Raw genomic sequence first — 57,671 nt, forward strand, 5'->3', positions numbered from 1 at the left:
TGAGCTCGCCATTGAGTTCATGGGCCAGCTTGCGCGCCGCAGCAACCATGACATCAAAGGCCTGCTTCGGATGGCGCGGGCCCGGCAGGCCAAGGAAGAAGCTCACCGCACGGGTGCTGAAGTGGTCGATGTCATCCAGGTCGAAGATACCGGGCTTGACCGCGTTGGCCATGGAGAACAGCACTTCGCCATGACCGGCCATGCTCTCGTGGCGGTGGAAGATGTCCATCTCGCCAAAACGCAGGCCGCTTTCGAGAATGTTCTGCAGCAGCGCCGGCCCCTTGAACCCGCCTTCGTCTCGGGAGATCACGCTGATTACCAGCACTTCCTCGACCGGTGGCAGCTCCTTGGTGGCATTGCCGGTGGCGGCGAAGCCGCTGCTGCGGCTGGTGTCCGCAACAAAATCATCGTCGGCGTCGGCGAACAGGTCAGGTTCGCGCGGCTCTGCCGCCAGGTTCAGGTCACCCTGCTGCTGCACTTCAGCCGCGCGCTTGCCGCGCTTGCTGGCCTTGGCCGGCTTCGGCTCGCGCTCACGTTCGCGCACAGGTGCGCTCAGCGACGGCAGGTCGCTTTCGTCCAGTTCAGGCTCCTTCTGGGTGTCCAGCACCCGCGACGGGCCGAGCACTTCAGCGCTGCCTTCTTCGTCCGGCAGGTTGGAGTAACTGCGATCCAGACGGAATTTCAACTTGCCTTTTCCGCCGCGCATGCGGCGCCAGCCGTCGAAAAGAATACCGGCGATGACAATGATGCCGATGACGATCAGCCACTCGCGCAGACCGATTTCCATGTAATCCCGTGCCTCTATAAAAATATGCTTGAAAACAAAGGCTTTAAAGCCCTTTAACACGTGGCGCCAACTCTATGTTCTGACAGGCGTTTTACCCACGCAAAAAACGAGTGACATTAAGCTAGCACGACCAAAGACAACTTTACACCGTCTGTCGCACATGACAGGGGGATTTCCCTACGCAAAGCGCCCTATCTTCGCTCATCAAGCGTCGACCATGGCCAGTGCCTCCTCCACATCAACTGCAACAAGACGTGAACAGCCGGGTTCGTGCATGGTCACCCCCATCAGTTGATCCGCCATTTCCATGGCGATCTTGTTATGGGTGATGTAAATGAACTGCACACTCTCACTCATTTCCTTGACCAGGCGGGCGTACCGCCCGACGTTGGCATCGTCCAGCGGCGCATCGACCTCGTCGAGCATGCAGAACGGTGCGGGGTTCAACTTGAAGATGGCAAACACCAGCGCCAGGGCGGTCAGTGCCTTCTCGCCGCCGGACAGCAAATGGATGGTGCTGTTCTTCTTGCCCGGCGGGCGTGCCATGATCGTCACCCCTGTATCGAGTAAATCTTCGCCCGTCAGTTCCAGATAAGCGCTGCCACCACCGAAAACTTTTGGGAAAAGTGCCTGTAATCCGGCATTTATCTGATCAAAGGTATCCTTGAAGCGGTTGCGGGTTTCCTTGTCGATCTTGCGGATGACGTTTTCCAGGGTCTCCAGCGCCTCGACCAAATCGGCATCCTGAGCGTCCAGGTAGCGCTTGCGCTCGGACTGCTGCTCGTATTCCTCGATCGCCGCCAGGTTGATCGCCCCCAGCCGCTGGATACGGGCTTCCACCTGCTCGAGCGCCTGCTCGGTACCCTGCTCGCTGGCGTCAGCCTCAACGGTGGCAAGCACACCCTGCAAATCGTAGCCGTCGGCCAGCAATTGTTCCTGCAACGTCTTGCGGCGCACATCCAGGCCCTGGCACTCCAGGCGCATCTGCTCCAGCTGGCCGCGCAGCAACTGGGCCTGTTGCTCAGCCTGGGTACGGCGCTTTTCGGCGTCGCGCAGGGCGCGGTCGGCTTCATCCATGTGCAGGCGCGCCTGGCGCATTTCCTCGTCGACGCTCATGCGCCGTTCCAGCAGTTCTTCGAGCTTCAGGCGCAGCTCTTCCAGCGGTGCTTCGCCCTCCTCCAGGTTCAGGCTCAGCTGCTCCTGGCGCTCGCTCAGGCGTGCAGCCTGCTGCTCCAGGCGCTCCAGGGCCTGGCGGGTGGAGTCGTGCTGGGCGCGCAGCGAGCCCAGGCGTACGGCCAACTGGTGGGCGTGGTCCTTGTGTTGGCGGGCTTGCTGGCGGATACGATCAAGGCCTTCGCGCAAGGTATCGCGGCGGGCCATCAACTGCTCGCGCTGCTCGGTGTCCTGGGCCATCAGGTCCAGCGCCTCTTGCAGCAGCAGGCGCGCCTCGCCCAGCTGCTCATGCTCCAGCGCGCGCTGCTCCTGGAGTTCGCCCAGTTCTTCCTGCAGCCGACTGCGACGCAACGCGACCTGCTCGGCGCGGGCGCGGGCAGCGCTAAGGCTGGCGTTCAACTCGCCATGCTGGCGGCTTTCCTCCTGCGCCCGCCGGCGCAGCACTTCACGCTGCTCTTCCAGGCCCAGTTGCTGCTCACGCAGCACTTGCAGCTGTGCTTCAAGCTGTTCCAGCGCGGCTTCCAGCTCCAGTTGCTCCTGGCCGAGGCGCTCGATTTCCTGGCCACGGGCAAGCACGCCCCCTTGGGCCTCGCCACCCCGGCTCACGCGCAAGAAGTGCCGACCGACCCAATAGCCATCGCGGCTTACCAGGCTCTGCCCCTCACCCAGCGCAGCACGTTGCGCCAAGGCCTGGGCAAGGTCTTCGACTGGCCGGATCTGGCCCAGCCAAGGCGCCAGGTCGGTGCGCCCTTCGACCTTGTCGAGCAGGCTGCCGGGCGGGTGTGCTGCTGTGTCGGCCGGCAGCAGCAAGCGCAGTTCGCCTTGCTCCAGGTTGCTGAAATCCAGGCCGGCTAACTCATCCACCAGCACGGCCTGCAAATCGGCGCCAAGCACGGTTTCCACCGCAAGCTCCCAGCCCGGCGTCACGCGCAGCGCTTGCGCCAGGCGCGGCCGCTGCTCGAGGCCTTGGCCGCGCAGCCAGTCAGCGGCGCCTGCGCCGGGCTCCAGGGCTGCCTGCTGCAGTGCCTCCAGGGAGGCCAGACGGCCGCCCAGGCGCTGCAGCTCGCCCTGCTGTTGCTGCTGGGCCTGGGTGGCCTGCTGCAGCGCTTCGCGCACGGTGTCCAACTGCTCGACCACCTGCCCTTCCGAGCACTGCAGCTCTTCCAGCAACATTTCGCTGCCGGCCAGTTGCTCCGCGAGTTCGAGCATGGCGGCATCCTGCGGGTCGGCGCCCAACTGCTCGCGCTCCTCGGCCAGCTTGCGCTGACGTTCAGCCTGGCGTTCCAGGCTGCCCTCCAGTTGCAGCAGGCGCGCCTGCTGCACCTCGGCCTGGCGCCGCGGTTCGGCGGAGCGGGTGTTGAAACTGTCCCATTGCTCCTGCCAGCCGTGCATACCCAGTTCCGCCTCTTCAAGCGCTGCGGCGGCCTCCTCGGCGGCGGCCAAGGTCATTTCCTGTTCCGGTTCGAGCATGGCCAGCTCTTCGCCCAGCGTGGCTAGCAGGGTGCGATCATGGCCCAGGTGCGACTCGGTCTCCTGGCGCGTACGCTCGGCTTCCTTGAGGTCGTCCTGTAGTTGGCGCAGGCGCTGCTGGCCGTGCTGAATGCTCTGCTCGACCCGGGCAATGTCCCCGGCCACCGAATAGAAGCGGCCCTGCACCTGGTTGAAGCGTTCGGACAATTCATGGTGCCCGTCGCGCAGGTGCTCGATGCTGGCATCGGCGTTGCGCTGCTCGGCGACCAGGGCCTCGTGGGCCACACCTTGGTCGCCGATCACCGCTTCGCGCTGACGGACGCGTTCATCCAGGTCGCGCCAGCGCAGGGCCGACAGGCGCGCCTTGAGCTGGCGCTCCTGGGCCTTGTATTCACGGTATTTCTCGGCGGCCTGGGCCTGCCGGTGCAGGCGTTCGAGCTGGCGCTCCAGCTCTTCGCGCAGGTCGGTCAGGCGCGCCAGGTTCTCCTGGGTACGGCGAATGCGGCTCTCGGTCTCGCGGCGGCGCTCTTTGTACTTGGAGATACCGGCGGCTTCTTCGATGAAGTTGCGCAGCTCCTCGGGCTTGGCCTCGATCAGCTTGGAGATCATGCCCTGCTCGATGATCGAATAGCTGCGCGGGCCGAGCCCGGTGCCGAGGAAGATATCAGTGATATCACGACGGCGGCACTTGGTGCCGTTGAGGTAATAGGTGTTCTGCCCGTCGCGGGTGACCTTGCGGCGGATGGAAATCTCGGCATAGGCGGCGTACTCGCCCAACAGCGTGGTTTCACTGTTGTCGAAGATCAGCTCGATGCTGGCCTGGCTCACGGGCTTGCGGCTGGTGGAGCCGTTGAAGATGACGTCGGTCATCGACTCACCGCGCAGGTTCTTCGCCGAACTTTCGCCCATCACCCAGCGCACCGCGTCGATGATGTTAGACTTGCCGCAGCCATTGGGGCCGACCACGGCCGCCATATTGCTGGGGAAGTTCACCGTGGTCGGGTCGACGAAGGACTTGAACCCGGCCAGGCGAATGCACTTGAGGCGCATCGGTCAGCCTCTGGCCAGCGCCGCCAGCACCAGTTCGCAACTGCGCTGGCAATAGGCGGTGAGTACCTCGCGGATGCGCGACAGGTCACGGGCGACCACGGCGTCGAGCAAGCGGGCGAACAGGTCGAGGTAGTCAAGCATGCTGGCTTGGCGCTGATCGAGCGCCAGGTAGTAGGCACGGCTCATGGCCGGCTGCAGGTTCTCCACGGTCTCCTGCAGATACGGGTTGTCGGCGAACGGATAAGCGGCGCGCATGACAGCGAAACTTTCGGCGACGAAGGCCTTGATGTCCTGCTGGTCGCGGGCCTGTTGCAGGCGCTGCTGGATGCTCAGGAATGGGCGCAGGTCGGTTTCGGTGCGCCACTTTTGCGCAACTGCATTGCCCAGCAAGATGTAGAACTCACCCATCAACGCACACAGGCTGCGCACACTGCGCTCGTCCAACGTGGTCACATGGGCGCCTCTTCGCGGCAAGATTGCGACCAGGTGGCGACGTTCGAGGATGAGCAACGCTTCACGCACCGAACCACGGCTGACATTCAACGCCTGGGTGACCTTCTGTTCCTGGATGCGCTCACCCGGCGCAAGTTCGCCGCGAATGATACGTTCGGCCAGGTAGTCGGCGATCTGCTCGGAGAGGCTGTCCGGCGCCTTGAACGTCATGGTTTTCCTTCAAAATCATTGAACTGGGCACAAGTGGGCGATTGTAGCGCACTTGCCCAGCCCTCGCGCAGAGGGGCGCCGCGCTTTATTTGACCCGCCAGCCAGCCTGCCAGGCGGCGCGATCTATGCTTGAGAGAGGGACAGTGCGTTGGGGCGGGCACAGGCATGGAAAATTTCCTGACCTTTGAGTCAGAAAAATATTGACCCGCGTGTCAGGCCTGCTTATTGTCCGCCCAACAACAATAAAACCATTGCGAGGCCATCCCCGTGATCCAGTTTCTCGTCAACCAGGAGCTGCGAAGTGAGCACGCCCTGGACCCGAACATGACGGTGCTGCAGTACCTGCGCGAGCACCTGGGCAAACCCGGCACCAAAGAGGGCTGCGCCAGTGGCGACTGCGGCGCCTGCACCGTGGTGGTCGGCGAGTTGACCCCGGACGAGCAAGGCGCGGACAGCCTGCGCTACCGCAGCCTGAACGCGTGCCTGACCTTCGTCTCGTCCTTGCACGGCAAACAACTGATCAGCGTCGAGGGCCTCAAACACCAGGGCACACTGCACAGCGTGCAGCAGGCCATGGCCGATTGCCACGGCTCCCAATGCGGTTTCTGTACACCCGGCTTCGTCATGTCGCTGTTCGCCTTGCAGAAGAACAGCCAAGGCCATGACCTGCACCAGGCCCAGGAAGCCCTGGCCGGCAACCTGTGCCGCTGCACCGGCTACCGGCCGATCCTCGACGCCGCCGCGCAGAGTTGCCGCCAACCCTGCCGTGACCAGTTCGACGCCCAGCAGGCCCAGACCATCAGCCGCCTCAAAGCTATCGCGCCCACCCAGACCGGCGAACTCAACAGTGGCGACAAACGCTGCCTGGTGCCACTGACCGTGGCCGATCTGGCCGACCTTTACAGCTCCCACCCTGAAGCACGCCTGCTGGCCGGCGGCACCGACCTGGCGCTGGAAGTCACCCAATTCCACAAGACCTTGCCGGTGATGATCTACGTCGGCCACGTGGCCGAACTCAAGCGCATCGACAAGACGGCAAGCCACCTGGAAATCGGCGCAGCCACCCCGCTGACCGACTGCTATGGCGCACTCAACGAGGAATACCCCGACTTCGGCGACCTGCTGCACCGCTTCGCCTCGCTGCAGATTCGCAACCAAGGCACCCTCGGCGGCAACATCGGCAACGCCTCGCCGATCGGCGACTCGCCGCCCTTGCTGATCGCCCTGGATGCGCAGATCGTCCTGCGCCAGGGCGACCGCCAGCGCACGATGGCGCTGGAGGATTACTTCATCGATTACCGCATCACCGCCCGCCAGGACAGCGAGTTCATCGAGAAGATCATCGTGCCGCGCGCCAGCAGCGACTGGGCCTTCCGCGCCTACAAAGTGTCCAAGCGCCTGGATGACGACATCTCGGCCGTCTGCGCAGCGTTCAACCTGAGCATCGAAAACGGCGTTGCCAGTGGCGTGCGTATCGCCTTCGGCGGCATGGCCGCGACCCCCAAGCGTGCCCGCGCCTGTGAAGCCGCGCTGCGCGGCAAACCGTGGAATCAGGCCAGCATCGAGCGCGCCTGCCAGGCCCTGGCCGAGGACTTCACCCCGCTCAGCGACTTCCGCGCCAGCAAGGAGTACCGCCTGCTGACCGCGCAGAACCTGCTGCGCAAGTACTTCATCGAACTGCAAACGCCGCACATCGAAACCCGGGTGACCGACTATGTCTAACCAACACGCCGTCAAGAGCCAGGCCGAGATGGCCGAACTGTTCAGCCAGGACCTCAGCACAGGGGTCGGGCGCAGCGTCAAGCATGACAGCGCCGACAAACATGTGTCCGGCGAAGCGGTGTACATCGACGATCGCCTGGAGTTTCCCAACCAGTTGCACGTCTACGCCCGCACCGCTGACCGTGCCCATGCGCGCATCCTGCGCATCGACACCACGCCGTGCTATGCCTTCGAAGGCGTGCGCATCGCCATCACCCATGAAGACATCCCAGGCCTGAAGGACATTGGCCCGGTGGTGGCCGGTGACCCGTTACTGGCCATCGACAAGGTCGAGTTCTTCGGCCAGCCGGTACTCGCGGTGGCCGCGCGCGACCTCGAGACGGCGCGGCGCGCGGCCATGGCCGCTATCGTCGAGTACGAAGACCTGGAGCCGGTACTGGACGTGGTCGAGGCGTTTCGCAAGAAACACTTCGTGCTCGACAGCCACACCCACCAGCGCGGCGACTCTGCCACGGCACTGGCCGGTGCTGCGCACCGCCTGCAGGGCACCCTGCATATCGGCGGCCAGGAACATTTCTACCTGGAGACGCAGATCTCGTCAGTCATGCCGACCGAAGACGGCGGCATGATCGTCTACTGCTCCACGCAAAACCCCACCGAAGTGCAAAAGCTGGTCGCCGAAGTGCTCGATGTCCCCATGAACAAGGTGGTGCTCGACATGCGCCGCATGGGTGGCGGTTTTGGTGGCAAGGAAACCCAAGCGGCCAGCCCTGCCTGCCTGTGCGCGGTGATCGCGCGCCTGACCGGCCAGCCGACCAAGATGCGCCTGCCCCGGGTCGAAGACATGATGATGACCGGCAAGCGCCACCCGTTCTACGTCGAATACGATGTCGGCTTTGACGACAACGGCCGCCTGCACGGCATCAACTTCGACCTGGCCGGCAACTGCGGGTACTCGCCCGACCTCTCCGGCTCGATCGTCGACCGCGCCATGTTCCACTCCGACAACGCCTACTACCTGGGCGATGCCACCGTGAACGGTCACCGCTGCAAGACCAACACTGCCTCCAACACCGCCTACCGCGGCTTCGGCGGCCCCCAGGGCATGGTCGCCATCGAGCAGGTGATGGACCACATCGCCCGCCACCTGGGCCGTGACCCGCTGGCAGTGCGCAAGGCCAACTACTACGGCAAGACCGAGCGCAACGTCACCCATTACTACCAGACCGTCGAACACAACATGCTCGACGAAATGACCGCCGACCTGGAGGCCAGCAGCGACTACGCCGAGCGACGCGAATCGATCCGCCGCTTCAACGCCAACAGCCCGATCCTCAAGAAAGGCCTGGCGCTGACCCCGGTGAAGTTCGGCATCTCCTTCACGGCCACCTTCCTCAACCAGGCGGGTGCACTGATCCACATCTACACCGACGGCAGCATCCACCTGAACCACGGCGGCACAGAAATGGGCCAGGGCTTGAACATCAAAGTGGCGCAGGTGGTGGCGCAGGTGTTCCAGGTGGATATCAGCCGCATCCAGATCACCGCCACCAACACTGACAAGGTGCCCAACACTTCGCCAACTGCGGCCTCCAGTGGCGCCGACCTGAACGGCAAAGCGGCCCAGAACGCTGCCGAAAACCTCAAGAAGCGCCTCACCGAGTTTGCTGCGCGGCACTACCAGGTGACCGAGGAAGACGTCGAGTTCCGCAACGGCCATGTGCGGGTGCGTGACCAGATCATCAGTTTCGAGCAACTGGTACAGCAGGCCTACTTTGGCCAGGTGTCGCTGTCGAGCACCGGCTTCTACCGTACACCGAAGATCTACTACGACCGCAGCCAGGCCCGCGGCCGCCCCTTCTACTACTTTGCCTTCGGCGCAGCGTGCGTCGAGGTGATCGTCGACACCCTCACCGGCGAGTACAAGATGCTGCGCGCCGACATTCTGCATGACGTGGGCGACTCGCTGAACCCGGCCATCGACATCGGCCAGGTCGAGGGCGGCTTCATTCAGGGCATGGGTTGGCTGACCACCGAAGAGCTGGTGTGGAACGCCAAAGGCAAACTGATGACCAACGGCCCGGCCAGCTACAAGATCCCGGCGGTGGCCGACATGCCGCTGGACCTGCGGGTGAAACTGGTGGAGAACCGCAAGAACCCTGAGGACACCGTGTTCCATTCCAAAGCCGTGGGCGAGCCACCGTTCATGCTCGGTATCGCCGCCTGGTGCGCCATCAAGGATGCCGTGGCCAGCCTGGCCGACTACAAGGTGCAGCCCAACATCGATGCGCCGGCGACGCCGGAGCGGGTGCTGTGGGGTTGCGAGCAGATGCGACAGACGGCTGCTCAGCAACAAAGCGCCGAACACGAACTGGAACCTGTGACGCACTGAGGTTGGGTGGGCGCCCTCCAGGCCCCCTGAACATGAGGATCTGCACCATGCACCAATGGATCAACGCCCTCGCCGACCACCAGTCCCGGGGCGAAGCCTGCATACTGGTGACCATTATCGAGGAGCGCGGCTCGACCCCGCGCAACGCTGGCTCGAAAATGGTCGTCAGCCATACCGGCCTGTTCGACACCATCGGCGGCGGCCACCTGGAGTTCAAGGCGCTGCACATCGCCCGGCAGATGCTCGAGGAACATCGGGCAACCCCACACCTGGAGCGCTTCAGCCTCGGTGCCAGCCTTGGCCAGTGCTGCGGCGGTGTCACCGTGCTGCTGTTCGAACCGATGGCCGCCGTGCAGGCGCAGATCGCCGTGTTCGGGGCGGGCCATGTAGGCCGTGCTCTGGTACCCTTGCTCGCCGCGTTGCCCTGCCGGGTGCGCTGGATCGATTCGCGCGAACAGGAATTCCCCGAGCGCATCCCCAGCGGGGTGACCAAGGTGGTCAGCGAGGAGCCGGTCGACGAAGTGGCCGAACTGCCTGCCGGTAGCTATTGCATCGTCATGACCCACAACCACCAGCTCGACCTGGAACTGACCGCCGCCATTCTCAAACGCAACGATTTCACCTGGTTCGGCCTGATCGGTTCGAAAACCAAACGGGTCAAGTTCGAGCACCGCTTGCGCGAGCGCGGCTTCGACGACGCCGTGGTGGCGCGCATGCGTTGCCCGATGGGCCTGGCGCAGGTCAAGGGCAAGTTGCCGATCGAGATCGCCGTGTCCATCGCCGGGGAAATCATTGCCACCTACAACGCCTGCTTTGGCCAGCATGACGCTGCCGCCAACGCCGGCCCCATCGCCCAGTTGCTGCCGCCCTCCCGGCGCAGCCAAGCCATTTGACGAGTGAGTTATGACCGTTACCCGCAAAGCCTACCGTGCCGCCATCCTGCACAGCATCGCCGACCCGGCCGAGGTAGGCCTGCAAGCCTCCCATGAATACTTCGAGGACGGCCTGCTGGTGGTCGACGATGGCCGCATCACTGCCATCGGTCACGCCAGCGAGCTGCTGCCGACCCTGGACGCCCACATCGAGGTGGTGCACCACCAGGATGCGCTGATCACACCGGGCTTCATCGACACCCATATCCACTTCCCACAGACCGGCATGATCGGCTCCTACGGCGAGCAACTGCTGGACTGGCTGAACACCTACACCTTCCCGTGCGAAAAGCAGTTCGCCGACCAGGATCACGCCGACAAGGTGGCGAAGATCTTCCTCAAGGAACTGCTGCGCAACGGCACCACCACCGCGCTGGTGTTCGGCAGCGTGCACCCACAGTCGGTCAATGCCTTGTTCGAAGAGGCCGAGCGGCTCGACCTGCGCATGATTGCCGGCAAGGTGATGATGGACCGCAATGCACCGGACTACCTGACCGACACCGCCGACTCCAGCTACACCGACAGCAAGGCGCTGATCGAGCGCTGGCACGGTAAGGGCCGCCTGCACTACGCGGTTACCCCGCGCTTCGCACCGACCAGTACACCAACGCAACTGAAACTTGCCGGGCAACTGCTCAAGGAACACCCGGGGGTGTACCTGCACACCCACCTGTCCGAAAACCTCAAGGAAATCGACTGGGTCAAGGACCTGTTCCCCGAGCAGAAGGGCTACCTGGACGTCTACGATCACTTCGAGCTGCTCGGCGAGCGGTCGGTGTTCGCCCACGGGGTGCACCTGTGCGACGACGAATGCCAGCGCCTGTCCGAGACAGGCTCGGCAGTGGCCTTCTGCCCGACGTCCAACCTGTTCCTGGGCAGCGGCCTGTTCAACCTGCCCCAGGCCGAGCGCTTCAAGGTCAATGTCGGCCTGGGCACCGACGTCGGCGCCGGCACCAGTTTCTCGCTGCTCAACACCCTCAACGAGGCGTACAAGGTAATGCAGTTGCAAGGCGCACGCCTGCACCCTTACAAGTCGCTGTACCTGGCCACCCTCGGCGGCGCTCGCGCCCTGCGCCTGGACGACCGCATCGGCAGCCTGCGCCCGGGTAACGATGCCGACTTCGTGGTACTCGACTACAAGGCCACGCCGCTGCTGGACTACCGCATTCAGCAGTCCAGCAGCATCGAGGAGACCTTGTTCGTGCTCACCACCCTGGGCGATGACCGCACCGTGCGTGAAACCTACGCTGCCGGGCGCTGCGTGCACCAGCGCTAAGGCTCCTTCGCCAGGCCCCGGTACAACGCGCCGCCGATTGCCGCGCCAATCAGCGGCGCCAGCCAGAACAGCCACAGCTGCTGCAAGGCCCAGCCACCGACGACCAGCGCCGGCCCCGTGCTTCGCGCGGGGTTGACCGAGGTATTGGTCACCGGGATCGAGATCAGGTGGATCAGGGTCAAGGCCAGGCCGATGGCGATGGGCGCAAACCCTGCCGGTGCCCGGACGTCGGTGGCCCCCATGATCACCACCAGGAACATCGCCGTCATCACCACTTCACTGATGAAGCCCGCACCCAGCGTATAGCCACCGGGCGAGTGGTCGGCGTAGCCGTTTGAAGCCAGGCCCGAAGACAGCTCGAAACCGGCCTTGCCGCTGGCGATGAGATAGATCACACCCGCAGCCAGAATGGCGCCAATCACTTGCGCGATCACATAGGGCAGCAGCTCTTTGGCCGGAAAACGCCCGCCTACCACCAGCCCGAACGACACGGCGGGGTTCAGATGGCAACCAGAGATATGGCCGATGGCGAAGGCCATGGTCAGTACGGTGAGGCCGAAGGCGAAGGCGACACCGAGCACACCGATGCCGAGAGGGGAACTGGCTGCCAGTACCGCACTGCCACAGCCGCCAAGCACTAACCAGAAGGTGCCGATCAGCTCGGCACCCATACGTTTACCCAGAGACATGGTCATGGACCTATCCTCAACAAGTAGTGGAACGCAATGGATGCGCAAGCCCAACTACTTGATGAAGGTTTGCCCACAAGAATTTAGCAGACCTTTGCGCAATGGCCAGTAACGGCGTAGCCCCTGTGGGCGCGCTAGCGCTTAGGGGGTGTGCTAGCCGGTTGCTCCACAGGGCCCCTCAATGAGCAAAGCAAACGATCAACCCTTCGCAGAAACCTTGGGCTTTTTCAGCAGATGCGAAAACACTGCATGCAGGTCGTCCGAGGCGCTCTCTTCATCCAGGTTCAGCTTGCTGTCGATGTGGTCCATGTGATGCATCATCAGGCTGACCGCCTGCTCGGCATCACGGGCTTCGATGGCATCGATCAGTTGCATGTGCTCGTCATAGGAGCAGTGCGACCGGTTGCCGCTTTCATACTGGGCAATGATCAGCGAGGTTTGCGACACCAGGCTGCGCTGGAAGCTGACCAGTGGCGCATTGCCAGCCGCCTCGGCCAGCTTGAGGTGAAACTCACCGGAAAGCCGGATGCCAGCGCCCCGGTCACCCCGGGAGAAGCTGTCGCGCTCTTCGCGCACCATCTGCCGCAGCTCGTTCAGTTGCTCCAGCGTGGCGTGCTGCACGGCCAACTCGGTAATGGCACGTTCGACCATACGGCGCGAGAAGAATACTTGGCGAGCCTCTTCCACTGTCGGGCTGGCCACCACCGCACCGCGGTTGGGCCGCAGCAGCACGACGCTTTCGTGGGCCAGGCGCGACAATGCCCGGCGAATGATGGTGCGGCTGACGCCGAAGATCTCGCCCAGCGCTTCCTCGCTCAACTTGGTACCCGGCGCCAGGCGCTGCTCGAGGATCGCCTCGAAGATATGTGCATAGACGATGTCGTCCTGGGTACCGCTGCGGCCGGCCTTGCCGACGCGTGCAGGTTTCTTCAGAGGTTGCAGCTGTTCGTTCATGGGCTCTCGAGGCACGAAGGAAAGTATGGCGCCATTGTACACAGGCTGAGCCGTTTCTGCAGGTGGCCTTTTACCTATATAGCCGTTGCACGGCTGATTGTGCGCACAAAAGATAAAACATTATTTGCATTCTTTGTACACAAAAGCATAATCCACCGAGCAACTTCTTGACCCGCGAGTCAACTAACAGGTCGGATGTCTGCCATCCCTCGTGGAGCCACCCAGTGCATTGCTCAGGCCGACGGCTCCAAGAACAACAAGAAAGACTTGAGGAGTAACCGCTGTGGAAAGCCGCAAATCCGACGCACCTACGCTGGATCTCGCCCCACCGCTCGAACCGAGTTGGCTGGAGCGGATTTTCAAACTCAAGCAACACGGCAGCACCGTCAAGACCGAAATGATCGCCGGGGTGACCACCTTCATCACCATGGCCTACATCATCTTCGTCAACCCCAACATCATGGCCGACGCTGGCATCGACCATGGTGCCGCCTTCGTCGCCACCTGTATCGCCGCTGCGCTCGGTTGCCTGCTGATGGGCCTGTACGCCAACTGGCCGGTGGGCCTGGCACCGGGCATGGGGCTTAACGCGTTCTTCACCTACACCGTGGTCGGGACCATGGGCTACAACTGGGAAACAGCACTGGGAGCGGTGTTCGTCTCGGGCGTGCTGTTCATGTTCCTGACCTTGTCGAGAGTGCGCGAATGGTTGCTGAACAGCATTCCGGTCAGCCTGCGCCATGCCATGGGGGCTGGGGTCGGATTGTTTCTCGGGCTGATCGGCCTGAAAACGGCAGGCATCATCGTCGACAGCCCCGCCACTCTGATCAAGCTGGGCTCGCTGCATGAGCCGGCCCCGCTGCTGGCGGCAGTGTGCTTCCTGATGATCGCCATCCTCAGCTACAAGCGGGTGTTCGGCGCGATCCTGATCAGCATCATAGGTGTCACTCTGGCGGGCTGGGGCCTGGGCCTGGTCAAGTTTGGCGGGGTGATGTCGATGCCGCCGAGCCTGGCACCGACCTGGATGGCGATGGATGTGGCGGGCGTGTTCAACGTCAGCATGATCAGCGTGGTGCTGGCGTTCCTGTTCGTGCACATGTTCGACACAGCAGGCACTTTGATGGGTGTGGCGCAACGGGCCAACCTGGTGGCGCCGGATGGGCGTATCGAGAACCTGTCACGGGCGTTGAAGGCTGACAGTGCCTCCAGCGTGTTAGGCGCCGTGGTCGGCGTGCCGCCGGTGACCAGCTATGTGGAGAGCGCCGCAGGTGTAGCCGCCGGTGGCCGCACCGGGCTGACCGCCGTGGTGGTCGGTGTGCTGTTCATCGCCGCGATGTTCTTCGCGCCACTGGCGGGAATGATTCCGGCCTATGCGACGGCCGGTGCACTGATCTACGTAGCAATGCTGATGATGGGCAGCATGGCGCACATCCATTGGGACGAAGCGACCGACAGCATTCCGGCGATTGTCACGGTGATCATGATGCCGCTGACCTTCTCGGTGGCGGACGGTATTGCCTTGGGCTTCATCAGCTATGTGGCGTTGAAGGCAGGTACCGGCAAGTACAAAGAGATCTCGGCAAGCCTGTGGGTGCTGTGCGCGATCTTCATTGCCAAGTTTGTGTTCCTCTGACTTTGTTCTTCGGTTACCAAGGGCGCTTCGGCGCCCTTTCTTTATTCATGCTGTTTCCCCACCAAGCCGACGACGGGACCTGGCCAGGCAATACGAAAAACACCAGACGAAAAAAAGCCCGCCAGTGTGAGAGCGGGCCAAGGACCTACGAAGATTCTTCTAGCGACCAACTAGCTCCCGCGATAGGTCGAATAGCTGTACGGCGAAATCAGCAGCGGCACGTGGTAGTGCTCCTGCGACTCGTCGATGCCAAAGCGCAGCACAACAACATCCAGAAATGCCGTGTCCGGCAGCTGTACGCCGCGAGCACGATAATAATCGCCAGCGCTGAACTGCAGCTGGTAGACGCCGGTCCGGTAGTCGTCACCCTGCAGCAACGGCGCATCTACGCGGCCATCGCTGTTGGTCAGGGCGGTGTTCACCAGTTCCAGTTGCTGGCCTTCGACGCGATATAACTCGACCTTGATCGAGCTGCCTGGGCAACCGTGGGCTGCGTCCAGTACGTGTGTGGTCAAACGTCCCATTGCTTGGCGCCTCTTGTTCAATCTGTGGGCTAAAAATACACAACCATCGGCACGGCCAATGGCCTGTGATGGACAGGAATGGCGTTATTAAGACATTTCGCAGATAAATTGTACACAATTTTTTAAGCCCCCTCGCCGTAGCGCGCTACGCACAGCTTCCTGTCGCAAATTCAGGCCCCGTGCAGACCCTCATGATATTTACTGACCAACCAGGCAGGTTTCTTGCAACCTATTCTCAGGCGACAAAAGGGAAGAAATGCGGAAAAACAGGCTTACAAAAGATTTCAGAAGTTGTATACAATCAGCCCATCCGGTGGTGCGACATACCGACGCGGCCCGCCCACCCCTGGCACTAACGCACAAGAAGGAAGACTGCAGTGAGCGCTGACTATCCTCGCGACCTGATCGGTTACGGCAACAACCCACCTCACCCGCACTGGCCGGGCAATGCCCGCATCGCGCTGTCTTTCGTGCTCAATTACGAGGAAGGTGGCGAGCGCAACATCCTGCACGGCGATAAAGAATCCGAAGCCTTCCTGTCCGAGATGGTGGCTGCCCAGCCACTGCAGGGTCAGCGCAACATGAGCATGGAATCGCTCTACGAGTACGGCAGCCGCGCCGGCGTGTGGCGCCTGCTCAAGCTGTTCAAGGACAGCGGCGTGCCGCTGACCATCTTCGCCGTGGCCATGGCCGCCCAGCGCCACCCCGACGTGATCCGCGCCATGGTCGAGGCTGGCCACGAGATCTGCAGCCACGGTTACCGCTGGATCGACTACCAGAACATGGACGAGGCCCAGGAACGCGAGCACATGCTTGAGGCCATCCGTATCCTCACCGAGCTCACCGGCGAACGCCCGCTGGGCTGGTACACCGGCCGCACCGGCCCGAACACCCGTCGCCTGGTGATGGAAGAAGGTGGCTTTCTGTATGACAGCGACACTTATGACGACGACCTGCCCTACTGGGAACCGAACACCCCCACCGGCAAGCCGCACCTGGTAATCCCCTACACCCTGGACACCAACGACATGCGCTTCACCCAGGTGCAGGGCTTCAACTGCGGCGAGCAGTTCTTCCAGTACCTGAAGGACGCTTTCGACGTGCTCTACGCCGAAGGGGCCGACGCACCAAAAATGCTCTCCATCGGCCTGCATTGCCGCCTGGTCGGTCGTCCCGCGCGCCTGGCCGCGCTCAAGCGCTTCGTCGATTACGCCAAGAGCCATGAACAGGTCTGGTTCGCCCGTCGCGTGGACATCGCCCGCCACTGGCACACCACCCATCCGTACAAGAAAGAGAACGCCTGATGACCGCCTTCAAGACCCTCAAGCCCTCCGCCCTGGACCGTGACGCCTTCGTCAAGGCGTTCGCCGACATCTACGAGCACTCGCCGTGGGTCGCCGAAAAAGCTTACGACCTGGGCCAACTGGGGGAGCTGGACGAGATCGAGGCGCTGCACCAGCGCATGAGTGACATTCTGCTCAGCGCCAACCATGCAGACCAGCTGGCACTGATCAATGCTCACCCAGACCTGGCCGGCAAGGCCGCTATCCAGGGCGAGCTGACCGAATCGAGCACCAACGAGCAAGCCGGCGCAGGCATTCATCAATGCACCGCCGAAGAATTCGCCCGCTTCACCGAGCTCAACGACGCCTACAAGGCCAAGTTCCAGTTCCCGTTCATCATGGCGGTCAAAGGTAGCAACCGGCACCAGATTCTCGCCGCCTTTGAAAAGCGCATCCACAACGACACTGATGCCGAATTCAAGGAAGCCCTGGCGCAGATCAACCTGATCGCCCTGTTCCGTCTGCTGCAGCTGTAATCGCTGCCGCAACGTTAGAGCCTTATCCAGAATAACGAACATAGAAGAGATAACCGCATGCGCAACCTGATGATCGAGCCCCTGACCAAAGAAGCCTTCGCCCCGTTCGGTGACGTGATCGAAACCGATGGCAGCGACCACTTCATGATCAACAACGGCTCGACCATGCGCTTTCACAAGCTCGCCACGGTCGAGACCGCCGAGCCCGAAGACAAGGCGATCATCAGCATCTTCCGCGCCGACGCGCTGGACATGCCGCTGACCGTGCGCATGCTGGAACGCCATCCGCTGGGCAGCCAGGCTTTCATCCCGCTGCTCGGCAACCCCTTTCTGATCGTGGTCGCGCCGGTTGGCGATGCACCTGTATCAGGCTTGGTCCGTGCCTTCCGCAGTAATGGCAGGCAGGGCGTTAATTACCATCGCGGCGTCTGGCACCACCCGGTGCTGACGATCGAAAAGCGGGATGATTTCCTGGTGGTTGATCGCAGCGGTTCCGGCAACAACTGCGATGAGCATTACTTCACCGAGGAACAGATGCTGATCCTCAATCCCCACCAATAAGAAAAGGTCAGTCATCTTCTCGGTGACTGGCAGAGGTAACTACTGTGGAAGCACACCTTCACGAATGGCTGAACCTGAGCATTCGCTGGGTTCACATGATCACCGGTGTCGCCTGGATCGGTGCATCGTTCTACTTCGTCTGGCTGGAGAACCACCTGAACCGAAGCAACCCGCGCGATGGGTTGTCGGGTGATCTCTGGGCGATTCACGGCGGTGGTATCTACCACCTGGAGAAATACAAACTCGCCCCCCCGAAAATGCCCGAGAACCTGCACTGGTTCAAATGGGAAGCCTACTTCACCTGGATGTCCGGTATCGCCCTGCTGTGCGTGGTGTTCTACTGGAACCCGGCCCTGTACCTGCTGGCACCTGGCAGCACCCTGAGCGGTGCCGAAGGCGTCGCTATCGGTATCGGTTCGCTGATCGCCGGCTGGTTCATCTACGACTTCCTGTGCGACTCGCCCCTGGGCAAGAAGCCAGCGCTGCTCGGCGGTGTGCTGTTCGTGCTGATCATCGCCGCCTGCTGGGGCTTCAGCCTGGTGTTCAGTGGCCGTGGTGCATACCTGCACACCGGCGCGATCATTGGCACCATCATGGTCGGTAACGTGTTCCGCATCATCATGCCGGCCCAGCGCCAGCTGGTGGCGGCGATCGAGAACAACCAGACGCCCGACCCGGTACTGCCGGCCAAGGGCCTGCTGCGTTCGCGCCACAACAACTACTTCACCCTGCCGGTGCTGTTCATCATGATCAGCAACCACTTCCCGAGCACCTACGGTAGCCAGTACAACTGGCTGATCCTGGCCGGGATTGCAGTGGCTGCGGTCCTGATCCGCCACTACTTCAACACCCGCCACGACAGCAACAAGTACGCCTGGACACTGCCCGTCGGCGCCCTGGCCATGATCTGCCTGGCCTACGTCACCGGCCCGAAACCGCTGGCGGTAGCACCTGAACAGGCGGCGGCAAACATCGACTACCAGCCACTGCCGGCCACCGCAGTCGGTGGCAAGACCGCTGCCGAACAGCGCGCCGAGGAGGCCGCCAAGGCCGCCGAAGCACCCGCCGCACCGGCTGAGGCTTCGGCCCAGGCCAGTGCCCAGGCTGGCGGCGGCGCCTTCGACAAGATCCACACCGTCATCCAGGAACGCTGCACCGTGTGCCACTCGTCCAAGCCGACCAGCCCACTGTTCAGCGCCGCCCCTGCCGGGGTGATGTTCGATACCCCGCAGCAGATTCAGGCTCAGGCCGCGCGCATTCAGGCGCAAGCGGTCGCCAGCCAGATCATGCCGCTGGGCAACATCACCCAGATGACTGCCGAAGAGCGCAAGCTCGTCGGTGACTGGATCGCCAAAGGCGCCCAGGTCAACTGATACACCTCTCCTGCCGGGGCGTCCGCGCGCCCTGGTAGGAGCGGCCTTGCGCCCCGAAAGGGCCGGCAATGCCGGCCAACGGTTTAAAGAAACACGCAACAAGCAAGCATCGAGCGATCGACTTCAAACGGAAAACCCAGGCTGCCTTCATCGGGCCTGCCGCTTGCAGCTGACGCTTGGATCCGAGAATAAAAACAAAACTCGAGGTGCTGCATGTCCGAGTCACGCAAGGCGTACATCCCCGTTGCGCCACCGCGTCAGCCTCTGCCCCTGTTCCAACTGATCCTGGTAGGCCTGCAACATGTTCTGCTGATGTATGGAGGTGCGATTGCCGTGCCTTTGATCATCGGCCAGGCTGCTGGATTGTCTCGTGAAGAAGTCGCCTTCCTGATCAACGCCGACCTGTTGGTTGCCGGCGTGGCTACCATCATTCAGTCGTTCGGTATCGGCCCGGTAGGGATCCGCATGCCGGTGATGATGGGCGCCAGTTTCGCTGCGGTGGGCAGCATGGTAGCCATGGCCGGCATGCCCGGCGTAGGCCTGCAGGGGATCTTCGGCGCGACCATCGCTGCCGGGTTCTTCGGCATGCTGATCGCGCCGTTCATGTCCAAGGTAGTGCGCTTCTTCCCCCCCCTGGTGACCGGTACCGTGATTACGTCCATCGGCCTGTCGCTGTTCCCGGTTGCGGTCAACTGGGCCGGCGGCGGCCACCAGGCGCAGACCTTCGGCTCGCCGATCTACCTGCTGGTGGCGGGCCTGGTGTTGGCCGTCATCCTGCTGATCAACCGCTTCATGCGTGGCTTCTGGGTCAATGTGTCGGTACTGGTGGGCATGGGCCTTGGCTACATCCTGGCCGGCTCGATCGGCATGGTCGACCTGTCAGGCCTGAGCGACGCACCGTGGCTGCAAGTGGTGACCCCACTGCACTTCGGCATGCCGACCTTCAGCCTGGCACCGATCCTGTCGATGTGCCTGGTGGTGGTGATCATCTTCGTCGAGTCCACGGGTATGTTCCTGGCCCTGGGCAAGGTGACCGATCGCGAAGTCACCCCCGGGATGCTGCGCCGTGGCCTGCTGTGCGATGCCGGTGCATCGTTCATTGCCGGTTTCTTCAACACCTTCACCCACTCCTCGTTTGCCCAGAACATCGGCCTGGTGCAGATGACCGGGGTGCGTTGCCGCTACGTCACGGTGATGGCCGGCGGGCTGCTGATCCTGCTCAGCCTGCTGCCCAAGGCGGCCTTCCTGATCGCCTCGATTCCACCTGCGGTACTGGGCGGGGCATCCATTGCCATGTTCGGCATGGTCACCGCCACCGGCATCAAGATCCTTCAGGAAGCGGACATCGGCGACCGTCGCAACCAGCTGCTGGTTGCGGTCAGCGTCGGCTTCGGCCTTATCCCTGTGGTGCGTCCAGAGTTCTTCGCCCAGATGCCGCAGTGGATGGAACCCATCACCCACAGCGGCATCGCCATGGCCACAGTCAGTGCCCTGGTACTGAACGTGCTGTTCAACATCCTCGGCGGCGCAGACCGCGCGGCGCATAACGACGCCTGTCACCAGCATTGAGTTGCAGGGCGGCGCAATCGCCGCCCTTTTCACTTTCGCAGTAACCGCTACACCGTCGGCCCACCGGAATGGGTCGCTCGGGGCGCCTGCGCGCCAAAAAAAACCGCCAACAAAAACAATAAGTCCGGGAATCACAACATGAAGCGCATCACCTCGTCCCTGTTGCTGGGCAGCAGCCTGCTGGCCACCCTTCCTTCGCATGCAGGCGAATGGCTGCTGTGGCATGGCGAAAGCTTGACCTACCTGTACGGCAAGGACTTCAAGGTCAACCCCGACATCCAACAGACCATCACGTTCGAGCACGCCAACAAATGGAAGTACGGCGACACCTTCCTGTTCGTCGACAAGATCTTCTACAACGGCAAGCCTGACGCGAGCAAAGGTGTCACCACCTACTACGGTGAGTTCAGCCCACGCCTGTCGTTTGGCAAGATGCTCGACCGCAAACTGGCCTTCGGCCCGGTCAAGGACGTACTGCTTGCGATGACCTACGAGCGCGGCGAAGGCGACAACGAGGCTTACCTGATCGGCCCTGGCTTCGACCTGGACATCCCCGGCTTCAACTACTTCACCCTGAACTTCTATGTGCGCAACACCGAGGGCAGCCGACCAGGGGACAACGTCTGGCAGATAACCCCTGGCTGGTCCTACACCGTCCCTGTGGGCAGGTCGGACATTCTGATAGACGGTTACATGGACTGGGTCACCGACAATGACGAAACACGACGCGGCACTTACCACGCCAACTTGCACTTTAACCCACAGGTCAAATATGACCTGGGCAAAGCGCTGAACCTGGGTGCCAAACAGTTGTATGTAGGCTTTGAATACAGCTACTGGAAGGACAAGTACGGCATCGATAGCCGCGGCAACCTCGAAACCAATCAGAGTGTGGCAAGCGCTCTGATCAAAGTGCATTTCTGAAAAGCTGATCAAACGCCCAAGTTTGATTCACCGTGCTCCAGGACGGAGCACTTGAGGCCAGGCGCGCAAGCCAGTAATCTGCGCGCCCCCTCGCTCAGGGCAGGACGGATCCTGCCCGCGTTTACTGACCGCTCAGTCAATGAATTCGGGCGGTTGGCCAACGTATTGCCAGCCTGACCTACCCATTTTCATCCGTTCAGAACAAGTCGAGCAGGAAGGTTGTAGCTAACGCGGAAAAGTTGGCGCAGCGCTTGCCAAACAGCTGTGGGCAATCAAAAAAAGCTGACCCAAAAGACAATAACAGCGCCAACACCGAGCGCTGACAACAGATCAATCAAGGGAGCGACACTCGCAATGCGTACCATCAATAGCCTGATACTCGCGAGCGGCCTGTTGGCGTGCGGCACCACCTACGCCGATGACCTGCTGCTGTGGCAGAACAACAGCCTGACGTATCTGTGGGGCAAGAACTTCAAGGTCAACCCCGAAACCCAACAGACCGTCACCTTCGAACACGCCGATGCGTGGAAGTACGGCGACAACTTCATCTTCGTCGACAAGATTTTCTACCAGGGCAAGAAGGACGCCAATAACGGCCCCAACACCTACTACGGTGAGATCAGCCCACGCCTGTCGTTTGGCAAGATCTTCGACCAGAAGCTCGAGTTCGGCCCCATCAAGGATGTGCTGCTGGCCATGACGTACGAGTTCGGCGAAGGCGACACCGAGGCTTACCTGATCGGCCCTGGCTTCGACCTGGCAATCCCTGGCTTCGATTACTTCCAGCTCAACTTCTACCAGCGCACCACCGACGGCAGCCGCCCGGGTGACAACGTCTGGCAGATTACCCCAGTTTGGTCCTACACCATTGCGGTCGGCTCGTCCGATGTGCTGATCGATGGCTACATGGACTGGGTCGTCGATAACGACGAAAATCGCCGCGGCACCTACCAGGCCAACCTGCACTTCAACCCCCAGATCAAATACGACCTGGGCAAAGCGCTGCACTTGGGTGAAAAGCAGCTCTACGTGGGTATTGAATACGACTATTGGAAAAACAAGTACGGCATCAAGGACAGCGATGCCTTTACCACCGACCAGAACACCGCCAGCCTGTTGGTAAAAGTGCACTTCTGACGGGCTGAAACGTGACAGCGTTGCAACGTAGCAACGCTGTCACGCACCTGATTGTAAGCAACTTCTTACACCCTTTTAAGTGAATGCTTACTTACGATGGAATCTGCCTTTAAAGTCAGAATACCGATGACGGGCAATACCATGCCCACCATCACCAATGACATTTCCACGTGAGGGTGCTCTAGCACCCGTAAAATATCCAGCACCAGCATACCCAGGCTCAGTGCCAGCGCCACGCCGAACATGGCGCAGCCCTTGTAAAGCGCCTGTACGCCGGCCCCACGCATCAGGAAGCAGAACCCCAGGCTCACCCAAGCTATCGCGGTAATCAGGTAAAGCGCCAGGTGGTAGGCGTCATAGGTCAAAACATTGCCGAACATGTGCGCACCTCCTCATTCCTAATTCAATCGACGAGGTTTGACTATAAATCCGACTTTCCATAAACGCACCGCGATTTTTTGACATATTTTTTGCACCCTGTGATTTAGCCTGCTTTGCTTCGTACAACTAAAAATAAAACAGGCCTATTTGATGCGCACTACCCTCACCGCCCCTTGGCGTTACCTGCTTCTGCTGTGTTCACTCTGGTTCGGTATTTTCCTGCTGACACGCTTCATCTTGCTGGTTACCCATCTGGATGAAGTGAGCGGCAATTACTTCGCTTTATTCTTTGACGGGGCGCTCTACGACTTGAGCTTCCTGGTCTATGCAGCCCTGCCGATGGGCCTGTACATGGCGTTGTGCCCAACCGTGCTGTGGCGCTCACAGGCCCACCGCTGGCTGCTGGGCGGGGTGCTAGTGGTCAGCCTGTTCGTGATGCTGTTCGTCGCGGTAGCCGAATGGCTGTTCTGGGATGAGTTCGGCGTGCGCTTCAATTTTATCGCCGTGGACTACCTGGTGTACTCCAAGGAGGTATTGGACAACATTCGCGAATCCTACCCCCTACCCGCCCTGTTGGGCGGCATCGCGCTGGTGGCGGGCCTGCTGGCCATGCTGCTGCGCAGGCCGCTGGCCCAGGCACTCGCAGCTCCCGGGCCACAACTGCGCCAGCGCTTGGTGGGTATTACCCTGCTGGCGGTCTTGGCTGGCCTCAACGCCCTGGTGATCGACCAGCAGTTCCCCCGCGGTCAGGGAGGCAACGCCTACCAACGCGAGCTGGCCAGCAACGGCCCGTATCAGTTCTTCGCCGCCTTCCGCAACAACGAACTGGACTACACACAGTTCTACGCCAGCCTCGATGCAGCTGAGGTCGGCGCACAAATGCATCAGGAGCTGGCCGAACCTGACGCCCACTTCCAGGGCAAGGAGCCACAGGACATCCGGCGCCACGTCATTGCCAACAGCCCGCAGCGCACCCCCAATATCATCCTGGTGACGATCGAAAGCTTCAGCGCCAAGTACATGGGCAGCAACGGCGAGCCACGCAACCTCACGCCCAACCTCGACGCCCTGCGTCGCCAGAGCCTGTACTTCAACAATTTCTACGCCACCGGCACCCGTACCGACCGCGGCCTGGAAGCCATTACCCTGTCGATCCCGCCAACGCCTGGGCGCTCGATCGTCAAACGCATCGGCCGCGAAAGCGGCTACGCCAGCCTGGGCCAGCAGCTATCGGCCAAGGGCTACGATGCTGTGTTTGTCTACGGCGGGCGCGGCTACTTCGACAACATGAACGCATTCTTCAGTGGCAATGGTTACCGCATCGTCGACCAGAGCAGCATCGATGAAAGCGAAATCAGCTTCAAGAACGCCTGGGGCATCGCCGACGAAGACCTGTACCGGCAAACCCTCAAGCTGGCCGATGCCGATCACGCCAAGCAAAAGCCGTTTTTCCTGCAACTGATGACCACCTCCAACCATCGCCCGTACACCTACCCGGACGGCCGTATCGACATCCCGTCAGGTGAGGGCCGTGAAGGCGCGGTGAAGTACACCGACCATGCCATCGCGCAGTTCCTGGAGGCGGCGAAGGGCAAACCCTGGTTCGACAATACCCTGTTCATCTTCGTCGCCGACCACACCGCCGGCAGCGCTGGCGTGGAAGACCTACCGGTTCAGAACTACCAGATCCCGCTGTTCATCTATGCGCCGAAGCTGATCGAGGCGCGCGAGGAGTCGAAGCTGGCCAGCCAGATCGACCTGGCGCCGACCCTGCTCGGCCTGCTGGGCATGAGCTATACCTCGACGTTTTTCGGGCGCGACTTGCTGATGCAAGATGACCTTGCGCCACGGGTGGTGATCGGTAACTACCAGCACCTGGGCTTGTTCGACGGTACCAACCTGGCCATCCTCAGCCCGCGTGGCGCAATGCGCGTGCATGAAGATGCCCTGGGCAAAAGCCGCGAAACCACGGTGGGCAACGATAACCCGCTGGTGCGCAGGGCAATCGCCTACTATCAGAGCGCGGCGTACGGCTTCAGCCAGGGTTTACTGGCCTGGAAGCCCGAAGACGCCGGCGTGGCGGTCAGCCCCTGATCGCCCGCCACACCTTCGCTGCCAGGCTGACCACCGCCAGCACCACGGCGCCGGCCACAACGCCGGCCAGGCCATTGAGCAAGGCCCCGGTCAGCATGCCTGCGCGCCCCTCGCTGAACGCCTCGATGGCGTGATGCAGGGGCGCTACCCCATGCACCAGAATGCCGCCACCGACCAGGAACATCGCTGCCGTACCGATCACCGAAAGGCTTTTCATCATGTACGGTGCCGCGCGCAGGATGCCATTGCCGACTGCGCGCGTCAGGCTCGAGGTTTTCTGGGCCATCCACAGCCCCAGGTCATCGAGTTTGACGATCCCCCCCACCAGCCCGTAAACGCCGATGGTCATGACAATGGCGATGCCCGACAGCACGATGATCTGTTGGGGCAGCGGCGCATCGGCCACAGTGCCAAGGGTGATGGCGATGATCTCTGCCGACAGAATGAAGTCGGTGCGCACCGCCCCCTTGATCTTGCTCTTCTCGTAAGCCACCAAGTCGACGTTGGCATCGGCGAGCGCTTCGCTGCGTGCGCTGTGCTGGGCAGCGTCCTCCTCCTTGCTGTGCAGAAACTTGTGCGCCAGCTTCTCGAAACCCTCGAAACACAGGTACGCCCCCCCGACCATCAACAACGGCGTCACGGCCCAGGGAATGAACGCGCTGATCAGCAGCGCGGCCGGCACCAGGATCGCCTTGTTCACGAACGACCCCTTCGCCACTGCCCACACCACCGGGATCTCGCGCTCGGCGCGCACGCCGGTGACCTGCTGCGCATTGAGCGCCAGGTCGTCGCCCAGCACGCCTGCGGTCTTTTTCGCCGCAACCTTGGTCATCAGCGAGACGTCGTCGAGTACCGTGGCGATATCGTCGATCAGTACCAGTAGACTGCTTCCTGCCATGTTTGCCTGTTTCCAATGAGGTGAATGGGCCGGAGTCTAGCCGAAAGTCGCTGCCTTGAGCGGCCGTCGGGGCCGGTGCTACCATGCCCGATCCCTCTTAGAGGTGGCCAGACACGAGGAAGATCCCTGACCATGAGCACCATTCGCGAGCGCAACAAGGAACTGATCCTACGCGCAGCCAGCGAGGAATTCGCCGACAAGGGCTTCGCGGCCACCAAAACCAGCGATATCGCGGCCAAGGCCGGCCTGCCCAAGCCGAACGTCTACTACTATTTCAAATCCAAGGACAACCTCTACCGTGAGGTCCTTGAGAGCATCATCGCGCCGATCATGCAGGCATCGACACCGTTCAATGCCGATGGCGATCCAAAGGAAGTGCTGAGTTCGTACATCCGCTCGAAGATCCGCATCTCGCGCGACTTGCCGCATGCGTCCAAGGTGTTCGCCAGCGAGATCATGCACGGTGCGCCGCACCTCTCGCCCAGCCAGGTGGAGCAGCTCAACGAGCAGGCTCGCCATAACATCGAGTGCATTCAGCGCTGGATCGAACGCGGGCAGATTGCCAATGTCGACCCGCATCACCTGATGTTCAGCATCTGGGCGGCGACGCAGACCTATGCCGATTTTGACTGGCAGATTTCGGTGATCACCGGCAAGGCCAAGTTGGCTGACAGTGATTACGAAGCAGCGGCCGAGACCATCATTCGGCTGGTGCTCAAGGGCTGTGAGCCCGAGGCAGCCTGACAGGCACGGTCGCCGGTAAGCTGGCTTGCACACAAACCCTGTGAGGTACCTCACCGGCGAAGCCGGTGCCAACCACCGCGCGGGGCAAGCCCGCTGCCACAGGCCTCACAGGCTGGCCCACGCTTGCCGGCGATGAGGCCGGTACAGCCGAAAAACTCAGGCCACTACGCCGGCATCCGCCGTCAGCCCCACTTCCTCGATTGCACTGATCGCGCACTGCTCATCGATATCCGACGTATCGCCGCTGATCCCCACTGCGCCCAGCACCTTGCCGCCCTGATCCCGTATCAGCACGCCACCCGGCGCCGGCACCACCGGCCGCTCACCCAAGCCATTCAATGCAGCAAAAAACGCCGGTCGCTGCTGTGCATCCAGCGCCAGCAAGCGCGACCCCTTGCCCAGGGCGATCGCGCTCCAGGCCTTGCCCGTGGCCACGTCGGGCGAATCAGGCTGGCACCGTCCTCGCGCTGCAAGGCCAGCACATGCCCGCCGGCATCGAGCACCGCCACCGTCAGCGGCGCGGCGTTGATCTTGCGGCCCGCAGCCAGCGCGGCGTTCACCAGGCTGACTGCGACCTTGAGGTTCAAAGCATTCATGGAAAGGTCCTCTTCTTGTTGTGAGAAGCCCTGAGGGCAGTTTGAAAACCGATGCAGCCAATAGAACACAACAGACAATATTTTTGTATACAATATTTTGAAACGATCGTACCGAATCAGACGAAACGCCTTTTTCGCGGGCGCTCCGACGAAAGCGCTTTCCCCCGATGAAAATCCATTGACCTGAACCATCAGGCGTGAATACACTCTGCCGCAAAGCAAGTTGTATACAATTACAAAATCGATGAGGCACAAACCATGAGCAAAATGAGAGCAATCGATGCAGCCGTTCTGGTCATGCGCCGTGAAGGTGTAAATACCGCGTTCGGCATCCCGGGGGCTGCCATCAATCCGTTGTACTCGGCCCTGAAGAAAGTCGGTGGCATCGATCACGTCCTCGCTCGCCACGTCGAAGGCGCCTCGCACATGGCCGAGGGCTACACCCGCGCCAACCCAGGCAACATCGGCGTGTGCATCGGTACTTCCGGCCCTGCCGGTACCGACATGGTCACCGGCCTGTACAGTGCCTCGGCCGACTCCATCCCGATTCTCTGCATCACCGGCCAGGCACCGCGTGCGCGCCTGCACAAGGAAGACTTCCAGGCGGTCGACATCACCAGCATCGTCAAGCCGGTAACCAAGTGGGCCACCACCGTGCTGGAGCCAGGCCAGGTGCCCTACGCCTTCCAGAAGGCCTTCTACGAAATGCGCACCGGCCGCCCAGGCCCTGTGCTGATCGACCTGCCGTTCGATGTGCAAATGGCCGAGATCGAATTCGACATCGACGCCTACGAGCCACTGCCAGTGCACAAGCCATCGGCCACGCGCGTTCAGGCCGAAAAGGCCCTGGCCCTGCTCAATGACGCCGAGCGCCCGCTGCTGGTCGCCGGTGGCGGCATCATCAACGCCGACGCCAGCGACAAACTGGTCGAATTCGCCGAGCTGACCGGCGTGCCGGTCATCCCGACCCTGATGGGCTGGGGTACCATCCCCGACGACCACGCACAGATGGTCGGCATGGTCGGCCTGCAGACCTCGCACCGCTACGGCAACGCCACCCTGCTCAAGTCCGACCTGGTGTTCGGCATCGGTAACCGCTGGGCCAACCGCCATACCGGTTCTGTCGACGTGTACACCGAAGGCCGCAAATTCGTGCATGTCGATATCGAACCGACCCAGATCGGCCGGGTGTTCACACCGGACCTGGGCATCGTTTCCGACGCAGGCCTGGCGCTGGACGTGTTTATCGAAGTGGCCCGCGAATGGAAAGCAGCCGGCAAGCTGAAGTGCCGCAAGGCCTGGCTGGAAGACTGCCAGGCGCGCAAGTCGAGCCTGCAGCGCAAGACCCACTTCGACAACGTGCCGGTCAAGCCGCAGCGCGTCTACGAAGAAATGAACCAGGTATTTGGCAAGGACACCTGCTACGTCAGCACCATCGGCCTGTCGCAGATCGCCGGCGCGCAGTTCCTGCACGTGTACAAACCACGCCACTGGATCAACTGCGGCCAGGCCGGCCCGCTGGGGTGGACCATCCCGGCAGCATTGGGTGTGGTGAAGGCTGACCCGAAACGCAAGGTCGTTGCGCTGTCCGGTGACTACGACTTCCAGTTCATGATCGAAGAACTGGCCGTGGGCGCGCAATTCAACCTGCCCTATGTCCACGTCTTGGTGAACAACGCGTACCTGGGCCTGATCCGTCAGGCACAACGTGGCTTCGACATGGATTACTGTGTACAACTGGCGTTCGAGAACATCAACGCCACCGATGCCGCCACTTACGGGGTCGATCACGTCGCCGTGGTCGAAGGCCTGGGCTGCAAAGCCATCCGCGTGTTCGAACCGGCTGACATCGCACCTGCCCTGCTCAAGGCACAGAAGATGGCCGAAGAGTTCCGCGTACCGGTGGTGGTGGAAGTGATTCTCGAGCGTGTGACCAACATTTCCATGGGCACCGAGATAAACGCGGTCAACGAGTTCGAAGACCTGGCGCTGGTCGGTAACGACGCGCCAACCGCCATCTCGCTGCTGGACTGATCGCCTGACGCCCCCGCAACCGCCCAGGCCGGGGGCCTTCATTGCAAGGAGACAACTCATGCCTCGCTTCGCTGCCAACTTGTCCATGCTGTTCACCGAACAGGACTTCCTGGCCCGCTTCAAGGCTGCCGCCGACGCTGGTTTCAGCGGCGTCGAATACCTCTTTCCCTACGACTTCAGCGCTGCCGACATCAAGCAACAGCTCGAAGCCCACGGCCTGACCCAGGTGCTGTTCAACCTGCCAGCCGGCGACTGGGGCAAGGGCGAGCGCGGTATCGCTTGCCATCCTGACCGCGTCGACGAATTCCGCGCCGGTGTCGACAAGGCTATCGAATACGCCAAGGTCCTGGGCAACACCCAGGTCAACTGCCTGGCCGGCATTCGCCCGCAAGGCTTGCAGTGCGCCGATGTGCGCAAGACGTTCGTCGAGAACCTGAAGTTCGCCGCCGACAAATTGAAGGCCGCCGGCATTCGCTTGGTCATGGAAATGATCAACACCCGCGACATCCCAGGCTTCTACCTGAATACCACCCGGCAGGCGCTGGACATCCAGGCCGAAGTCGGCAGCGACAACCTGTTCCTGCAGTACGACATCTACCACATGCAGATCATGGAAGGTGACCTGGCTCGCACCATGGAAGCCAACCTCAACCTGATCAACCACATCCAGCTGGCCGACAACCCAGGCCGTAACGAGCCGGGTACTGGCGAAATCAACTACCGCTTCCTGTTCGAGCACCTGGACCGCATCGGCTACCAGGGCTGGGTGGGCGCAGAGTACAAGCCGCTGACCACCACCGAAGCAGGCCTGGGCTGGCTTAAAACCCACGTGGGAGCAGGCTTGCCCCGGGAAAGCGCCCGCAAGGACACCACCACAGCCTGAACCACCGCATTCGCGGGGCGAGCCCGCTCCCACAGGGTTCAGGGCTCCCCCGGGAACATGAACATACAAATACAAGAGGCACATTCTCATGGCTAAAATCGGTTTCATCGGCACCGGCATCATGGGCAAGCCCATGGCCCAGAACCTGCAAAAGGCAGGTCACAGCCTGTTCGTTTCCACCCATCACGATGTCGCCCCAGCCGACCTGGTCGCCGCTGGCGCAGTGGCCCTGGCCAACCCGAAGGAAGTGGCCCAGGAAGCTGAGTTCATCATTGTCATGGTGCCGGATACCCCGCAGGTCGAAGCCGTACTGTTCGGTGAAAACGGCGTTGCCGAAGGCGCCGGCCCGAACAAGGTGGTGATCGACATGAGCTCGATCTCCCCCACCGCCACCAAGGCCTTTGCCGAGAAGATCAAGGCCACTGGCGCCGCCTACCTGGACGCACCGGTGTCGGGCGGTGAAGTGGGCGCCAAGGCCGCGACCCTGAGCATCATGGTCGGTGGCTGCCCGAAAGCGTTCGAACGCGCCCTGCCGCTGTTCGAAGCCATGGGCAAGAACATTACCCGCGTCGGCGGCAACGGCGATGGCCAGACGGCCAAGGTCGCCAACCAGATCATTGTCGCCCTGAACATCCAGGCAGTCAGTGAAGCGCTGCTGTTCGCCGCCAAGAACGGCGCCGATCCAGCCAAGGTGCGTGAAGCACTGATGGGCGGTTTTGCCTCGTCGAAAATCCTTGAAGTGCATGCCGAGCGCATGATCAAGGGCACCTTCGACCCAGGCTTCCGCATCAGCCTGCACCAGAAGGACCTGAACCTGGCCCTGCAAGGCGCCAAGGAGTTGGGCATCAACCTGCCCAACACCTCCAATGCACAGCAAGTGTTCAACACCTGCGCTGCCCTGGGCGGCAGCAACTGGGACCACTCGGCGCTGATCAAAGGCCTGGAGCACATGGCCAACTTCTCGATCCGCGACGACAAATGATTTGAATTCGGGCTGCCTGGCAGCCCAATCGCCGCACACCTCGCGCCCCGCGCACTACTTGCGGGCGCCGGCTTGCCAGCGATGAATTCACCACCGAGCAACACCCGCCCCTGGTTCGGCCTGCACGGAGGCAGTTCCAGGGGCGTTTTCGATTCTGCAGAACAACAATAATTGGGAGCCTGCCATGTCGGTCGATCCGCAAAAACTTCTCCGCGAGCTGTTCGACACAGCCATCGCCGCCGCCCATCCGCGTCAAGTCCTCGAACCCTACCTGCCCGCCGACCGTAGCGGCCGGGTCATCGTCATCGGCGCCGGCAAGGCCGCAGCCGCCATGGCCGAAGTGGTCGAGAAAAGCTGGCAGGGCGAAGTCTGCGGGCTGGTGGTCACACGTTATGGCCATGGTGCCCACTGCCAGAAGATCGAGGTGGTCGAAGCCGCCCACCCGGTCCCCGACGCCGCCGGCCTGGCCGTGGCCAAACGCGTACTGGAATTGGTCAGTAACCTCAACGAAGACGACCGCGTCATCTTCCTGCTGTCTGGCGGTGGTTCCGCGCTGCTGGCACTGCCGGCCGAGGGCCTTACCCTGGCCGACAAGCAGCAGATCAACAAGGCACTGCTGAAATCCGGCGCCACCATCGGCGAGATGAACTGCGTGCGCAAGCACCTCTCGGCGATCAAGGGCGGCCGCCTGGCCAAGGCCTGCTGGCCGGCCACGGTCTACACCTATGCCATTTCTGATGTACCGGGCGACCTGGCCACCGTGATCGCCTCTGGCCCCACCGTGGCCGACCCAAGCACGTCGGCTGACGCCCTGGCGATTCTGAAACGCTACAACATCGAAGCGCCCAAAGCAGTCATCGACTGGCTGAACAACCCGGCTTCGGAAACCGTCAAGGCCGATGACCCAGCCTTGGCCCGCAGCCACTTCCAGCTGATCGCCAAACCCCAGCAATCACTCGAAGCGGCTGCGGTCAAAGCGCGACAGGCGGGTTTCAGCCCGCTGATCCTCGGCGACCTGGAAGGTGAATCCCGCGAGGTGGCCAAGGTGCACGCCGGTATCACCCGGCAGATCGTCCAGCATGGCCAGCCATTGAAGGCCCCCTGCGTGATCCTCTCCGGCGGCGAAACCACCGTGACCGTACGCGGCAATGGCCGTGGCGGGCGCAACGCCGAGTTCCTGCTCAGCCTCACCGAAAGCCTCAAAGGCCTCCCGGGCGTATACGCCCTGGCCGGCGACACCGACGGCATCGATGGCTCGGAAGAAAACGCCGGCGCCTTCATGACCCCAGGCAGCTACGCCCGCGCCGAGGCCCTGGGCCTGTCGGCCAGCGACGAGTTGGACAACAACAACGGCTATGGCTATTTCGCCGCGCTGGAGGCGCTGATCGTCACCGAACCGACCCGCACCAACGTCAACGACTTCCGCGCCATCCTGATCCTCGAGACTGCCCAATCATGACGCCTGATAAAAAAGTCAAAATCCTTGCCACCCTCGGCCCTGCGATCAACGGCATCGACGACATTCGCCAACTGGTCGAAGCCGGGGTGAATATCTTCCGCCTCAACCTCAGCCACGGCGAACACGCCGACCATGCCCTGCGTTACCAGTGGATCCGCGAAGTGGAGCAGCAACTGAACTACCCGCTGGGCATCCTCATGGACCTGCAGGGGCCGAAGCTGCGCGTGGGCCGCTTCGCGCAAGGCAAGGTGCAGCTGCAACGCGGCCAGGCCCTGCGCCTGGACCTGGACAAGACCCCGGGCGACAGCCGCCGGGTCAACCTGCCACACCCTGAAATCATCGCAGCCCTTGAGCCCGGCATGGACCTGTTGCTGGACGACGGCAAGCTGCGGCTGCGCGTCACCGCCAAGCACAACGACGCCATCGACACTGAAGTGCTGAACGGTGGCGAGTTGTCCGATCGCAAGGGCGTCAACGTACCGCAAGCAGTACTCGACCTCTCCCCGCTCACCGAAAAGGACCGCCGCGACCTGGCCTTTGGCCTGGAACTGGGCGTGGACTGGGTGGCCCTGTCGTTTGTCCAACGCCCTGAGGACATCATTGAAGCGCGCCAGTTGATTGGCGACCGTGCCTACCTGATGGCCAAGATCGAGAAGCCATCGGCAGTCGAACAACTGCAAGCCATCGCCGAACTGGCAGACGCGATCATGGTGGCCCGCGGTGACCTTGGCGTGGAAGTGCCGGCCGAAAGCGTGCCGCAAATCCAGAAGCGCATCATCAGCACCTGCCGCCAACTGGGCAAACCGGTGGTGGTGGCCACGCAGATGCTCGAGTCCATGCGTTTCTCGCCAGCGCCAACCCGTGCCGAAGTCACCGACGTGGCCAACGCCGTGGCCGAAGGTGCCGACGCGGTCATGTTGTCGGCCGAGACTGCCTCGGGTGATTACCCGCTCGAAGCGGTGCAGATGATGAGCAAGATCATCCGCCAGGTGGAAAACGGCCCGGACTACCAGGCCCAGCTCGACGTTGGCCGGCCTAAGGCCGAAGCCACTGTGTCGGACGCCATCAGCTGCGCCATCCGCCGCATCAGCGGCATCCTGCCGGTGGCGGTGCTGGTCAACTACAGCGAGTCGGGTGCCTCGACCCTGCGCGCGGCCCGCGAGCGGCCAGGGGCACCGATCCTCAACCTGACACCGAACCTGAACACCGCGCGCCGCCTCAGCGTGGCCTGGGGCGTGCATTCGGTGGTCAACGACCGCCTGCGTCAGGTCGATGAGGTGGTTTCCACCGCGCTGGAGATTGCCCAGGCGCAGGGTATGGCCAGCCGTGGTGACACGTTGCTGATCACGGCCGGTGTGCCGTTCGGCAAGCCGGGCTCGACTAATACGCTGCGGATCGAGACCTTGATCTGATTCAAAGGCCCTTTCGCGGGGCAAGCCCGCTCCCACAAGGTAAGCGGTCTACCTGTAGGAGCGGGCTTGCCCCGCGAATGGAGGGCAAAGCCCTCCCCCTGCACCACAACAACAGACCTGCGCAAAACCGAGGCCCGAAGAGGCCCACCGCTCTTCCATCAACCTTACTGACTGCCCCATGTACACCAAAAATTCCTCAACCCGTGCCCCGACTGGGCCACGGCGCTGCTCAACGGCTTCAGCCAGGTGCTGCTGCTGCGCAACCCCCTGTGCGGCCTGTGCTGCCTGCTGGCCATCCTGGTGACCGCGCCCAGCCTGGTCGGCGGCGCGTTGCTCGGCGCCCTTGCCGGCTTGCTCACTGCCCAGCGCCGCCACTACGACCGCGCTGACCGCCAAGCCGGGTTGTACTGTTACAACGGCGTGCTGATCGGCATCCTGATTAGTGCGGTACTGCCGTGGTCGGCGATCATGCCGCCGCTGATCATTGCCGCTGGCGGGATGTCCAGCATCATCACCCACCAGTGGCGCAAGCGCGGCGGCAAGCTGCTGATCGCCTATACGGCGCCATTCGTGCTGCTGGGCTGGGGCACATTGATGTTTGCCACTCCATCGCCCGCCAGCTTCGTCGAAGCCGACACCCTGTATGCCATCGCCCGTGGCATAGGCCAGATCTTCCTGCTCGACCACCCCCTGGCCGGTTCGCTGATCATCCTCGGTATAGTCATTGCCAACCCTTATGCCGCAATGTGGGCGGTGATCGGCTCGGCCATCGGCGGTGGCGTGGCCCTGCTCGCCGACCAAGCGCAAGCCGCCTGGCTGGGCCTCTATGGCTTCAATGCCGCACTGGCGGCACTGGCCTTCAGCAGGCAAGGTGAAAAACCTTGGGTGACGCTGCTGGCCATCGCCCTGGCGCTGTTGATACAACCGCTGTTCAACTTGATGCCCATTGCCGGACTGACAGCGCCGTTCGTACTGGCCTGCTGGCTGATGCATGGGGGCAACCACTTCTGGCAGCTTCTACTGCGTCGAGATATAGGGCGTCTACATAACTGAGCCTACGGTAATGCCAACCCCCATGGCTGACGCCGTTCTGCGGCCCACACTCACAGACCTGAAACTGGCATTTTTGCCAGTTCAGCCTGTTGCAGGCCCGGTCTCTGACCTTTTAGGCTTGTTGCTTACGCCCCCGGATCACAAACCATGCAAACCCCGCAATCAATACGCGAGCGGCTCTTCGTCATCGTCTTCCAGTCCGATACCGTGGCAGGAAGACGCTTCGACAAAATCCTGCTGCTGATCATCCTGGCCAGCCTGGTCACCGTCATCCTCGACAGCATCGATGAAGTGCACCAAGGCTACGCCGGCCTGCTGGCTGGCATAGAGTGGGGCTTTACCGCGATCTTCCTGGCCGAATACATCACCCGCCTGTATTGCTCGCCCAAGCCCTTGCGCTATGCCTTCAGTTTCTATGGCCTGGTCGACTTGCTGGCGATCGTGCCGGGGATCATCGCCCTGTACTACAGCGATGCCCAGTACCTGCTGATCATCCGCGTCATCCGCATGCTGCGGATCTTCCGCGTACTCAAACTCAGTCCTTATCTCAAACAGGCCCATTACCTGCTGGAGGCGCTGCGCGGCAGCAAGCAGAAGATCATCGTGTTCCTGGCCAGCGTATCCACCCTGGTCACTGTGTTCGGCACCCTGATGTATGTGGTCGAAGGACCGGAGCATGGCTTTACCAGCATCCCCAAAGGCATCTACTGGGCCATCGTCACCCTGACCACCGTGGGCTTTGGTGACATCGTGCCGAAAACGCCCCTGGGGCAGGTGTTGTCGTCGCTGGTGATGATTACCGGTTACTCGATCATTGCCGTGCCTACTGGGATCTTCACCGCAGAACTGGCCAATGCCATGCGCGGGGAACAATTGCGGCACGACTGCCCGACGTGCCACAAGAATACCCATGAGCCCAGCGCGTCATTCTGCTCGCGCTGCGGCAATGCACTGTTCAGGAAGGAGCAGTGACACGCGCTGCCAGCGCCTCGCGGGTCAATGCCAGCAGCAGCTCGTTGCGCGCTGCCTGGCGCTCATTGTTGACCGCCGCGACCCTGGCCAGGTACTCGGCCTCGGGCACGCCCTCGGCGCCTTCCAACAAGGCCTGCAAGCGTTCATGGAACGGCGCATCAGCAGCTTCCAGGCGTGCCGCCTGGGTGCGTTCGAGGTGTTCGCGCCAGAACTCGCGCTGGACCAGCGAAGCGGCTACCTGTTCGTCGGTCTCGCTGCTTTGCACCCGGGCGCGCGCCGCCTCGATGCGTGAGGGCCCCACGCCCGACACCTCGGCATACAGCATGTCGCCGGGTTGGGCCGGCAGGTCCAGCGCAGTGCGCAGCGCCACCCGGTAGGCCAGCCCCACTTCGATTTCGTCCGGGTTGCGCCCTGCTGCACGCCGCCTTTGAATATCCTCGAGCGCAATTCGGTCAAGCGCGTCCAGCCGCCAGAGCTGTCGCCCCAGGTGCAGCAAGGCGCCTTGCTGATCGCCCACCCCCGCATCGGCACGGGCACGCCAAACCAGCATGCTCAACTCCAGGTTGCTGAAGCACAACGCCACGCTGTCTTGGCAAGTCAGTTGCCGATCGACCTGATTGAACAATGCCTCGCGCAGACTGGCATGGTCTCTCATGGCCTGCAGCAGGGTAAACACGCGCTCGGCCAGGGCTTCGCCGTTTTGGGTGAACTCTGCCGTGTCCAGCAAGCGGCCCAACAGCTGGAAAAAGTCATCGCTCCCTGGCTCTGTCTCCAGCGACTCCCAGCAAGCAGACAATTCGTCACGTGCCAGCACATTGGCGCTGTCCAGCCAACGCTGGCGCACGAAGGTTGTGCCCGGGAGCGCACTCTGGCCCTGGCCCAGCGATGGCCACTGCACGGGTAGGCCCTCCAGGTCGCGTGCATTCAACGGGTTGCCCCACAGTATGAGCGAGCGCCTGGCCCACACAGGTGCCCGATGGTAACTGGCGGGCAAAGTGGCGATAAGGTTATCGCGCAAATCGGCCTGTAGCAGGTCGGGACAGCTCAGCACCCCAGGCGGCAGTTCGGTCTGGCCTGTACCGCGCATGTGCAGCCGGCGCAGCCGATTCAGTGCGCGCAGGGAAAACCCACGGCCCAGCGGGTTGAACGACAGGTTGAGGTATTGCAGAGACCGGCAACCGGCCAGTATGCCCGCCTGTTCCGGATCGAGCACGATGCGGTTGTTGAACAGGTCCAGCTCATTGAGGTCCGGCATCTGCGCGATCGCTGCCGGCACCCGGCTCAGCCGGTTGCCACTCAGTTCAAGGATGCGCAGGTTGGGGAACGTCGCCAGGAATGCCACAGGAATGTCGTCCAGCTGCATCCCCAGCAGCGCCAGTTCGAAGACATGGGCAAACCTTACCTGGGCAGGCAGTTCAGGCAGGTTGCCCGGCACTGCGGCAAAGATGGCGAAGCGGAAACTCTGAGGCGCCAGGATATTGTTCACACCCACGGTGACCCGCCGTTGCCAGCAGTCGATCAGGCAACGCCGGAAGTAGCGCCGCTCCTCTTGCAGGCCACCTGGCGCTGCCTCCAGTACCCATTGATCCAACCGTTGGCGTAACGCCCCAAGCTCGTTGTTCAACCGGGCAATTTCCGTATGAACATCGACACCCGTAGTGCGCAGGTCTTCAACCCAGGCCAACACCTGCGCGTCCGAAAAGCTCGGATAGACGTCACGCACCGAGGCAAACAGCGCCTGTGGCCGACCTTCCCGCCGCCCGCTGAGCCGGTAGCCCAGACGGCCATCGAGCTCGCGCTGTGGCGGCCGGAACCAGCCGCTCAACCGGCGTGTACCCAACAGCTGAGCCACCTCGGCGCGATGCGCGACGGCCTGGCGGCTGAGCAGCACGCGCAAGTTGTGAGCGAATGGCTCGCCAATCCCCAGTGCATCCCGTTGGGGGCTGTCGTAGGCGTCGGCCATGACCGCGAACAGCTCACCGGGCTGCCCCAACGCTCGGCCTGTTGCATCCACCCGGCGAAACGCTCCGCCTTCGTGCCGTAGCCCGTAGTGGTACAAGCCGCCTGGGTCGGTGACCAGCAACGGCGCCTCGGCGTCGCCGTCAAACAGCGCCCAGCGCACACTCGCGCCGGCAGGCAGGTGCTTGAGCATGGACAGCGCCACCCGTGCCAAGTCCACGTGCTGTGCCACTTCCAGGTAAAAGGCCTCGAACACCCTGGCCTGACGAACCCGCGCGGCCTGCAGACGCGCGGCTTCGGCCAGCCTCAGGGCCACGCGCCCACGCTCGGTCAACCGGGCGCGGTCAGCCGCAGGGGCATTACGCAGCAGTGCGCGCGCCACCGGCTCCTGCAAGCTTGGGAACGCTCGACGCAACACCCCGGTTTCTGCGCTCGGTGCAGGCTGCGTTGCGTCATAGGCCTGCTCAAACAACAGGCGGCGCTGGCCGGCAGCCAACTCGGCCAAGGCCTGATCATCGAGCTCCTGCCCCCCCGGCAATGCGCGCACGTGTTGCAGGAGTGCGCCATCGTCGAGCGGCTGCCCGGCGCGCAAACGCTCGATCAGCACGCCGATGCGTCGATCCAGCAAAAACCGCTCGACGCTGTCGACAAGCGCGGCGTCCGGGGCCTGGCCCTCCACATGCAGGGCGCGCAGATGGTCGGCTTGCAGGTTGTGAGCCACCAGCACCTGGTCGATCTGCTCGTCATCCAACTCATGCAGGCGCCCGCCAAGTCGGCGAAACAGCTGGTAGGTGTCGTCCCACTGCGCCGGTTGCTCGAACCACAGCCGCCAGGCCCCGGCCCCATTGTGGCTCAGCCGAGGGCCATACCCACCACGCGGCCGTAGGCGCCACTGGCCCTCAGCGGCGCCTTGAACCACGGGGTAGCAATGGCCGTCCATTTCGACCCAGGCGCGGCCCTCCAGGTGATGCACCCCCTCTTCATCCATACGCGCCTGCGTGAAGGGCGAGGCACGGTAATCGGCCAGTACCGGATCACACAGCCGTGTGCTGCCATCTTCCACAAGCCCAGGCAGCAGGCTGTCAACCTTCACCGACCGCTGCCAGGTGCGCAGTGCTACCCCCACACCGACAGCGGTGGCGCCCATCACGGCAAGGTCGGTAGCGACATGGGTCAAGTGATCGAGCGCGGCCCGGGTATCGCCTTCATGCCAGGCCTCGACGCCATGGAATACCTCCTTGAGCAACCCCCAGGCAGTGAACGCCAGCAAACCTGCGCCGACCATCGGAATGAACAGGCCAGCCAGGTTGAGCAGCGCCCAGCCCTCTGCGGCCAGGCGCTGGTCATGCGCCTCTTGCACGGCCCGGTCAAGGTCCGCTACAGGGACGGCGATCATCGCCGCGTCATCCTTGATCTGCGCGATGCGCGCCGTGCCCAGGGTTTCGAACAATGCCGGGGGCAAGGCCTGCATGTGCTCTTCAAGGTCGTAGTTGGCCCAATCCGCCAGATCGGCGTACGCCGGGATAATCACCGAGAAGAATGCCTGGCTGTCCCGGCGCCGCACGAAGCGGCTGAAGAACCGCTGATAGTCACGGGTACGCAGGCGCCGCCCCAGGTCATTGGCCAACCGCCGCAGGCTGCTGGCCACACACCAAGGCCCATGGGGGTCACCCGGTACGTACGCCAGCAAGCGTCGAGTGGTATTGCGCAACCAACCCGCTTCGATGACGTCCAGCAACACGATCTGCTCGAGTTTGCAGCCCAGCAGGCTCAGTTGTTTGGCCACCACCGGTCTGCCTTGCAGGCGCGGCGACACGCCATCACGGCACACACCGATGATCAGGTGCAGTTCGTCGTTGTCGAGCACCCCGCTGTGCCTGGCCTTGTAGGCGTCCACCAGCATCTGCTGGCGCTGGGCGTCGCCCAACAGCGCTGCCACGCTGTGGCCTTGTGCTGTCGGCGCCAGCAGCACGCTGTCGAGGTGACGTTGATATTGACCGCCCAGGTCGAGGCGGCGACACAGGTTGGCAAACGCCAGCGCAGAAGGCGGTTTGACAGTGCCCTGCCGCGCACTGGTCAGACGATTGCCACGCGGCTGGCCATCCGCCGCCGCCTCATCGACGGTAAAGTTGCGCAGCGCCGCCTCAAGCAGCGGCCTGTCGCCATACACCACCTCAGTCAGGTGTATGCCCACAGGCTGCGTATTGATCACCGGTTGGCGGTGGCCGGCGACGAAAGACCAGCGATGCACATCGAAGGTTTGCTTGCAGTGTGCCGCCAATGCCTGCTCCAGGCGCCTGGTCGAAAAACTGTCGATGCCTTCGAGGCGGCCAAGCACGTCGCTCAGTTGCTGGCGTAACGTCAGGCTCTGGCGCAGCGCCTCGTTCAGCCCTGGCATAGGCTTGGCACAGGCCGCCTGCAACCATTGCGGCAGACGCGCTGCAATGAATCGGTCCTGAAAGGCCTGCTCCAGGGCAAGGCAATCGGTATGTGGCGGCTGATCGGGTTGATGAGTCATGGCTCGCACCTCCTTTGGGGAGGCGCGAGCTTAGGCATGGCACCGGGCCGCCGGTGGCTAGATACCTAACACCCGCCTGGCAAAGCGCATAAGTAAAGAGCCATTCGGTCTTTAATCGCCCCAAAGCGAAAGGCTATAGTCGCTGGCACAATGCCAACTCTCTGTACGCTAACAAGGAATGCTTCGTGAAAAAGCTCTTCACCGCCTCGCTGCTGGCCGCAGGCCTGGCCCTGGGCAACCTCGCCCAGGCCGCCCCGACCCTGCTCAACGTGTCCTACGACGTGATGCGCGACTTCTACAAGGACTACAACCCGGCGTTCCAGAAACACTGGGAGGCCGAGCACAATGAGAAGGTCAATGTGCAGATGTCCTTCGGCGGCTCGAGCAAACAGGCGCGCGCCGTGATCGATGGCCTGCCGGCCGATGTCATCACCATGAACATGGCCACCGACATCAACGCCCTTGTCGACAACGGCAAGCTGGTGCCGGACAACTGGGTGACCCGCCTGCCGAACAACAGTGCGCCCTTCACCTCGGCCACCGTGTTCATCGTGCGCAAGGGCAACCCGAAAGCGTTGAAGGACTGGCCCGACCTGCTCAAGGACGGCGTACAGGTGATCGTACCCAACCCGAAGACTTCGGGTAATGGCCGCTACACCTACCTGTCGGCCTGGGGCTACGTCCTCAAGCAGGGTGGCGATGAAACCAAGGCCCGCGAGTTCGTCGGCAAGCTGTTCAAGCAGGCGCCCGTGCTCGATACCGGGGGTCGCGCCGCGACCACGACCTTCATGACCAACCAGATTGGCGACGTGTTGGTGACCTTCGAGAACGAAGCCGAGATGATCGCCCGCGAGTTTGGCCGCGATCAGTTCGAAGTGGTTTACCCGAGCGTGTCGGCTGAAGCCGAGCCGCCGGTGAGCGTGGTCGACAAGGTAGTGGCCAAGAAAGGTACCCAGGCCGTGGCCGAGGAATACCTGAAGTACCTGTGGTCGCCGGCGGCTCAGGAAATCGCCGCGCAGAACTACCTGCGCCCGCGTGATGCAACCGTGCTGGCCAAGTACACCGACCGCTTCCCGAAAGTCGACTTCCTGTCGGTGGAGAAGACCTTTGGTGACTGGCGTACCGTGCAGAAGACTCACTTCAATGACGGTGGCGTTTTTGACCAGATCTATACCAACCAGTAATTGATGTAGACCCTATCGCCGGCAAGCCGGCTTGCCGGCGATAGGCCCCTGCGGCAACACACTTCTTCGAACTTCCCCACCGCTGAACAATCAGTTTCTTGAGTAACCCTGCCCCGCTCACCCCGGCCCAAGGAGTACTCCAGTGCTGCGTTACCTCACCACCCTGCTGCTCGGCTGCCTGCTGAGCACCCACCTGCTTGCTGCAGATCCTGCGCCCGCCGAAGAACAACCCGCCGAACCCGAACCGGTGCTTCAGGGCGGCTTGCTCGGGGCCTTGGCAGATGGCCTGGACAGCGCCGCCCGGGAGCTGGACCTCGACGCCCACCTGGTCGACGCCTGGCGCTTGCGCACCGACCGCGCAGCCAAGGAGGTGGAACACCTGGTTGATCGCCACTCCGCCAGCGATTCGCTGCAACTGGTTGGCAACTTCCTGCTGCTCACCCTTACCTGGGCTGCCAGCTTTGCCGTCCTCACCACCCTGGGCCGCTGGCTCAGCAGACGCACCACGGCCACCCCGTGGCTGCGCCAGCGCAAGCGCGCCAGCAGCCTGCTCGGCTATCTGCTGCCCTACACCCTGCCGGCCTTGGCCAGCCTGCCTCTGACCCTTTACGTCAGCCGTTTCCTCGAACCTTCGGTGGCCCGCGCCTTGGGGCTGAGCCTGGCCTACGCCAGCAGCAGCGGCCTGTTCTCGACCTCGATCATTCTGTGCCTGGTCACGCTGTTCGATGCCGGCCACAAGCGCCAGGCCGTGGCAGTGATCAAGCGCATGGCGCCGCGCCCCCTGTTCCTGATCGGCTTTCTCGCGGCCTGGAGCGACGCCTTGACCAGCCCGCAGATCGCTCGCCAGTTGGGCGGCAACATCACCGCCAGCATTGCTGTGTTCACCGGATTGGCCGCCACCTTCATCTTCGCCAGCCTGGTCGTGCGCCTGCGCCGCCCGGTCGCTCACCTGATCCGCAACCGTGCCCTCAAGGACCGCCTGCAACACCGGGCAGTGCAGGAAACCCTGCGGATCTTCTCGACCGTCTGGTACTTGCCGATCCTGCTGATGATCCTGGTGTCGGCAATCCACCTGGTCGGTGCCGGCGAAGAAAGCCAGAAGGCCCTGCAAAAAGCCCTACTCACAACCGTGCTGCTGGTCTGCACGGTATTTCTCAGCACGCTGCTGCAGCACCTGCTGGCGCCCCCCGCTGCAGATCCGGCGCAACGCGTACGGCCTTACAAGGAACTGCTGCGCAGCCTTGCCCACGCGCTGCTGCGCATCAGCATGGCGGTGGCGTTCATCGAACTGCTGGGGCGTATATGGGGCTTCTCGGTGATCAATTTCGCCCTGAGCAACAGCCTGGGCCAGGCCATCAGCAATTCACTGTCGAGCATCGGCCTGATCCTGCTGGTCACCTGGCTGCTCTGGGTGGTGCTCGATACCGCCATTCAGGAAGCGCTCAAACCCGCTGTCGGCCGCCGCGCAACGCGCCAACCAAGCACCCGCGTGCGCACCATCCTGCCGATGCTGCGTAATGCCATCAAAGTCATCCTGATCGTCATCTGTACCATCACCACCATGGCTAACCTGGGCATCAACGTCGCACCGCTGCTGGCCGGTGCCGGGGTGATTGGCCTGGCTATCGGCTTTGGGTCGCAGCAATTGGTACAGGACGTGATAACCGGCCTGTTCATCCTGATCGAAGACACCATCTCGATCGGCGACTGGGTGGTGCTCGACTCCGGTCACGCGGGTACCGTCGAAAGCCTGACCATCCGCACCCTGCGCCTGCGCGATGGCAAGGGCTTCGTGCATTCGGTGCCGTTCGGCCAGATCAAGGCAGTCACCAACCAGTCGCGGCAGTTTGCCTATGCGTTCTTCTCAGTGCAGTTCACCTACGACAGCGATGTGGACGAGGCGCTGGCGCTGATCCATCAGGTGGGGCAGTCGATCAGCGACGACCCCCTGCTGCGCATCAACCTGCAAGGGCCGCTGCAGGTGTTCGGGGTCGACCGCATGGATTTGAACGGGTTTGTGCTGACCGCGCAGTTCCGCACCATTTCCGGCGGGCAGTATGCCGTAAGCCGGGCGTTCAACGAGCGGCTCAAGAAGCGCGTGGACCAGACGGAGAATGTGAGTTTCGCCCAGGTGTACCCGCTGCCTGTGCGTGGTGTTTCAGCATGAGGCAGGCAGGCTTAGGCCTGCCTGAACACCAAGGCTTTCAAGCCCCCCGCCGGATCCGCATCAGGAAACTCCGGCGGGTTGTCCAACCGCTCGATGAAGGCCAGCGAGGGCGCCTGCTCAGCCATCCCCTCAATCAGAAACTCCGGCCCGATGCCAGGGTCGTTCACACAGGCCAGCACCGTCCCACCTGCCTTCAGCAACTCCGGCAAACGGCGCAGAATTTTTGCGTAATCCTGCGTCAGCACGAAACTGCTCTTCTGGAACGTGGGCGGGTCGATGATGATCAGGTCATAGGGCCCGTACTTGCGTACCTTGCCCCAGGACTTGAACAGCTCATGCCCCAGGTAAGCCACCCGTGACGCATCGTGGCTATTGAGCCGATGGTTGTCTCGCCCACGGGACAACGCCGACTTGGCCATGTCCAGGTTCACCACTTGCTCGGCCCCACCGGCAATTGCCGCCACCGAAAAGCCACAGGTATAGGCGAACAGGTTGAGCACCCGCTTGCCTGCCGCGTGTTCACGCACCCACCGCCGACCATGGCGCATGTCCAGGAACAGGCCGTTGTTCTGCCGCACACCCAGGTCAAGCAGGTAAGTCAGGCCGTCCTCGACCACCTCGCGCTGCTGGCTTGGCTCGCCCCACAGCCATTGGCCCGGGCTGTCCGGCAGGTAGCGGTGCTGGATGAGAATCGCTTGGCCGGACCATTGCGGGCGCTCGGCAAGGTTGCGCAGCATGGCTTCGAGTTGAGCCAGCTGGCCTTGCGCCGGCGCGCGGAACAGCGCCACGGACAACACCCCCTGCAGCCAGTCGACCGTGACCTGCTCCAGCCCCGGCCAGCAGCGGCCGCGGCCATGGAACAGGCGGCGGGTTTCCTGCGGGGCGGGGTCGAGGGCGGCAAGCAGATGCTGTTCGAGGGTCTGGATCGGCGAAGTCATGGCGGGTCGCATGCAGGTAAAAGGGAGCATTCTACCCCGCAAGGCCACTGCGCGCCTCCAGCAGCCGCGCGGCACCTATGGCAGCCGGCTCACCGGCGGTAAGACGCGACTGCAGCCTCACTGGCCTTTGGTCACGACTGCATGCGAACGAAACCACCACCCCTGCTGCATCCCCGCTGCCGCCAGCAGGATCAGCGCCACACCCAACCACTGCAACGGCGCCAGGCGGTGCCCGAAGGCCACCCAGTCGACCAGGATTGCAGCAATCGGATAGACGAAGGACAGCGCCCCCGTGAGCGCCGTGGGCAGGCGCTGAATGGCGCTGTACAGCAGCACGTACATCAGGCCCGTGTGTACCATGCCCAGTGTCACCAGGCTGGCCAGCGCCGAAGGTTCGCCTGGCAGCCCCCCCAGTTTGACCCACGGTGCCAGCAGCAACACCCCGGTAGCCACTTGGATCAGCGCGATCAGGTGCGGTGGGGTGCCTGCAAGGCGCTTGATGATCAGCGCGGCGATGGCATACAGAAACGCTGCACCCAGGGCCAGGGCAATGCCCAGCAGGTATTCGCTACCGCCCGCCTGTCCTGCGCCATGGGCGCTGACGATCGCCAACATGCCCATAAACGCCACACTCAACCAGGTAACCTTGGCGGCGGTGATCTTCTCGCCCAGGAACACTGCGGCCAGCCCGACCAGCATGAACGGCTGGACGTTGTACACCGCGGTGCCGATAGCGATCGAAGCACGCGAGTAGGAGGCAAACAGCAGCAGCCAGTTACCCACGATGGCGACGCCGCTGGCGATGGCCAGCAGCACAGCCGTACGACTGATCACCCCCGGCCTTAGAAAGCCGAAGGCGGCACAGACCAGCAGCAAGGTGCCGGTGCCGAACACGCAACGCCAGAACACCACGTCCAGCACAGGCTGGCCGGACACCAGCACGAACCAGCCGATGGTCCCGGAAATCAGCATGGCAGCGATCATTTCCAACGAGCCACGGCGCACCGAACTGTCCATCTCACACCTCCCAAGGATGACGGCCTGATTATGAATCGGGTCAGACGGGGCCTTCCAGCGGATAACCAAGGCAAAAAGCGGGTGTGGCCTTTACTATCAAGGTCAATCTCAAGAAACACCTGACGAGGCACCCATGACCGATGCGATCGACCAGTTGCTGATCAACGCCCTGATGGAAGACTCACGCCGCTCGCTCAAAGCGCTGGCCCAGATCAGCGGCCTTTCCGCACCCAGCGTCAGCGAGCGTCTGCGCCGCCTGGAGGAACGTGGCGTGTTGTGCGGTTATACCGTCGATGTCGACCCGCGCAGTTTCGGTTACCAACTGCAGGCTATCGTGCGCATCCGTCCACTGCCGGGGCAGTTGCAAGCGGTGGAACGGCAGATCGTCGCCATCCCTGAGTTCACCGAGTGCGACAAGGTCACGGGCGAGGATTGCTTCATCGCCCGGCTGCACGTGCGCTCGATGGAACAACTGGATACCTTGCTCGACCGCATCAATGTGCTGGCCGAGACCAATACGGCAATCATCAAGAAGAGCCCGGTTAAACGGCGATTGCCGCCGATGAATTGATCTCCTTGGCGGCGAGCCCTGGCTGGCTATTTTTTGTACACAATAATGTCACCTTAAGTGCCATTTTTGTGTGCAATTCTCCCGACGTCGCCCCAATACGTTACACCTTCCGCTCAACTAATTCTGACCATTCGATCAAATAGTCAGGACGGTAAAAATTTAATCCTGTTCAGATGGTCAACTTATAAATGATTTATTTCATAAAGTTATATTTCAACGGATTAGTTTCAAAATAATGGCTACCTGAAAGTTGCTCTCCGTCTGGCATGGAACTCGCTTTTGTGTGTTCGTGTTTTGTATACAAGTTTGACAAAACATAAATACACAAAGCCCGCGACCCCGGCTCACGCCGGCCGCCGCGCCCAGAACCCAGTGATGCCAACGCTGCACCGACGAGATGGCGAGCCCGTGCGCATGCCCGCTCATCGCAGTCCACGTGCATCAGGAGCCTGCCGGAATGCGAACCAGCCTCGACCTTGCCCCTGAACTCTCCGCCGCCAGCACTCACCCCGCCGCCACCCTGGCCGGTTACCTCCCCCCCCTTGAACTGAGCCCGCGCCTGCATAACCGCGACCTCGCCCCAACCCGTCTGGAAGGGCGGCGCTGGGGGCGCTACAGCATCTTCGCGCTGTGGACCAACGACGTGCACAACATCGCCAACTATTCCTTTGCCATGGGCTTGTTCGCCCTGGGCCTGGGTGGCTGGCAGATCTTGTTGTCTTTGGCGATTGGCGCGGCGCTGGTGTACTTCTTCATGAACCTGTCCGGCTACATGGGGCAGAAGACGGGCGTGCCGTTCCCAGTCATCAGCCGCATCGCCTTCGGCATCCATGGCGCGCAGATCCCGGCGCTGATCCGTGCGGTCATCGCCATCGCCTGGTTCGGTATCCAGACCTACCTGGCTTCGGTGGTGCTACGGGTGCTGCTCAGCGCCGTCTGGCCGCAGGTAGCGACCTATGACCACAACAGCCTGCTAGGCCTGTCGAGCCTGGGCTGGGTGTGCTTCGTGGCCATCTGGCTGGTACAGCTGGTGATCCTCGCCTATGGCATGGAGATGGTTCGCCGCTACGAGGCCTTTGCCGGCCCGGTGATCCTGCTCACCGTGGCCAGCCTGGCGATCTTCATGTACGTCAAGGCAGACGCACGTATCGCCTGGTCGGTGGCCGAGCCGCTCACCGGCTACGAGATGTGGCGCAACATCTTTGCGGGCGGTGCCCTGTGGTTGGCGATCTACGGCACCCTGGTGCTCAACTTCTGCGACTTCGCCCGCTCCTCGCCGTGCCGCAAGACCATCCGCGTCGGTAACTTCTGGGGCCTGCCGGTGAACATTCTGGTGTTCGCCATGATCACTGTGGTGCTGTGCGGCGCGCAGTTCAAGCTCAACGGCCAGATCATCGACAGCCCTACCCAGATCGTTGCCAGCATCCCCAGCACACCGTTCCTGGTCCTCGGCTGCCTGGCCTTCCTGATCGTTACCGTGGCCGTGAACATCATGGCCAATTTCGTCGCACCGGCCTTCGTGCTCAGCAACCTGGCGCCCCGTCATCTGAACTTCCGCCGCGCAGGGTTGATCAGTGCCACCCTGGCCGTGTTGATCCTGCCGTGGAACCTCTACAACAGCCCGCTGGTGATCGTCTACTTTCTGTCCGGCCTGGGCGCCCTGCTCGGCCCGCTGTACGGGGTGATCATGGCCGACTACTGGCTGCTGAGAAAAGGCTGCATCAACGTGCCTGAGCTCTACAGCGAAAACCCGGCCGGTGCCTACCACTACAGCAAAGGCATCAACCTGCGTGCCGTGGCCGCGTTCGTGCCGGCGGCGCTGCTGGCCATCGTTCTCGCCCTGGTCCCCAACTTCCATGCCATCGCGCCGTTTTCCTGGCTGATCGGGGCCGGCATCGCCGCCGTGCTGTACCTGCTGATCGCCCCGCGCAATCGCCAATATCACGACGTCAGCGGCGAGTGTATCGCCGTCGACCACAGCAGCCATTGACCCAGGAAGCCTGCCCATGCGTATTCTGATCGCCAACGTCAATACCACCGAAGCCATCACCGAGGCCATCGCCGAACAGGCCCGCAGCGTGGCCTCGCCCGGGACCGAAATCGTCGGCCTCACCCCCTGGTTCGGAGCCGAGTCGGTGGAGGGCAACTTCGAGAGCTACCTGGCCGCCATCGCCGTCATGGACCGGGTGCTGGCCTACGACGGCCCCTACGATGCCGTGATCCAGGCCGGCTACGGCGAGCATGGCCGCGAAGGCTTGCAAGAGCTGCTGAACGTGCCGGTGGTGGACATCACCGACGCCGCCGCAAGCACCGCGATGTACCTGGGCCATGCATACTCGGTGGTTACCACCCTGGACCGTACCGTGCCACTGATCGAGGACCGGCTGAAACTGTCCGGGTTGTATGACCGCTGTGCTTCGGTACGCGCCAGCGGGCTGGCCGTGCTGGAGCTTGAGGAGGACCCGCAACGTGCCGTGCAGACCATTGCCGAACAGGCAGAGCGCGCGGTGCGCGATGACAAGGCCGAAGTCATCTGCCTGGGCTGCGGCGGCATGGCTGGGCTGGATGAGCAGATTCGCCAGCGCACTGGGGTGCCGGTGGTGGATGGCGTAAGCGCGGCGGTGACCATTGCCGAGTCCCTGGTGCGACTGGGGTTGAGCACGTCCAAGGTACGCACTTATGCCACGCCAAGGGCGAAAAAGGTGGTGGGCTGGCCAATGCGGTTCGGGCGATAAGGCGCCTTTACCGGCACTGTCGCCGGTAAGCCGAACCCCACAGGTACCTCAGCGCGCAGACGGCTTGTGGTTTACCTGTGGGGCCAGCGCGGTCAACCCATCATCCTGGCCAACCGCTCTGCACTGCCACACGCCAGGGTGAACCCCAATGCCCCATGGCCCAGGTTCACCCACAGGTTTCGATAAGCTGTAGCCCCAATGATCGGCACCCCGGTAGGCGTCGCCGGCCGCATCCCCGCCCACTCCACGGCCTGCCCGTAATCCGCCGCATTCGGCAACGTCTCAAGCGCCAGCCGGCGCATGCTTTGAAGCCGACGCGCATCCACCGATTCGTCGAAACCGACGATATCCACCATCGCCGCGACCCGCAGTTGGCGGTCCAGGCGTGCATAGACGATCTTGCGCTCGTAATCGGTAATGCTCACCTCAGGCGCACGGTGCTTTGGCGCAATCGGCGCAGTCAGGCTGTAACCCTTCAGCGGATACACCGGCAGGTGCATGCCCGGTAACCCCAACCCCGCACTGCGGTGGCCTGCACACAGCACCAGCCGCTGCACATCAACCCGCGCCTCGCCCACCTGCAGGGCAACGACCTGGTCGGCGTGTGCGAGCAATCGCGTCACTGGCCTGCCAAGCAGGAACCGGCACTGCCCGCAGGCGCGCAGGCGCTCGGCGAGGCGTTCACAAAAACGGTGACAGTCGGCAACCTCCTCGTCCGGCGTCAGCACACCGCCAATGAACGGTACGTCGGCCAACGTCGGCTCCAAGGCTCTCAGGTCGGTGCCGTCAAGCACCTGTTGGTTGGCCGTGTCGACGTGTTCACGCCCGCGGGCAAATGCCCGTTCGCTGCGAAAGGCAACCAGTTTGCCGTTACGCCTCCAGGCGAAATCCGTCAGGCCATCGTTTTCACGCCAATGCGCCAAGGTCGCCTGACTGTGCAGCGCCAGCTCCAGCAGTTGCGCACCGTTGCGTCGATTGACACTGCGCCGGCACGCCCCCATGAATGCCATCAACCAGCGCCATTGCGCCGGGTCCAAGCGCAAACGCAGGCGCAGCGGCGAATCACCTTGTAGCAGCCAGCCCAGCGCCTGCCAAGGCACGCCGGCATCGGCCAACGGCGCCACGTAGCGGTAAGACAACTGCCCGCCGTTGGCAAAGCTGGTAGCTGAAGCCAGGCTGTCGCGCGCCTCGATCAGTTCAACCGACTGGCCCTCGCGCACCAGCGCATAGGCGGTTGCCAGGCCAATCACCCCGCCGCCGATCACCGTCACCTTGTGCTTCATCCGTTACCCCTGTTTCAGCGTTCATGCCAAGACAGTAGCAGCCGATCAGGTCGGGCAGCTATGCTCACCGCCGTTCAGGCCCTGGCGCAGGTTACGGCTCAGCAGGCTGGCCTTGCCGTCGTGCCACGTAAGGGTCAGCACGTACAACGTGTCGAAATCGTCAGCGTTCCATTCTTCGGTGATCACACGCTCATCACCCAGGGCTTTGTCGGCCACCGCGTTGATCAGCTCGGGCAGATAGCCATGGGACCAGGCGGTATAGACAGTCGCATTGCGGTACTTGTCGCTCAGCAGCTCTTCGGCGAGTTCATCAGTGTCGTCGGCGCCAAAGTCGATGTTTACCGGCAGGCCCAGGCGAATGGCGCTGGGGGTGATGGTCATCAGTGGGCGGATGTAGCTGTAGCGCTGGTCGCCACGGCCTTCCTCGACATGGCGCGAAGGGTTGGCAGCGAAGACATAATCGGCCTTGCCGAAGCGTTCCGGCAGCAGTGTAGCGAGGTCCAGTGCACGGTTGAGGCCTTGGCAGTTCAACTGCCCCAGCCCCTCCCCCGGCTTCTCGGCATGGCGCAGAAAGACCAGGGTCTGGGTACCGTCGACCGGTTGGGCCCGGCTTTCGACCACCGCCAGGGCCAGTGGCACAGCCGCAGCGACAAGGGCCAGGCTCAGCAGCAAGGGGCGACGGCGTCGAAAGAACGATGGCAACTTCATGGAGGCAGGCTCTTGTGGCAAAACTATCGGGTTGACCCGCCACATCGCCCGGCGGTCGAAGCCGCAGCGCATCCTTGTAGTGTGCGCCATCCCTGGCGACGAGTAGGCCTCAGAGTGCCCTCAACCCGTTTGGTTCCTCCCTGACGGTGAATGCCGGTCCCTGTGCAAGGGTTACAGTAAGGCCTGCGCGTTGCCGATTTATTGCTTGCTCAAACAAGGACTGGGCCATGGCTGGCTCAATCATCCCGCGTCAGCACTTCCAGCAGCTCAATTTCAAAGGTCAGGTCCGCATTCGGTGGGATAGCCCCCACACTGCGTTCGCCATAGCCCAGGTGCGCCGGCACCTGCAGCTTGCGCTTGCCCCCTACGCGCATGCCCATCAGGCCTTGGTCCCACCCCTTGATCACGCGGCCGGTGCCAATCACGCACTGGAACGGCTTGCCACGCGACCAGGACGAGTCGAACTCGCTGCCATCGGCCAGCCAGCCGGTGTACTGAGTGGTGATCAGGGCGCCTTTGACGGCGGCTTTGCCGTCGCCTTCGACGAGGTCGATGATCTGCAGTTCGCTGCTCATGGGCATGCTCCAACGATGAATTTCAAGGGCGCCCTTTTCTCAGGAATACCGCGGTTTGGCAAGCGGGCCTGCTTCAACCGAACTGGTCGAACGCTTCTTGCCCCGTCAGCTCCTTGGTCTGGTTGGCAAAGCAATACCAGGCAGGCCGCTGTTCCACGAAAATCTGCAAGTCGAAATCCCAGGCCTCGTCGCCGTCGAGCAGCCCCACCGGAACGGCATAGCCGTCATTGGCCTTGAGCCGGTAATACAGGTGCGTACCACAGCGCCCGCAAAAGCCGCGCTGGGCCCAGTCGGAGGAGTCGTAGACACTGGGCGCGCGGCCCTCGACCCGCGGCGGCTGGCTGCAGTGCACCACCAGCAGCGGACCACCGGTCCATTTACGGCACATGCTGCAATGGCAGGCGCTGATGTGGGTGTTGTCGACGGTGACGTGCAGCGTGGTATCGCCGCAAAGGCAACTGCCGTGCTTTGAAAGGCTCATGGTGGGGCTCCTGGCAAGGAATGGGTGGGCAAGTATAGGTCGCCCTGCGACGAGTGCCGGAGCCCCCTGCGGGGCGGTCAGATGAACACGCTGCCGCGCAGGTACAACACCGCCCGCCCACTGATGATCACCCGGCCGTTGCCCGGTACTTCACAGTACAACTGCCCTTTGCGCGCACCGCCCTGCTCGCAGCTCAGGACGCTCTTGCCCAAGCGCTGCGCCCACAACGGCGCCAGCGACGTGTGGGCAGACCCTGTGACCGGGTCTTCGTTGACCCCGACGCGCGGGCCGAACCAGCGGGTAACGAAGTCAAAACCGCGCCCTGGCGCAGTCACGGCGATACCACGGACCGCAAAGGCCGACAGAGCGACGAAGTCAGGCTCAAGCGGGTCGAGCAGCGCGGCATCATCGATCACCACCACGTAATCGTCGGAGCGATAAACAGCCGTCGCCCCGCCCAGGCCCAGCGCCTTCAGCAAACCGGCCGGCGTGTCCACCGCGACCGGCTGCTTGGCCGGGAAGTCCATGGCCAACAGGCCGTCGCCGCTACGGCTGACACGCAATTCGCCGCTGCGGGTAGCAAAGCGCAGCACCTGGGCCTGTTCGCCCAGGTGCTCGAACAGTACATAGGCCGCGGCCAGGGTAGCGTGGCCGCACAAGTCGACCTCGACCGCAGGCGTGAACCAGCGCAAATCGAAGCCTTCGCCATTGCGCACGAAGAAGGCGGTCTCGGACAGGTTGTTCTCTTCGGCAATACGCTGCAGCACGTCATCCGGCAGCCAGCTTTCGAGTGGGATCACCGCCGCCGGGTTGCCACCGAACGGCTCAGCGCAGAAGGCATCGACCTGGAAAATCTCGAGTTGCATGCAAACACTCCTTGAGGCCCGGCCAAGGCCGGGCAGAATCGAAAGCGACGTTACGGGTGCACCGGCGTGAGTACCGCTTCACCGGCAAAGAACGCCTGCAGATTGCGCAGGACCAAGGTGACAGTGTCGCGCGCAGCCTCGGGCGACTGGCCGGCCACATGCGGGGTGAGCACCGTGTTGCCCAGCGCCTTGAGCGCAGCGGGCACAGCCGGTTCGTCATCGAATACATCCAGCGCTGCACCGGCAAGCTGGCCACCCTGCAGCGCAGCGATCAATGCTTGGGTATCCACCACGCTGGCGCGGGCGATATTCACCAGATAGCCCTCGGCACCCAGCGCGTCGAGCACCTGCGCATCGATCAGATGATGGGTGTGGGGGCCACCAGGGGTCGCCACGACCAGGATGTCGACGGCATCGGCCAGGTGCAGCGGGCTGTCGTACCAGGTGTAGGGCACGTCCTGACGTGGCGTGCGGCTGTGGTAGCTGATGCTCATGTCAAAGCCCAGATGGGCCCGCTTGGCGATGGCCTGCCCCACTGCGCCCAGGCCAAGGATCCCCAGGCGTTTACCACTGACCGAGGGGCTGATGACCCGGTTCCATTCCCCACGGCGGGTGCTGGCGTCGGCACGCGGGATGTCGCGCAGCAGTGCCAGCAACAGGGCCAGGGTATGGTCGGCGACTGCGGCGGCGTTGGCGCCGGCTCCATTGGTGACGGTAATGCCACGGGCTGCAGCAGCAGCCAAGTCGACCTGCTCATAACCGGCACCGATCACGCAAATGATCTGCAAGTTGGGCAAGGCAGCGATTTCAGTGGCGGTCAGCCCCAAGGGGCCGCGGGTGAGCACGGCATCGATTTGGCCGGCATGGCGCTGGATGGCGCTGGCGCGCATCTGCGGTGACGGTGCGCGGATGAGCTGGTAACCGGCCTGCTCGAGTAACGGCAGGTAATCGTCGACGGTTTCTACCAGTACCAGGACAGTCTTGCTCATGCCACCTCCTTGAAATTCAGAGGGGCATTATGCGGAGTCAGTGGCCAGTACAGTCAATCGGTAAAACGAAGCTCAACTGTACTGTATTGGTACGAAAACGCCCGCGCCGCGAGGACGCGAGCAATGCCCCACCGCCCTACTGTGCGAATGCTCGGCCCAATCCGCCCGGCACACCGCTGCTGTCGGTCTCCTGCCAAGGCCCGTCCGGGCTCAGCGACCAGCTCCAGCCATTGTCATAGCGGTAATAGGTGCGCTGACGGTAGAAGGTGTTGGGTTTTTTCTCCAGCACGTAAACACCGAGCTTCGGGTCCCAATGACTGGCCCCGCCCGGTGGCGGCGCGAAACTGGCAGAGGTACGCGGCATTGGTTTGGGAATGGCCGCCGGCTTGCCCGGTTGGGTTGCAGGCTGCTCGCCGGGCAATGGCTTGACGACTGGCCCCTGGCGTGGCGGCACGGTTTCGATCGGCGGCGACGGCTGCTCGTACGGCTCATGCACCGTACACGCGGACAAACCCAGGGCCAGGGTGATCAGGGTCAGGCGGACAGTGCTGTGCATGGCAGTGTTCTCTTACAAGTCTGGGCTGTCGATGGTCAGGTGCTGGGTAGTCTGCGTGCTCGTGGCCAGCGGCGCGCCTTGGCCAATCCATTCACCGTGGGTGGGCTGGCCCGCCCGAGACACGCGTGCCACCAGTTGGACTTCGGGGAAGTCCGACAGTTTCATCTGCGGCATCATCGCATCGGCATCGGACAGCTCGACCTCGAGCGGCAACTGCGCCACCGTCACTCGCTTGGCCGCCACAGGCATTGGCGGGCCGTTGCTGGCGCGGGCGAAAATGAACACCGCGTCGTCCGGCCTGACCTTGTCCTTGAGCGCAGGCGCAAGTTCCACCCGCACGTTCAGGCGCGCAGCGAAGGGCGCGGCAAGGGTGCCGCCGGTGTTGCCAAGGCGTTCCGCTGCACGGTCGATGCCACCTTGCAGTGCCGCCCGCGAAGCATCGCCCTGGGGCAGTTGCGCCAGCAGGCGCTTCCAGTAGTCGATCGCTTCCTGGTAACGCTCCCCTTCGAAGGCGGCAATACCGCGCAGGCCCAGGCTGGTGACTTCATTCGGGTCGGCTGTGAGCGCCTCGTCGGTCAGCGCCTGCACCTGCGCGCTCCATTGCTTGTCGGCAGCGAAGTACAGCGCCTGCGCCCACTGCCCAAGCAGCTCCGGCTGGCGACCGGCCAAGGCCACCGCCCGCTCGTAGGCACGCGCCGCATCGGCAGGGCGCTGTTCGGCCATGTAAGCGCGGCCGAGGAAATACAGGCCCTCGGCAGAGTCCGGCTGCGCCTGGACGGCACGTTCCAGGCGCGTGGTCATTTCTTCCATCGACGTGGGCGCAGCCGCGAATTCCTGGGTCAGCTCGACCTTGTCGGCGGCCCCAAAATGCAGGTACAGCCCTAGCGCCATGAGCGGCACCAGCACTGCCGCCAGCAAGGGCAGGGTCTTACCCAGGTGCCCTTGGCGGGGGGGTTCGCTGCCTTCGGTATCGGCCAGCAGTTCACGCGCTGCCTCATCGCGGCCGCTGGCCAGTTGATCGTCGTCGAGCACACCGGCGGCCTGCTGAGCGGCCAGTTCAGCGACACGCTCCTGGTACAGCGCCACGTTCAGGGCGGTGCGGTCTTCTTCCTGCTGAAGGCGGCGGCCACGCAGGATCGGAATCAGCAAAAAGCTGAGGGCGGCGAGCAGCAAAAGGCCCGCACTAAGCCAGAATTCAGTCATGGGTCTGTTCTTTTTCCAGCAGTTTGGCGAGACGCTCGCGTTCTTCGGCGGACAACTGTTGCGCGCCTGGGGCGACTGGAGCGCGGCGGCGACGCACGATCACGGCCAGTACCACGAAGCCACCGGCCAGCAAGATGCCCGGGCCAAACCACAACAGCCAGGTGCGCCCGCTCAGCGCGGGTTTGTAGCGCACGAAGTCACCATAGCGATCGACCATGAAGTCGACGATTTGCTGGTTGCTCTTGCCCTCGCCGAGCATGCGGAAAATCTCCCGGCGAAGGTCAGCGGCGATCGGTGCGTTGGAGTCCGCAATGTCCTGGTTCTGGCACTTGGGGCAGCGCAGTTCCTTGGTCAGTTGCTGATAACGCTCGCGCTCGGCCTGGTCGCGAAACTGGTAGGTATCGATGGCCGCCCTGGCCATGCCGGCAAGGCTCAGGCCTAGCACAACGGCTGCCAGCCAGCGCTTCATGGCTTGGCCTCATCAACCAGGCCCTGGTACAGCGGCGCCAACTGCTCACGCCACACGCTGGCATCGACGATGCCCACGTGTTTGTAGCGGATGATGCCCTTGGCGTCGATCAGGAAGGTTTCCGGCGCGCCGTACACGCCCAGGTCCAGGCCCAGGCTACCCTGCTCGTCGCGGATGTCCAACTGATACGGGTTATGGAACTCAGCCAACCACTTCACGGCTGCGGCATTGTCGTCCTTGTAGTTGATGCCGTGAATCACCACACCTTGTTCGGCCAGCTGATTCAGGTACGGGTGCTCGACCTTGCACGACGGACACCAGGTGGCCCATACGTTGACCAACGCCGGGCGGCCCAGCAGGTCAGCCTGGGTAAGGTCACGACCACCCTGGGTAGCGGCCAGCGCAAACGCTGGGAACGGCTTGCCGATCATCGCCGATGGCAGCTCGTCAGGCTTGAGGAACAGCCCTTTGTAGAGAAAGACGGCCACCAGCAGGAACACCGCCAATGGCACCACCATGATCCAACGCTTCATGCAACTGCTCCAGACACGCCCAAGGCATCACGCACCCGGGTCTTGACCTTGACGCGGTAACGCCGGTCGAAGGCCGCCAGCAAACCGCCCAGGCCGGTCAGCAGACCGCCCAGCCAGATCCAGCGAACGTAAGGCTTGATGTGCACACGCACCGCCCAGGCACCGTTTTCCAGCGGCTCGCCCAGGGCGACATACAGGTCACGGGTAAAACCGGCGTCGATGCCGGCCTCGGTCATCATCGACTGCTGCACGGTGTACAGGCGTTTTTCAGGGTGCAAGGTGCTCACTTCACGGCCGTCGCGGCTGACCACGATGGTGCCCTTGTCGGAGATGAAGTTAGGCCCTTCGAAGTGCTTGGCCCCCTGGAACAGGAAGTGATAACCGCCAAGTTCCACACTCTCGCCCGGCGCCATGCGCAAGTCGCGCTCGGCGCTGTTGTTGCTCGACAGCACGACGCCCAGGGCACACACCGCCAGGCCCAGGTGCGCCAACTGCATGCCCCAGTAGCTGCGGGGCAGCCCGCGCACGCCTTTGGCCAGGCCCTTGTGGCGGGTTTTGTCGACAATGTCGCGCAGCCCGCCGAGCACTACCCAGGCGGCCAGGGCGAAGGCGCTCAGGGTCGGCCAGTCGAAATCGTCGACAATGAAACCGGCGATCGGCGCCAGCACAGCGCTGCCAATCAATACCGGCGTCATCATGCTGACCAGCCACTTGCCGGGAGTGTCCTTCCAGCGCACCACCACACCCACCCCGAGCACCACCA

The 57,671-nt window shown here is 62.8% G+C and carries 47 protein-coding genes and 2 pseudogenes (2 of these 49 running past the window's edge); 26 read left to right on the forward strand and 23 right to left on the reverse strand.

From position 1 onward, the window contains the following. The 3 genes from zipA to APH34_RS04500 all read right to left on the reverse strand — a co-directional run. Positions 1–787: the 5' portion of a cell division protein ZipA gene (zipA, locus tag APH34_RS04490; RefSeq protein ID WP_054899978.1), read on the reverse strand. The gene continues 98 nt to the left of window position 1, outside the view; 787 of the gene's 885 nt are visible here — the first part of the coding sequence; it begins with the start codon at positions 785–787; its stop codon lies beyond the left edge, outside the window. 204 nt (positions 788–991) lie between these two features. Continuing rightward, entirely contained in the window at positions 992–4,480 is a 3,489-nt protein-coding gene (gene smc / locus APH34_RS04495; protein WP_054899979.1) for a chromosome segregation protein SMC, read from the reverse strand. Between the two features lie 3 nt (positions 4,481–4,483). After that, positions 4,484–5,143, reverse strand: a complete 660-nt coding sequence (locus APH34_RS04500) for a GntR family transcriptional regulator (protein WP_054899980.1) — start codon at positions 5,141–5,143, stop codon at positions 4,484–4,486. A gap of 267 nt (positions 5,144–5,410) precedes the next feature. On the opposite strand from APH34_RS04500, the gene xdhA reads away from it, so the two are divergent. From xdhA to guaD, 4 genes are read left to right on the forward strand one after another with little or no spacing between them, the layout of a single operon-like run. Continuing rightward, the gene (gene xdhA, locus APH34_RS04505) at positions 5,411–6,865 is read left to right on the forward strand and encodes a xanthine dehydrogenase small subunit (RefSeq protein WP_054899981.1); all 1,455 of its coding nucleotides are present in this window, start codon (positions 5,411–5,413) and stop codon (positions 6,863–6,865) included. Further along, positions 6,858–9,257 carry a xanthine dehydrogenase molybdopterin binding subunit gene (gene xdhB, locus APH34_RS04510; protein WP_054899982.1) on the forward strand — a complete coding sequence of 800 codons (2,400 nt, stop codon included), beginning with the start codon at positions 6,858–6,860 and terminating at the stop codon, positions 9,255–9,257. Before xdhA ends, xdhB begins: the two co-directional genes overlap by 8 nt. 47 nt (positions 9,258–9,304) lie before the next feature. Continuing rightward, a complete protein-coding gene (xdhC, locus tag APH34_RS04515; protein WP_054899983.1) occupies positions 9,305–10,150 on the forward strand; it encodes a xanthine dehydrogenase accessory protein XdhC in 846 nt (281 codons plus the stop codon). A 10-nt stretch (positions 10,151–10,160) separates the two neighbouring features. Continuing rightward, positions 10,161–11,465: a guanine deaminase gene (gene guaD, locus APH34_RS04520; protein ID WP_054899984.1), complete on the forward strand. Its 1,305-nt coding sequence runs from the start codon at positions 10,161–10,163 to the stop codon at positions 11,463–11,465. Here the strand turns inward: guaD and aqpZ are convergent. Both aqpZ and APH34_RS04530 read right to left on the reverse strand, forming a co-directional pair. Next, positions 11,462–12,160, reverse strand: a complete 699-nt coding sequence (aqpZ, locus tag APH34_RS04525) for an aquaporin Z (protein ID WP_054899985.1) — start codon at positions 12,158–12,160, stop codon at positions 11,462–11,464. The two genes, guaD and aqpZ, sit on opposite strands and share 4 nt — an antisense overlap. 192 nt (positions 12,161–12,352) lie before the next feature. Next, positions 12,353–13,108 (reverse strand): GntR family transcriptional regulator, encoded by a 756-nt coding sequence (locus APH34_RS04530; RefSeq protein WP_054899986.1) that lies wholly within the window; start codon positions 13,106–13,108, stop codon positions 12,353–12,355. 283 nt (positions 13,109–13,391) lie between these two features. On the opposite strand from APH34_RS04530, the gene APH34_RS04535 reads away from it, so the two are divergent. Beyond that, complete coding sequence (locus tag APH34_RS04535) at positions 13,392–14,741, forward strand: NCS2 family permease (protein WP_054899987.1); 1,350 nt, start codon at positions 13,392–13,394, stop codon at positions 14,739–14,741. A gap of 170 nt (positions 14,742–14,911) precedes the next feature. Here the strand turns inward: APH34_RS04535 and uraH are convergent, their stop codons facing one another. Next, positions 14,912–15,265, reverse strand: coding sequence for a hydroxyisourate hydrolase (gene uraH / locus APH34_RS04540; RefSeq protein WP_054899988.1), 354 nt, complete (start codon positions 15,263–15,265; stop codon positions 14,912–14,914). A 377-nt stretch (positions 15,266–15,642) separates the two neighbouring features. On the opposite strand from uraH, the gene puuE reads away from it, so the two are divergent. The 7 genes from puuE (at position 15,643) to APH34_RS04575 (ending at position 22,648) form a co-directional block, all read left to right on the forward strand. Next, positions 15,643–16,569 (forward strand): allantoinase PuuE, encoded by a 927-nt coding sequence (gene puuE, locus APH34_RS04545; protein ID WP_054899989.1) that lies wholly within the window; start codon positions 15,643–15,645, stop codon positions 16,567–16,569. Next, the gene (gene uraD, locus APH34_RS04550) at positions 16,569–17,084 is read left to right on the forward strand and encodes a 2-oxo-4-hydroxy-4-carboxy-5-ureidoimidazoline decarboxylase (RefSeq protein WP_054899990.1); all 516 of its coding nucleotides are present in this window, start codon (positions 16,569–16,571) and stop codon (positions 17,082–17,084) included. Before puuE ends, uraD begins: the two co-directional genes overlap by 1 nt. A gap of 57 nt (positions 17,085–17,141) precedes the next feature. After that, entirely contained in the window at positions 17,142–17,645 is a 504-nt protein-coding gene (locus APH34_RS04555; RefSeq protein ID WP_054899991.1) for an ureidoglycolate lyase, read from the forward strand. Positions 17,646–17,689: 44 nt separating this feature from the next. After that, entirely contained in the window at positions 17,690–19,018 is a 1,329-nt protein-coding gene (locus APH34_RS04560; protein WP_054899992.1) for a urate hydroxylase PuuD, read from the forward strand. Positions 19,019–19,231: 213 nt separating this feature from the next. Further along, positions 19,232–20,587, forward strand: coding sequence for a nucleobase:cation symporter-2 family protein (locus tag APH34_RS04565; protein WP_054899993.1), 1,356 nt, complete (start codon positions 19,232–19,234; stop codon positions 20,585–20,587). 138 nt (positions 20,588–20,725) lie between these two features. Next, the gene (locus APH34_RS04570; protein ID WP_054899994.1) at positions 20,726–21,511 is read left to right on the forward strand and encodes an outer membrane protein OmpK; all 786 of its coding nucleotides are present in this window, start codon (positions 20,726–20,728) and stop codon (positions 21,509–21,511) included. Between the two features lie 354 nt (positions 21,512–21,865). Continuing rightward, positions 21,866–22,648 carry an outer membrane protein OmpK gene (locus APH34_RS04575; protein WP_054899995.1) on the forward strand — a complete coding sequence of 261 codons (783 nt, stop codon included), beginning with the start codon at positions 21,866–21,868 and terminating at the stop codon, positions 22,646–22,648. A gap of 65 nt (positions 22,649–22,713) precedes the next feature. On the opposite strand, the gene APH34_RS04580 is transcribed toward APH34_RS04575, so the two are convergent. Further along, the gene (locus tag APH34_RS04580) at positions 22,714–23,028 is read right to left on the reverse strand and encodes a hypothetical protein (protein WP_054899996.1); all 315 of its coding nucleotides are present in this window, start codon (positions 23,026–23,028) and stop codon (positions 22,714–22,716) included. Positions 23,029–23,179: 151 nt separating this feature from the next. Between APH34_RS04580 and APH34_RS04585 the strand changes: the two genes are divergently transcribed. Further along, positions 23,180–25,123, forward strand: a complete 1,944-nt coding sequence (locus tag APH34_RS04585; RefSeq protein WP_054899997.1) for an LTA synthase family protein — start codon at positions 23,180–23,182, stop codon at positions 25,121–25,123. On the opposite strand, the gene APH34_RS04590 is transcribed toward APH34_RS04585, so the two are convergent. After that, entirely contained in the window at positions 25,113–26,021 is a 909-nt protein-coding gene (locus APH34_RS04590) for a DUF808 domain-containing protein (RefSeq protein WP_054899998.1), read from the reverse strand. The two genes, APH34_RS04585 and APH34_RS04590, sit on opposite strands and share 11 nt — an antisense overlap. A 132-nt stretch (positions 26,022–26,153) precedes the next feature. On the opposite strand from APH34_RS04590, the gene APH34_RS04595 reads away from it, so the two are divergent. Continuing rightward, a complete protein-coding gene (locus APH34_RS04595) occupies positions 26,154–26,765 on the forward strand; it encodes a TetR/AcrR family transcriptional regulator (protein WP_054899999.1) in 612 nt (203 codons plus the stop codon). Between the two features lie 156 nt (positions 26,766–26,921). On the opposite strand, the pseudogene APH34_RS04600 reads toward APH34_RS04595, so the two are convergent. Then, positions 26,922–27,361: pseudogene (locus APH34_RS04600) on the reverse strand (heme-binding protein). A 258-nt stretch (positions 27,362–27,619) separates the two neighbouring features. Between APH34_RS04600 and gcl the strand changes: the two are divergent. The 7 genes and pseudogenes from gcl to APH34_RS04635 all read left to right on the forward strand — a co-directional run bounded on the left by gcl (position 27,620) and on the right by APH34_RS04635 (position 36,156). Further along, on the forward strand, positions 27,620–29,395 hold the full coding sequence (gene gcl, locus APH34_RS04605; RefSeq protein ID WP_054900000.1) for a glyoxylate carboligase: 1,776 nt from the start codon (positions 27,620–27,622) through the stop codon (positions 29,393–29,395). Positions 29,396–29,453: 58 nt separating this feature from the next. Continuing rightward, positions 29,454–30,278 carry a hydroxypyruvate isomerase gene (hyi, locus tag APH34_RS04610; protein ID WP_054900001.1) on the forward strand — a complete coding sequence of 275 codons (825 nt, stop codon included), beginning with the start codon at positions 29,454–29,456 and terminating at the stop codon, positions 30,276–30,278. An 88-nt stretch (positions 30,279–30,366) separates the two neighbouring features. Further along, on the forward strand, positions 30,367–31,260 hold the full coding sequence (locus APH34_RS04615; RefSeq protein WP_054900002.1) for a 2-hydroxy-3-oxopropionate reductase: 894 nt from the start codon (positions 30,367–30,369) through the stop codon (positions 31,258–31,260). 184 nt (positions 31,261–31,444) lie between these two features. Then, positions 31,445–32,719 carry a glycerate kinase gene (locus APH34_RS04620; RefSeq protein WP_054900003.1) on the forward strand — a complete coding sequence of 425 codons (1,275 nt, stop codon included), beginning with the start codon at positions 31,445–31,447 and terminating at the stop codon, positions 32,717–32,719. Then, positions 32,716–34,131: a pyruvate kinase gene (gene pyk, locus APH34_RS04625; protein ID WP_054900004.1), complete on the forward strand. Its 1,416-nt coding sequence runs from the start codon at positions 32,716–32,718 to the stop codon at positions 34,129–34,131. Before APH34_RS04620 ends, pyk begins: the two co-directional genes overlap by 4 nt. Before the next feature lie 178 nt (positions 34,132–34,309). Next, positions 34,310–35,184 (forward strand): annotated as a pseudogene (locus tag APH34_RS04630) (urea transporter). Between the two features lie 147 nt (positions 35,185–35,331). Continuing rightward, entirely contained in the window at positions 35,332–36,156 is an 825-nt protein-coding gene (locus APH34_RS04635; protein ID WP_054900006.1) for an ion transporter, read from the forward strand. Here APH34_RS04635 and APH34_RS04640 read toward each other — a convergent pair. Then, complete coding sequence (locus tag APH34_RS04640) at positions 36,140–40,633, reverse strand: NEL-type E3 ubiquitin ligase domain-containing protein (RefSeq protein WP_054900007.1); 4,494 nt, start codon at positions 40,631–40,633, stop codon at positions 36,140–36,142. The genes APH34_RS04635 and APH34_RS04640 overlap by 17 nt on opposite strands. 185 nt (positions 40,634–40,818) lie before the next feature. Here APH34_RS04640 and APH34_RS04645 point away from each other — a divergent pair, with 185 nt between their 5' ends. Both APH34_RS04645 and APH34_RS04650 read left to right on the forward strand, forming a co-directional pair. Next, a complete protein-coding gene (locus tag APH34_RS04645) occupies positions 40,819–41,817 on the forward strand; it encodes a sulfate ABC transporter substrate-binding protein (protein WP_054900008.1) in 999 nt (332 codons plus the stop codon). 142 nt (positions 41,818–41,959) lie between these two features. Next, positions 41,960–43,984 carry a mechanosensitive ion channel family protein gene (locus APH34_RS04650; RefSeq protein WP_054900009.1) on the forward strand — a complete coding sequence of 675 codons (2,025 nt, stop codon included), beginning with the start codon at positions 41,960–41,962 and terminating at the stop codon, positions 43,982–43,984. A gap of 11 nt (positions 43,985–43,995) precedes the next feature. On the opposite strand, the gene APH34_RS04655 is transcribed toward APH34_RS04650, so the two are convergent. Continuing rightward, a complete protein-coding gene (locus APH34_RS04655) occupies positions 43,996–44,922 on the reverse strand; it encodes a class I SAM-dependent methyltransferase (RefSeq protein WP_156358062.1) in 927 nt (308 codons plus the stop codon). A 117-nt stretch (positions 44,923–45,039) separates the two neighbouring features. Further along, positions 45,040–45,939 carry a DMT family transporter gene (locus tag APH34_RS04660; protein WP_054900011.1) on the reverse strand — a complete coding sequence of 300 codons (900 nt, stop codon included), beginning with the start codon at positions 45,937–45,939 and terminating at the stop codon, positions 45,040–45,042. 133 nt (positions 45,940–46,072) lie between these two features. Here APH34_RS04660 and APH34_RS04665 point away from each other — a divergent pair, with 133 nt between their 5' ends. From APH34_RS04665 to APH34_RS04675, 3 genes are all read left to right on the forward strand, one after another. Then, a complete protein-coding gene (locus APH34_RS04665; RefSeq protein ID WP_054900012.1) occupies positions 46,073–46,510 on the forward strand; it encodes an Lrp/AsnC family transcriptional regulator in 438 nt (145 codons plus the stop codon). Between the two features lie 457 nt (positions 46,511–46,967). Further along, positions 46,968–48,500, forward strand: a complete 1,533-nt coding sequence (locus APH34_RS04670; RefSeq protein WP_054900013.1) for an NCS1 family nucleobase:cation symporter-1 — start codon at positions 46,968–46,970, stop codon at positions 48,498–48,500. Between the two features lie 16 nt (positions 48,501–48,516). After that, positions 48,517–49,245, forward strand: coding sequence for an aspartate/glutamate racemase family protein (locus tag APH34_RS04675; RefSeq protein WP_054900014.1), 729 nt, complete (start codon positions 48,517–48,519; stop codon positions 49,243–49,245). A 92-nt stretch (positions 49,246–49,337) separates the two neighbouring features. Here the strand turns inward: APH34_RS04675 and APH34_RS04680 are convergent, their stop codons facing one another. The 11 genes from APH34_RS04680 to APH34_RS04730 all read right to left on the reverse strand — a co-directional run. Beyond that, positions 49,338–50,528 carry a D-amino acid dehydrogenase gene (locus APH34_RS04680; RefSeq protein WP_054900015.1) on the reverse strand — a complete coding sequence of 397 codons (1,191 nt, stop codon included), beginning with the start codon at positions 50,526–50,528 and terminating at the stop codon, positions 49,338–49,340. 45 nt (positions 50,529–50,573) lie between these two features. Then, complete coding sequence (locus tag APH34_RS04685; RefSeq protein WP_054900016.1) at positions 50,574–51,236, reverse strand: histidine phosphatase family protein; 663 nt, start codon at positions 51,234–51,236, stop codon at positions 50,574–50,576. Positions 51,237–51,472: 236 nt separating this feature from the next. Beyond that, complete coding sequence (locus APH34_RS04690; protein WP_054900017.1) at positions 51,473–51,811, reverse strand: FKBP-type peptidyl-prolyl cis-trans isomerase; 339 nt, start codon at positions 51,809–51,811, stop codon at positions 51,473–51,475. A gap of 73 nt (positions 51,812–51,884) precedes the next feature. Next, positions 51,885–52,292 carry a GFA family protein gene (locus tag APH34_RS04695; protein WP_054900018.1) on the reverse strand — a complete coding sequence of 136 codons (408 nt, stop codon included), beginning with the start codon at positions 52,290–52,292 and terminating at the stop codon, positions 51,885–51,887. Positions 52,293–52,369: 77 nt separating this feature from the next. Further along, the gene (locus tag APH34_RS04700; RefSeq protein WP_054900019.1) at positions 52,370–53,158 is read right to left on the reverse strand and encodes a PhzF family phenazine biosynthesis protein; all 789 of its coding nucleotides are present in this window, start codon (positions 53,156–53,158) and stop codon (positions 52,370–52,372) included. 50 nt (positions 53,159–53,208) lie between these two features. Next, entirely contained in the window at positions 53,209–54,147 is a 939-nt protein-coding gene (locus APH34_RS04705) for a 2-hydroxyacid dehydrogenase (RefSeq protein WP_054900020.1), read from the reverse strand. A 136-nt stretch (positions 54,148–54,283) separates the two neighbouring features. Then, positions 54,284–54,703, reverse strand: coding sequence for a hypothetical protein (locus tag APH34_RS04710; protein WP_054900021.1), 420 nt, complete (start codon positions 54,701–54,703; stop codon positions 54,284–54,286). A gap of 12 nt (positions 54,704–54,715) precedes the next feature. Further along, the gene (gene ccmI, locus APH34_RS04715; protein ID WP_054900022.1) at positions 54,716–55,906 is read right to left on the reverse strand and encodes a c-type cytochrome biogenesis protein CcmI; all 1,191 of its coding nucleotides are present in this window, start codon (positions 55,904–55,906) and stop codon (positions 54,716–54,718) included. Next, complete coding sequence (locus APH34_RS04720) at positions 55,899–56,375, reverse strand: cytochrome c-type biogenesis protein (protein ID WP_054900023.1); 477 nt, start codon at positions 56,373–56,375, stop codon at positions 55,899–55,901. The genes ccmI and APH34_RS04720 overlap by 8 nt, the downstream gene beginning before the upstream one ends. After that, positions 56,372–56,908 (reverse strand): DsbE family thiol:disulfide interchange protein, encoded by a 537-nt coding sequence (locus tag APH34_RS04725; RefSeq protein WP_054900024.1) that lies wholly within the window; start codon positions 56,906–56,908, stop codon positions 56,372–56,374. The genes APH34_RS04720 and APH34_RS04725 overlap by 4 nt, the downstream gene beginning before the upstream one ends. After that, positions 56,905–57,671: the final stretch of a heme lyase CcmF/NrfE family subunit gene (locus tag APH34_RS04730; RefSeq protein WP_177337012.1), read on the reverse strand. It continues 1,207 nt past the right edge of the window; the window shows 767 of its 1,974 coding nt (coding positions 1,208–1,974); its start codon lies beyond the right edge, outside the window; the stop codon is at positions 56,905–56,907. Before APH34_RS04730 ends, APH34_RS04725 begins: the two co-directional genes overlap by 4 nt.

It is taken from the genome of Pseudomonas sp. NBRC 111131 (assembly GCF_001320525.1).
In the GTDB taxonomy this organism is placed as follows: Bacteria; Pseudomonadota; Gammaproteobacteria; order Pseudomonadales; family Pseudomonadaceae; genus Aquipseudomonas; species Aquipseudomonas ceruminis.

Coding starts and splice junctions, on each gene's coding strand:
- uraD (WP_054899990.1), top strand. CDS start 16,569: ATGACCGCCTTCAAGACCCTCAAGCCCTCCGCCCTGGACCGTGACGCC.
- guaD (WP_054899984.1), top strand. CDS start 10,161: ATGACCGTTACCCGCAAAGCCTACCGTGCCGCCATCCTGCACAGCATC.
- APH34_RS04680 (WP_054900015.1), bottom strand. CDS start 50,528: ATGAAGCACAAGGTGACGGTGATCGGCGGCGGGGTGATTGGCCTGGCA.
- APH34_RS04655 (WP_156358062.1), bottom strand. CDS start 44,922: ATGACTTCGCCGATCCAGACCCTCGAACAGCATCTGCTTGCCGCCCTC.
- APH34_RS04710 (WP_054900021.1), bottom strand. CDS start 54,703: ATGCACAGCACTGTCCGCCTGACCCTGATCACCCTGGCCCTGGGTTTG.
- APH34_RS04675 (WP_054900014.1), top strand. CDS start 48,517: ATGCGTATTCTGATCGCCAACGTCAATACCACCGAAGCCATCACCGAG.
- APH34_RS04580 (WP_054899996.1), bottom strand. CDS start 23,028: ATGTTCGGCAATGTTTTGACCTATGACGCCTACCACCTGGCGCTTTAC.
- ccmI (WP_054900022.1), bottom strand. CDS start 55,906: ATGACTGAATTCTGGCTTAGTGCGGGCCTTTTGCTGCTCGCCGCCCTC.
- APH34_RS04660 (WP_054900011.1), bottom strand. CDS start 45,939: ATGGACAGTTCGGTGCGCCGTGGCTCGTTGGAAATGATCGCTGCCATG.
- APH34_RS04555 (WP_054899991.1), top strand. CDS start 17,142: ATGCGCAACCTGATGATCGAGCCCCTGACCAAAGAAGCCTTCGCCCCG.
- APH34_RS04590 (WP_054899998.1), bottom strand. CDS start 26,021: ATGGCAGGAAGCAGTCTACTGGTACTGATCGACGATATCGCCACGGTA.
- APH34_RS04565 (WP_054899993.1), top strand. CDS start 19,232: ATGTCCGAGTCACGCAAGGCGTACATCCCCGTTGCGCCACCGCGTCAG.
- APH34_RS04700 (WP_054900019.1), bottom strand. CDS start 53,158: ATGCAACTCGAGATTTTCCAGGTCGATGCCTTCTGCGCTGAGCCGTTC.
- APH34_RS04685 (WP_054900016.1), bottom strand. CDS start 51,236: ATGAAGTTGCCATCGTTCTTTCGACGCCGTCGCCCCTTGCTGCTGAGC.
- APH34_RS04705 (WP_054900020.1), bottom strand. CDS start 54,147: ATGAGCAAGACTGTCCTGGTACTGGTAGAAACCGTCGACGATTACCTG.
- APH34_RS04720 (WP_054900023.1), bottom strand. CDS start 56,375: ATGAAGCGCTGGCTGGCAGCCGTTGTGCTAGGCCTGAGCCTTGCCGGC.
- xdhB (WP_054899982.1), top strand. CDS start 6,858: ATGTCTAACCAACACGCCGTCAAGAGCCAGGCCGAGATGGCCGAACTG.
- APH34_RS04725 (WP_054900024.1), bottom strand. CDS start 56,908: ATGAAGCGTTGGATCATGGTGGTGCCATTGGCGGTGTTCCTGCTGGTG.
- uraH (WP_054899988.1), bottom strand. CDS start 15,265: ATGGGACGTTTGACCACACACGTACTGGACGCAGCCCACGGTTGCCCA.
- APH34_RS04620 (WP_054900003.1), top strand. CDS start 31,445: ATGTCGGTCGATCCGCAAAAACTTCTCCGCGAGCTGTTCGACACAGCC.
- APH34_RS04585 (WP_054899997.1), top strand. CDS start 23,180: ATGCGCACTACCCTCACCGCCCCTTGGCGTTACCTGCTTCTGCTGTGT.
- APH34_RS04690 (WP_054900017.1), bottom strand. CDS start 51,811: ATGAGCAGCGAACTGCAGATCATCGACCTCGTCGAAGGCGACGGCAAA.
- pyk (WP_054900004.1), top strand. CDS start 32,716: ATGACGCCTGATAAAAAAGTCAAAATCCTTGCCACCCTCGGCCCTGCG.
- APH34_RS04640 (WP_054900007.1), bottom strand. CDS start 40,633: ATGACTCATCAACCCGATCAGCCGCCACATACCGATTGCCTTGCCCTG.
- gcl (WP_054900000.1), top strand. CDS start 27,620: ATGAGCAAAATGAGAGCAATCGATGCAGCCGTTCTGGTCATGCGCCGT.
- APH34_RS04670 (WP_054900013.1), top strand. CDS start 46,968: ATGCGAACCAGCCTCGACCTTGCCCCTGAACTCTCCGCCGCCAGCACT.
- APH34_RS04635 (WP_054900006.1), top strand. CDS start 35,332: ATGCAAACCCCGCAATCAATACGCGAGCGGCTCTTCGTCATCGTCTTC.
- APH34_RS04570 (WP_054899994.1), top strand. CDS start 20,726: ATGAAGCGCATCACCTCGTCCCTGTTGCTGGGCAGCAGCCTGCTGGCC.
- APH34_RS04665 (WP_054900012.1), top strand. CDS start 46,073: ATGACCGATGCGATCGACCAGTTGCTGATCAACGCCCTGATGGAAGAC.
- APH34_RS04500 (WP_054899980.1), bottom strand. CDS start 5,143: ATGACGTTCAAGGCGCCGGACAGCCTCTCCGAGCAGATCGCCGACTAC.
- APH34_RS04575 (WP_054899995.1), top strand. CDS start 21,866: ATGCGTACCATCAATAGCCTGATACTCGCGAGCGGCCTGTTGGCGTGC.
- xdhC (WP_054899983.1), top strand. CDS start 9,305: ATGCACCAATGGATCAACGCCCTCGCCGACCACCAGTCCCGGGGCGAA.
- APH34_RS04615 (WP_054900002.1), top strand. CDS start 30,367: ATGGCTAAAATCGGTTTCATCGGCACCGGCATCATGGGCAAGCCCATG.
- smc (WP_054899979.1), bottom strand. CDS start 4,480: ATGCGCCTCAAGTGCATTCGCCTGGCCGGGTTCAAGTCCTTCGTCGAC.
- APH34_RS04595 (WP_054899999.1), top strand. CDS start 26,154: ATGAGCACCATTCGCGAGCGCAACAAGGAACTGATCCTACGCGCAGCC.
- aqpZ (WP_054899985.1), bottom strand. CDS start 12,160: ATGACCATGTCTCTGGGTAAACGTATGGGTGCCGAGCTGATCGGCACC.
- APH34_RS04530 (WP_054899986.1), bottom strand. CDS start 13,108: ATGAACGAACAGCTGCAACCTCTGAAGAAACCTGCACGCGTCGGCAAG.
- APH34_RS04695 (WP_054900018.1), bottom strand. CDS start 52,292: ATGAGCCTTTCAAAGCACGGCAGTTGCCTTTGCGGCGATACCACGCTG.
- hyi (WP_054900001.1), top strand. CDS start 29,454: ATGCCTCGCTTCGCTGCCAACTTGTCCATGCTGTTCACCGAACAGGAC.